Raw genomic sequence first — 57671 nt, 5'->3', positions numbered from 1 at the left:
ACCGTCCCGGCCTCTGCTGGACAGCCCGGCCCGCGGGCTGTGCTGGTTGAGCGCCCCGACATCCCCGTCAGGCGTGGGACCCGACCCCCGGCGCGTCGGAAACCAAGGAGCACCCGACCATGAACCACCACGACTCCACCCCCGCCCCCCGGCCCCAGACCGCACCCCCGTCGCCCGCGCGCCCGGCCCCGGGCCGCCACCCCGTCCGGCGACGGTGGGTCGCGGTGGTGGTCCTGGCCGCCGCGATCGTGCTGGCCGCGGTGTGGTGGGCCCCGGCCGACCGCGCCGGCGTCCTGGTCAGCCTGATCGGCATCACCGTCACCGCCGTCATCGGCTGGCGGAACACCCCGCCCCGCAACCACACCTAGATCGTTGATGGGAAATGTTGTGGCTGGTCAGTGGTCGTAGGCGATCAGAGAGCGTTTGACCGGTGCGTCGATCAGCCAGTTGTGCCAGATGGCGGCGTTGAGCGCCACGATGCGTTGGCTGATGCGGGCCCACAAACCGTCGGTGGTGCGGGCCTGGTGGCGTTCCAGACCCAGTTGGTTCTTCCACGTCCAGATGACCGCCTCGATGCGCTGCCGCAACCAAGACGGGACCACCTGTCCAGGGGCGGGCTGAGGTTCGTCGTGACGGCGCGGGCGGATCAGCACATAGCCCAGCCGGGCCGCGGCCGCCTCGATGCCGGCACCGGCAAAGCCCTTGTCGCACACGATCGGGCACGGCCCCTCGGCAGGCGGTCGCACGTGCAGCAGGTGCAAGGATTGCTTGCGTTCGTCCAGTTCTTTGGGGTGGGCCAGGCTGAACGCCGTCACGGTGCCCTCGGCGGTGGTGATCAGCATCAGCTTGGCGCCCCAGAAGGCGTGGTGCGAGGTGTCGTGGCCGTAACCGGCGATCTCGCCCAGGGCTGAGCGGTGGACCGTGACGCGGGAGGCGCCGCAGCGTACCGGGGTGCCATCCATCAGCCGCAACCGCTCGTGCCAGGTGGGGGTGGCCCGAGCCAGCCAGCAGGCCACCGCCACCCACACCGGCCCCAGCTGGCGCAGGTGCCGGTTGTACTGGGCCTGACACGGCAGCCGGGGGAACAGGTGCCCGATCCGGGCCGGCGCGATCCGCAACCAGCGTCGTTCCTCATCGCAGCGCAGCAGGACCTGGGCGACCGCGACACAGACCAACTCGGCGTCGGTCAGGGTCGGCCGACGGCCCCGCCGGGGCAGTGGTTGCCGCAAGGGCAGGACGCGGTCGTCCAGGTGGACGTAGAGTGCGGTCAGAAGGGCGTCCAGGTTTGTTTTCACACACCGACCATGGGCGCCCTTCCCCATGCCCGCACCCGGTTCAGCAATTTCCCATCAACGATCTAGCCGACGGTCAGGTGCGGACAGTGAAGAACGTCCTGGACCGGATGGAGAGCTTCCACCGGCTCACCGGCCGTCGCCACCGCGGTGACGCCAACCCGCCCGCGGTGCACCGCCACGCCCGGCCGCTACGCGACCGTGCGATTGTCCACCTCATCCTGGGCACCGGGCTGCGCCGTTCTGAACCTTGTGGTCGCTGCAGCAGGCCTCAGGCATCGGCGCCGATGGCGAGCTCGCCGTACTTGCGGACGGAGAGACCGTCTGCGCGTCGACGTTGATCGTGCTGGGTGCTTTTGAGGCCCTGACCGACACGCTCGGCACTTACCACGGTCACGACCCGCGCAAGGCGGTAGCCGCCGTGCGGCGCCGCATGGTCGCTGTCATGGATCGGCAGCAACGGTGGCGCGAGCAGATGCAACACGACCTTCGCCTCCTGGGCGGCTGAAACACCCAGGTGACGTACTGCACCTATCTCGGCTGGGTGCGGCTCGTTCCCAGTGGACCATCCGCACAGCTCAGCGAGGTGTCTTCGCTGCCCGAGGGCGGACAACGATTCGGGTGCAGTACGTCCTCAGGGACTCATCCGCCCAGTTCGGCCAGCGGCACTTCATTCGCAGTTCCAGAGGCGAAGCCTGTTGCTCGTACCGCTCGGTGAACTGAGCCCAGTTTGGGACGCCCATCAACTGCACCTGTGGCTTCCTGTTCAAACACCGGCGGGGTAACAACGATGAGGCGTCACCCGATACGCGGTTGTGCAGCTCTGGAACGGGTTTTCCACCCTCGCTGTGGCCCTGACCGTCGCGGCTACTACCTCCTCGGCCTGTGGGACGCTTCCGCACACGCCGTCCTCCCCTTCCAGCACGCACCCGTCTTCGGGAGGGAACACGTCGCCGACCCAGCGCGATTGCCCAGGCCGTCGTGGGGGTGAGGTCCCGCCCTATTGCCCGCCGACACCGTCGCGGAGTCCCACGCACAGCGTCACGCCCCCAGATTCGACGCCATCCCCCACCACCACCGACCCCGACCCAACAATGGATCCTCCGACACCAACGCCCTCACCACCGTGAACGCCGCACAGCGGGGTGAGGACAACGGGCCGGAAACGGCCGCCCCTGGCCACCCCGCCCCTGGACAACCTGCGCCCGGTCCAGCCAGACCGATCGTCGAGCTGGCGGGGCTGGTCTCACTGGCACTGGCCGCTCTGTTCTACATGGGGTCGGCCTATATCGGCTCCTACTACAACCACTTCCACGTCAGCACAACGGGGCTGGGCCTGAGCGTGGCCGAACTCGCCGTTCGCGGACTCCGACTGCTGTCGCCGTTCGCGATCCTCATCACCGCGGTGCTGCTCGTGCTGATGACGTTCGGCCGCGGGCTGTCAACGTGGGCCACCCGGTTCGAATGGTGGAGACGGGCCCACACGCGGCTCAACCCGCCGTCGGTCAAGCTGAAGCGGGGAGCGGGACTGGCGCTTACCGCCGCCGGGTTCTGCCTGTACGTCCTCGCCCACCACGTCGCGATCCCCACCGAGCTGATCGCGGTGCTGCTCGGGACCGGTCCGCTGCTGGCCGCTTGGCCGGTACGCGGCGACCGGACCGGACGGCTGGCGTTCGCGGCGGCACTGTTCCTGGCAGCGTTGTGCGTTTTGTGGGCGACCTCGCTGCGCGCCCAGCGACTCGGCGAGGACGCTGCCCGTGACTTCGCCTCAGACCTGCAGCGGCGTACCGCTGTCGTCGTCTATAGCGAGAAGCGGCTTGGGTTCAGCGAAAACGCCGGTGTCAAGCCGGTGCCGCTACCCACTGGCGACTCTCGGTACCGGTACCGGTACGAAGGGCTGCGGCTACTCGCCGTCCGAGACGGGCGTTACTACTTGCTACCCGTTGGCTGGCATCCCGACCAGCATCCCACCTACGTGCTGCATGAGGAAGACGACCTCCGCGTGGAGCTGTACGCCGGTGCCCCATCCGTCCAATAGGACTACAGAACCTCTGACATGCGAGACGAACTTGCCCATCAGCACTCCACGCTCGGCACGCCTGGCAAGCATGTCACAAACTGCCAGTCTGGCCGTGCGCACAACAGGCATAGAACGAAATCGCTGGCCAAGTGAGCTGGGACTGAGAACCTACTGCTCCCTTTCGGAATCGCAGTAACGCCTGCGATGTGCGAGAAGCGATCTATTCACACCCTGCGGCGTTGTCCCTGTTCGCACCACAGCTCACACCGTGCTCACACAAGCGGCCCCTTAGGTGTCCGAACGAGCTCTCGCCAACTGCTACGAGAGGACGCATGTCGGCGTCTACTACCTGTGACGTGGCTCGCTGAGGGGCGTACTTTCTGCCTCGGTATTTGTCGTGTCTGGTCGGCCTGATGGTGCGGGTGTTTGTGGAGGCGAATGTCTGGTTAGTTCCAACCGTAGCAAATCCGCGATGCACTGCGGCAGAATCGAGGACCGGTGGTCATGGTGGCTGAAGTCGTTCCGCTCGGGCTCGACCGGCCGCACGACTACCAGGACGCGGGGGTGGTCTACCTGCGTTCGGCGAGGATCGCCGAGTCGTCCAAGCGGACCTACCGGATCTTGCTGAGCACCTGGGCGTGGTTGGCGGCCGGCCAGCAGCCGCCGCCGGTCCCGTTTGCGCTCCTGGATGGCCCGGCGGCCGCCGAGGTCTCGGCCGCGGCGTTTGCGGTGCGGGTGGCGACGACTGATGCCGACACCGCCAACCGGGAGCTGTCGGCGATGAAGGCCACCATCACCTGGTGGCGGCAGTGCGGCTGGCTGGCGGGGACCCGGTGCTGGCGATCGAGCGACGGCCCGCACCGCCGGACGGACCCGGGCGCTGAGCCGCGATCAGATCGCTGCGTTGTTCCAGGTCAAGACCGACGTGCGCGACAGGGCGCTGTGGAAGATGCTCCACGAGACGTGCGCGCGCCGAGGAGATCCTCACCTTGGACTTGGAGGGCCTGCTGCTGCCCGAGAAGCGGGCGTGGGTGACTTCCAAGGGCGGCGCGACCGAGTGGGTTCACTGGCAGTCCAGGACCGCCCGGCTGCTGCCCGGATCCTGCGCGGTCGCGGGTCGGTGTTCCTCACCCAGCACAGAGCGCGGGCGGGGGTACCGGCCCTGGACGTGTGCCTGGTGACGGGGCGGACCCGGCTGTCCGACCGGCGCGCAGCCGAGATTCTCGAGGCGGCCACGCGTCCGCTGGCCCATCCGCAGGTGCGCGACGCCGTCGAGCCGGTGCTGCTGGGCGGGTGGACGCTCCAGCAGCTGCGGCACTCGGCGCTCACCCACGAAGCCGAGGAGGGCACCAACATGCCCACGTGGCTGGCCCGTTCCCGGCATGCCTCGGTGCGCTCGCTGGAGCGCTATGCGCGGCCGGGCATCGACGCCGTCGCCGACTATGTCGCCCGCCGTGATCCTCAAGCCCGGCACAGAACCTGACCTCTGAGCTGCTGAAGGCCCGCACGCCACCATCCCCGCCGTCCGCGCGGTCCTGATGACCAACACCGTGACCGCCCCGGCGGTGGACAAGGCCCATCCGCTGAACGAGATGATCACCGAGATGGGCAGGCTCGACCGGCCTGAGTACAAACACCTGGTAGTAGGGCAGAAACTGCCTCAGCTCATGGGAGAGCTGCACGTCCACGCCTGGGACCCGGCCGACGAACTGGCCTCCCGCCTGGCGCTGGAGACGCTGATCGACGCCTTTCAGACGGTGACCTTCGTCTCCGGGGACCTGGGGTATGAGGACCTAGCCTCGATCGCCGCCGTCGTGCACCCGGGTGACGTCCTGACGGTGTCGGAGCTGTTTCGGCTCTGCCGCGACCTGGTCGACATCCACGCTGTCTGCGACTGACCAGGCCCGCGGCGTCGCCCTGCGGGTGCTGTCCGGGCCGCTGTCGAACGTCCACGACCTGGCGGCAGGCGACGCCATCGACCGCCCTGCTCATCAACGTGATCACCGCCGTCGGCCAGTTCCAGCGCGAGCTGCAGAACGAGCTGACCGCCGAGGGGATCGCCGCAGCGGAAGCCGAAGGCCGCTACCGAGGCCGCCCGCGCTGCCCGGCGTTCAGCGAGAGCAGGTATGGTCGGCGTTCACCGACCAGGGTGCCTCGATCGCAGCGCTCGCACGCGCCCACAGAGTAAGTCGCGCGGCCATCCAGACCGCTCTGGGCGACCTCCTGTCCGACCAGAGCGTCCCATCACCCCGATCAACCTGACCGAGAAACACCCCTGCCGACCTGCGGACTAGCGCTAAGCGCTAATACCCGGCCGGATCTTCCCGCTGCCCCAACACCGCCCGGCCAGGCTCAGGTCTCGCTTGAGAACCGACGTCAAGGCGCGAACAGCATGAATAATGCTGTTGTCTGGTCGCTTCCCTGGCAGAGCTGGATATGAACGATACATCGTGGTACCCGTCCTACCGCGCGCCATGGAGGTTCCGCCTGGGCGCTCTGGGCCTCACTCTGCCCGGCGGCGTTCCTTTGCTGGCAAAGATCCTCGCAGATGGTTCGGTCCCCTGGGCCGCCCGTCTCGCGCTGGCCTTGCCGACCATCGCCACGATTCTGGTGGTCAACGGCTTCGGCTGGCGAACTCTGACCAGTGCTCGCCCCTCTCACCTTGTGACTCGAAGGCTGTTGCGCGCCAGGGTCACTCCTTGGCCGCAGATCCGGGCGATCGGCAAGGACAACTATGGCCTGCCAGTGGCAGACTTGGTCGACGGCCAGCGCATCCGCCTCCCGAACGTTCTCGATGACGCCCACAGCACCGGAGAGGAAAAGCTCGAGGAGCTGCGGCGTATCTGGCAGCAACAGCGTGAGCGGACATGACAGCGGCTCGTCGCGCCCCGCCCGCCTGACAGCTGATCCAGCTCGTCCCCGACCAGCGTCCAGTTCCCGACGAGCTCGTCCTCGTCCAGCACACGAGCCACGCGGCATTCGGCCCTCTCGCGAAACGGGCAGCCAAGCCACCACACGCCCTACAAATCCGGATCAATACTGACCGCGCACGATCACCCATGCCCGACGATTTAGGGAAAGTCGCTCCACATCTCTCAGAGCGCTCCTGCTGAGCTGGGCGAACTCAATCGCGTGTACCAGGTGACGCACGCGAAGTGAGCCGGGCCGCCATCCATACCGCTCTGGCCGACCTGCTGCCCGACCCGGGTATCCCGACTCCTCGATCATCCTGACCGAGCCGAGTCCTGACCTGCGGATCCGTCCTTGCGTAGCTACCCGTCACCTGAGGCCAGCCCTGACGCACCCTCTGGCGTTCCAGCAATCAGGCCGCGTGCCGGCTGACCGCCTGTGGGGGGCCGCCGCAGGAAGGCGGGAACCGGCTGGCCCCCTACCAGCCGTGGCCGGGCAAGGGAAAACACAGATGGTGTGCGCCGCACACCGACAGGGCCTGGTAGGGCGATCGGCGGCCCGCCGGGCGGTGTCCGTTGGCGACAGGTGAGAAGACTCCGCGGCATGGGGGCAGTCCTGTCTGTGTGAGGGTGACCGGTTTCCCACTGTCGGTGGTCAGGGCGGCCGAGCGGGGCAAGGATGGGCTCAGCGGACCACCGCGCCCGGCGCTACTCCCCCTCAAGCGCAGGGTGGCAACGGCCCGCATGGGGGCGGCAGACAGGGCCCTGACCGGTGTTCCTGCCCCACAGGCCGGTCATGGGCCCTGCCTTCCCCTCCGCAAGACGGGTCGTGCCTGCTGTGGGGCGCGGGACGACCCGTCGCCCACACCCGGCCCTCCGGCCGCTCCTCCAAGAGGGGCACGGCGGCCGTGTGTGACCAGGACCCCGCCAACCGCCAGAGTCGGCGGCGGCCCTACCCACCACGTTCCTCTCCCGCCCGGAGCCTGTCATCGAACGGTGCGTTTTCTGGATAGCACTGCGCACTGGCCGACACAGCCGCCAACCTGTGACTTCCGGAGCTTGATGTCGTCTGATCATCAGTGCTCTTTGTCGTACGGGGTCAACCGAAGCGTTGCGGGGGCGGGCGACCTGATCCAGTGGAGGGCTCAGCGTTTAGTGTGGGCGGCGGCGTTCGTAGGGGTGGCGTTCGGCGGTGGCGCGGGATCATCGCGGACACGAAGTCCTGAAGGTGACACCTTCCAACGTTGCGGAGGCCAAGCGCGGTGGGGCCGGGCTCCCGGGGCCCGCCGAGGAGGATGTCCTGGGTTTGTCCGCCAGGGGATGAACAACTAGCCGCCCGCCACCGCCGTTGCGACTTCCCTCAACGCCTGTGCCTGCTGGTCGGGGTCGGTGATGGAGCGGGCGATGCGTTCGGCCTGGGCCAGCAGGGCTTGAGCGTCGGCCGGGTTATGCGCGGCCACCACACCCGCGACCCTGGCCAACGCCCATGCGTGATCGTCGGGGGCGAGCGTGGAACGGGCGATGCGCTGGGCCTGAGTCAGCAGGGTTTGAGCGCGGGCCGGGTCGTTCGCGGCCACCACACCCGCGACCCTGGCCAACGCCGCTGCCTGTTTGTCGGGATCGGTGATGGAGTAGGCGATACGCTCGGCCCCGGCCAGATCATGTGCGGCCACCGCCTGCGCAACATTCGTCAACGCCCACGCCTGCAGATAGGACAGATGGGAAGCGGTGATGGAGCGGGCGATGCGTTCGGCACCGACCGGATCGTAGGCGGCTACCTCCTTCGCGACGTCCCTTAGGGCCGTTGCCTGATGGAAGGGGATGGTGATGGAGCCGGCGATGCGCTCGGCACCGGCCAGATCATGCACAGCCGCCGCCTTTGTCAGATCCCTCAACGCCTGTGCCTGCTGGTCGGGGTCGGTGATGGAGCGGGCGATGCGCTCGGCACCGGCCAGATCATGCGCGGCCGCCGCCTCTATGACCTCCCTCAATGCCCACTTGCGGATATTGGGGTCGGTGATGGAGCGGGCGATGCGTTCGGCACCGGCCAGGTCACGCGCGGCCGCCACCTCCGCGACCTCCCTCAATGCCCACTTGCGGATGTCGGGGTCGGTGATGGAGTCGGCGATGCGCTTGGCGCGGGCCGGATCATGCGCAGCCTCGGCACCCGCGACCCTGGCCAACGCCGCTGCCTGCCGGTCGGGGTCGGTGACGGAACGGGCGATGTGTTGGGCCTGGGCCAGCAGGGCCTGAGCCTCGGCCGGATCTTGCACGGCCACCGCGTCCGCGACCTCTGCCAACACCATCGCTTGTCTGTCGAGGGCATCCAGGGACCGGGCGAGGAGCTGGGCCTGGACCAGCAAGGGATGAGAGCCAGCCGGATCGTGCGCGGCCACCGCCTTGGCGACATCGCTCAACGCCCGCGCCTGCTGGTCGGGATCGGTGAAAGACCGGGCGATCCGTGCGGCCTCGGGCAGATCGCGTATCGCCACCCCCCTGGCAACATCCCGCAACGCCCACATCCGATTGGCGGGATCGGGACAGGAACGGGCGATACGTTCGGCCTCAGTCGGATCGTGCGCGGCCACCGCACGTGCGACCTGCGACAACGCTCGCATCTGCTCGTGGGAGTCGGTGATGGACAACACGATGCGTTGAGCCTGGGCCAGGTGGGGGCTTTGCGGCGCGGGGGCGGTCTGCAGGCGGGTTGCCGCTTCGGCGGCTGAGGTGGGCCGCTGGTCGGGGTCTTTGACCAACAAGCCCGCGATGGCGCTATCAAGGTGGCGGGGGATCGCGGGGCGGTGGGTGCTGGGCGGGTCAGGGGTCTTGGCCAAGTGCATGGCGATCAGGGCGCGCAGGTCACTGGCCGGGAAGACGGTCCGGCCCGTCAGCAGGTGATACAGGGTGGCGCCCAGGGCATACAGGTCGGCGCGGTGGTCGACTTGGCGGCCGTCGAGCTGCTCGGGTGCCATGTAGGCCAGCGTGCCCGGCTGGAAGCCTTCGCTGGTCAGACCGGCGGTGCTGTCCTGGAGGCGGGCAACCCCAAAGTCGCAGATCTTGACGGTGCCGTCATCCAGGACCATCAGGTTGGCGGGCTTGATGTCGCGGTGCACGATCCCCGCGGCGTGCGCGGCGGCCAGACCCTCACACGCCTGCACCCCGTACTCCAAGGCGTCCTGCACCGGAAGCCCGCCCGGGTGCTCTTCCAGGACCGACTTGAGGTCACGGCCGTCCAGAAACTCCAGTACCAGGAACGGATGAATCCGCTCGATGCCGTCGCCCCGGTCCTGTCGGTGCTCACCCAGGTCATGGACGGCAGTGATGTTGCGGTGGTTCAGCCGTGCGGCCGACTCCCCCTCCCGATGGAAACGCGCCAGCAGCACAGCGGTGGACCTTTCGTCGGCCAGCAGCTCGGCCAGCAGCATCTTGACCGCCACCCGGCGGCGCAGACGCTGGTCGAACCCCTCCCACACCTCGCCCATCCCGCCACGGCCCAGACGCCGCTCCAACCGGTACCGGCCCGCCAACATCTCCCCAGCCCTCATGACGATCAACCTAGCCCGGCGCACCGGTACATGCCGGAGAAATTCACCTCCACCGAACCCTTCGGCCCGCACGCCGGATCGGCCTCTATCTGCTCAGCGGCGAACCGACCACCCCCACCCGCTTACTGCTGAGCGCGACCCCTACGCACGCCGCCACCTACGCTGAACCCCGCCCCAATCCACCCCGAACCAGGGCGAGTCAGCCGTTCACCAGTGTTACAGCCAAGCCCGCATGGCAAAGAGCGCTGATGATCAGGCGACATCAAACGCTGAAAGTCACCGCCAACCGGCGGACAGGCCTGGGACGGAGCTACGGTGCCCAGAGGCCCGCCTTCCTGCTGACCCGCTGGGGCGTTGCGCGTGCGCAGCAGCTCTGCCAGACCGGCCGCGCCGGTAGGGCTGGCAGGCCCAGAGGGCGGTCGTGAGCCCTGGGCGCCAGGCAGTATCGGGCGCATCACCGGTCATACAAGCCTGACCTGGGCGGCAAGCGCCTCACCGACACCACCCTCACTACCGTTAGCGGTCAAACGACTGCGGATAGTGGAGAATCTTCGCCACGGAACGGACCCCTGAGGCGCCTGCGCCCCACCACCCTGACCGGCACCGCCCTGCTGTCTGCGGCCCTGCTGCCCCCGGGTCTGCTGGCGGCGATCGCCGCCCCCGTGCACGCCGCCCCCGTCCCCACTGCGGCCACTGGCCAGACCATCGGGCAGGTCACCGGTCAGGCTGCGAGGCTGCGCACACCGCAAGGAGGACCAGCGGGAGAGTCAGCCCGAGCACCGGAGGGGTGGGCGTTGCGGTATCCGCAGGTGCCGTGCGTGCAGTACCTGACGCCCAACACCGCCTACACCGCCATCCACCGCACCTACCGCACCGACGCCATCGGCCGCCCCCGACGCGCCAGCGTCACCACCCTGTCCCAACGCACCTCACCCGCTCACCGTGCAAGACCACCGTGGGCGCCTGGCGACCGCCCGGCTACCAGGGCGGCCACCTGATCACCGCCACCCTGCGCGGGGCATCCGAGCACTACAACCTGGCCCCCATGCAGGGCAACCAGATCAACCAAGGACTGATGAAGGCCATCGAGAACGGCGCCAAACGCTGCCTGACCCGCGCCGCGGCCACCGGCTACACCATCACCCTGACCTACCCCACCGGCACCTCCATGGGTCCCGACCCGCATCCAGGTCGACACGCTCCCCCACCCGCAACCCCGCCGTACCCTTCACCGCCTCCTTCCACAACACCACCTACCAGCCCGCCGGCTACACCCGCCTACACAACGAGACCCGCGCCAAACTCACCCGCAGCGGCTGCTGACCGCCTCTGATCCACAGAGCCGCGCCACCCCACCCCAGGCCGCCACCGGTGGAAGCCCGAACGGGTCTGCGGCGGCCAGGCCGTCGCCTGGCCGTCACCTTGGGCGCACCGGCCTGGCCGCCTGGCCGTCCCGCTGCTTCGGCCAGCCCGGTGCGCGGGCGACTCCGCTCAGAACCGGGTGTGGCGGTCGGTGCGGGCCACCCGACGAACCTGCTCAGCGCGCACCCCACGCGCCTGACGCAGGTCGGCTCCACGCAGGTCAGCGTTGTTCCACTTGACCTGACTCAGGTTGGTCTTGAACAGATCCGCCCCGCGTAGATCCGCCCCGCGCAGATCCACCCCGGCCAGACTCGCCTGCCTCAGGATTGCCCCGTACATCTTCGCCTCACGCAGGTCCGCTCCGCCCATCTCCGCACGGCGTAGGTCCGCCAGATTCAGGCTGGTCTTGCGCAGGTTCGCCTCCGCCAGGTTCGCGCGGTACAACAACGTCCCCCTCAGGTTCTTGCCGTGCAGGTCGACGTTGCGCAGGTTGATAGACAGATCCCAGTAATAGCCGGAAGAGCTGAGCGCCTTCAGGGCCGCCTCGACATCGACCGCCAGTCGGCTCTGGTCAGAGCCGACTGGCGGCTTGTCCTGGGCATGGCTGCGCACGTAGGCGGCCAGCACCGGCATGACAGTGAACCGGTCCCGGTCGGAGTCAACCATCAGCCGCTCCAAGGCGTAGATGCCGCCGATGCGCACCTCAGGCTTGGGCGACCCCAGCTGTTCAATGGCCTTGGTGTAGCGGTCGGTGATCTGGCCTTCCTTGGTGGCTTGCAAGGTCAGCCAGGTGCTGATCAGGCTGGCGGCGGTGAACAGCACACCAAAGGCGATCCCGAAGCTGTTGAACCACTGATGGCGGCTGTGTCGGCGGGCGTCGCGGCGCTGGCGCTGCAGCTCCAGCAGCTCCAGCCGGTCGCGGACCGGCAACTGATCGAGTTCCTCCTGGGTAGGAGGACGCAACCGCCCCTCAACCGGCGGGTCGGCAGGCGGGGCGGCCGGTGGGTCGGCTGGTGAGGTCACCTCGGGGCGGGAGCCGGGGTCGGGCTGGGAGGCGGGGTCGGGGGGCGGGGGCGTAGCGCTCATACCGGTTGGACGCCTGGCTGATGTGCCGCGATGCAGATCGTTTGCCGGACAGCAGCGCCCATGCCAACCCCGCATCCCGTGTGAAGCCTGCTCGCGTTCCCGGTGTGTGCGGTGGCCTCCTCTGCGGTGAGATCTCTGCACCCGAAACGATGGTGTCGCCGGTCGCCGGAGCGTGCTTCCGGAGGGTTGGGCGTGGTGGTTTTGTCGTCATGTGAAAACAGAAGGTGTGGTGGAACCTCCCGACGGCTTCGCCCCGCAGGCCCGTCTCACCAGCGGCGATAGCGGTGCGTGACGGGCGTGGCGGCGGGTGGTTCTTGTCCGGCGCTGGCGTGTGTTGGGGCGGGCAGGACCATTGCGACCGCTTGTCGCGAGACCGTGACCGCTGGTCGCAGGCGGCGCGTGATTGCCGATCGGCAGGGTTCGACAGGGTTAGGTTCTGGGGCGCTGACCGGTCGAGCCCGGTGCCACGCGGGCCTGGTGGGGGATCAGGGCCGAGGTCTGGCACCCGAGGTCTGGCCGGTTGGTCGCCTCCGTGGGCGCGTTCTTTGTTCAGCGCCCCTCGCCTCGGCGCCAGGTGTCCCAGCACCGATGAGGACGCGCCCACGGAGAGCGCCACCCGGTGGTGCTCAGCGACCCTAGGCGTTCAGCACCACCGGGTGTGCGGCGAGATCATGCGGCAACCACCGCACGCGCCACCCGGCCGGCGTCCTGGTCGGCGTCCTGGTCGGCGTCCTGGTCGGCGGGCGTGCCGCGTGGAACATAGGGCGTACGGGGGTAAGAGCAGGGCGTGGGCGGTGTCCCGCCGGACCCGGTGTCAAACCGTGATCATCCCACCGGGTGCTGCGGGCCCGCCCCCACCTCCGCAGGGCGGAAAGCCTTTGGCCTGTTAAGACAGGAGGTAGCTGACGACCTGGAAGAGGCCAGGGGCAGCGCCGCCCATTCCCCAGTACTGGATCGGCACGAACCACAGCTGGTGCTGGTTCCGTTCTTCGGGGGCAGGTCGCACATGTCTGTGAAGCATCCGGTGCCCCAGGTGAGGAGGGCACCGACGGTGGTGGCGGTGCGCCGGGAAGGCGGCGAGCGGGCAGCCCGGATCGGTGCTGCTGCCGCCATGCCGCCGTTCGGCATGCTCCCGACCACCGCTAGGCCGATCCTGACCATCACCTACGGCCAGTGGCAGGACCTGCTGCGCGTCCTACGCAATCACGCCGGCTGACCGAAACACAATGTGGTCTTGCCGCCGGTCAGGCGGCCGCGGCCCGGCTGGGCCATGTGCTGGTCCGCCCGCACCGCCACGACGAACCCGAGCCTGCCCCTGGCCAGGTGTCCCCGTCTTGGTTGCGCAACGCATCGAGGCGGTCATCTGGACGCTGAAGAACCAGCTGGATCTGGAACGCCACCACGCCCGCACCACCGAGGGGCTGTGGGCCCGCATCAGCCAGCGCACCGTAGCGCTCAACGCCGCCATCTGGCACAACTGGCTGATCGGCGCACCCGTCAAACGCTCCCTGATCGCCTACGACCACTGACCAGCCCGCCGGTGCGCAAGCTGCTCTCTCCCATCAACGGCATCGAAAGCCTCAACTACCAGCTATGCATGGTCGCCAAGAGCCGCGGCCACTTCGAGGACAAACGCGCCCGCGAACGGCTCGCCAACCGCTCCGCCGAGGCAGGCACAACGACCCTTTCGCCCGTCTCATCGAGGGGCGACGCTCCCACGGCCGGCGCGAAGCATTCAACGAACTTGGGCTCGCCTATCCAGGAAGGATCAAGTAACCAGGCAAGCCCGACCCAAGGCGGCAAAGAACACTCTTCATCACTTAGAGCGAAACTCTACATGCCTGAGGTTGCAAGCTTTGGCTGCCTGGGCCGGCGCGGCTGGCCAATGCCGAGCTCGCGGCGAGCGAGCGTGGTCGCGATGCCGACCTTTACCGGGGCTCGGGCGAGGCGGCGCTGTCGAGGACTTGAGTGACGGTGGCGGCGATCGTGTCGGCGAGGGCCGGTAGCGTTCCTCGGTTTTCCAGCAGGAGGAAGAGCCAGGCGAAGATGGGGCCGAGGAGCAGTGCGTGCACCACTGCGGGGTCAGGGCGGTGGGGAAGTTCGCCGCGGGTGACCGCCCGGTCCAGGATCTCGGTGACGCAGGCGCGTTCGGCGGCGACGAAGGTGGCGGCGAACTTGGCGGCCATGGCCTCGTCGGCGTGCACGTCGGCGAGCAGGCCGGTGACCACTCCGGGCGGGGGGGTGGCGAGGTTGGCGACGATGTCGCGCGTGACCGCGGCCAAGTCGGTAGCCAGGGAGCCGGTGTCTGGGGGAGCGGCCAGCTCCAGGTTGTGCATGATCGCCGTGAAGATCATTTCTTGCTTGGTGGCGTAGCGGCGATAGATCGCGGCCTTGCCCACTCCGGCGCGGGTGGCCACCGCGTCCACCGTGAGCCGGGCATAGCCCTGCTCGGCCAGCAGGGCGCGGGTCGCAGCCGCGATGGCCTCGTCTACCCGGCCCTCCCGAGGGCGGCCCACTGGTTGATTCATGCGCGCCAGTCTATTGCGGAACCGATGTACCCGTAATGTGACGCGGTCGACATTGTGCCCGAGTGGAGGCGGGATCATGATTGGGAACCATGAATTCCGATACTTCTGTTTCCGTAAAGAGCGTGGTGTGGGCGGGCGGCATCCTGGTGCTCCTGGCCTGCCTGCACCTGTCCTCTGCCGCGCTGCTCAGCGCGGATCACCTCCCGGGCTGGTTCCGGGGAGAGCTGTGGTTCTTCCCGCCCGACCCCGACGATCTGGCCACGCCGGCCCCGAACGTGGGAGCGTTCTGGATGGTCTGGGGAAGCTTCGGCGTCCCCCTGGGCCTGGTGGGCGCGCTCGTCGCCGGGTACGGACGCCGTGGCCAGGTCCCACCGCCCTATGTGGGCGTCATCGTGGGTTTCTGGGCGCTGACGAGCGCTGCCGTGTTCGAGCCCTCGCCGTTCGCGCTCGGGATGATTCCAGCCGTCATGCTGCTGATCGCCTCCCGCAAACGTCAGGCGATGGTCGCATGAGCGCCACGGTCATCCGCGACGTGCGGATCTTCGACGGGGAAGGAATCGTGCCGCGCGGGTCCGTCCTGGTGCGTGACGGGCTGATCGCCTGCGTGGGGCAGGTGGACGTGCCAGGTGACGCGCAGGTCGTCGAAGGCGAGGGTCGCACGCTCCTTCCCGGGTTAATCGACGCCCACACGCATGCGTTTCCCGGGAAGCTGGAGCAGGCGCTGCGGTTCGGAGTGACGACCGAGCTGGACATGTTCTCGGTGCCGTCCGTGCTGGGTCAGGTACGGGCTGAGGCCGCCAAGCCGTACGCGGCGGACCTACGTACCTCCGGGGTGGGGGCCGCGGCGCCGGGCGGACATCCGAGCCAGTTCATGGCAGAGGTCTTCGGGCGTTCCCGACGCTGACCGCGGCCGAAGACGCCGTGGCGTTCGTCCGCGACCGCGTCGCCGAGGGGGCCGACTACCTCAAGATCCTCATTGAGGACGGTTCGGCCATGGGGATCCCGCTGCCGTGCCTCGATGCGGCCACGGTCCGAGCACTGGTCGAGGCCGCTCATACGGCGGGGCTGTTGGCTGTGGCGCACGCCACCACCCAGGCGGGAGCCGAGCTGGCCGTGGCGGCGGGGATCGACGGGCTGACGCACGTCTTCCTCGCCGACGGCGAGGAAGACCGGTTCGCGGCGCGGATGGCGGAGGCGGGGGTGTTCGTGACGGCCACCCTCGCCATGTTCGAGGCCCTGGACGATCAGGCTGGGGTGTCGCTGGCCGCCGACGAGCGCATCGGAGCACGCCTGGCTCCCGAGCTGCGCGCCGCCGTCGGCCGTACCCCTCCCGAACTCCCGTCCGCGCCGGGGCTCGCCGCTCACATGGCTGAGACGACGGCGGCGCTGCACAGCGCCGGCGTGGTCGTGCTGGCGGGCACCGACGCCAACGACGGGCCACACGGCGCTTTCCCCGTCGTCCACGGCGCCAGCCTCCATCGGGAGATCCGGGCCAGGTCGACGCGGCCGCCGTCGCGGTCGTACAGCACGTCCAGCACATACAGCGAGTCACGCGGGGGGCCCGGCCACGACCTTGCCGCCGAGTCCGGCAGCCTGATCGTTGATCATATTGAGCCAGGTCGCGCCGCCGCGCCGGCCGAAGTACTTGGGGTTGGGCCGGGCGTACACCGACGGCACCGGAACCACGAACCGCATCCCGTCGATGGAGGCGACCAGCCCGCCGCCCCATACGCTGGCCAGTTCGATGGACTGCTGCGCGGTGATCAGCGCGGCGTTGGCGGCCCGGTAGGTGGCGTGCCGCAGGTAGGTCTGGTCCACGTGCGAGAGCCGGTCGCGCGTCAACGGCTCGGCCGATCCGACCACCGGGGTGTACCCGACGTTGCAGCCGTGCGCCACCAGCAGCGCCGCGATCGTGGTGCCCAGGTCGGCCAGCCGGGCCTCCCCGCCGGTGAGGGAGGTGAACGCGGCATCGGCGCCGGTCCAGGCGAACACCTCCAGCAGCACCTCGGGCAGGTCCACGCGCGGCAGCAGCATGTTCACCGCCGCCCGCAGCTCGATCGGCGACGCCGGTTCGGGCTCGGGCTCCAGCGCGGCCAGGTGCAGCCGTCCGTCCTCGCCGAAGTGCACCTGGAAGTTGGCCGGCAGCCGCTCGGCGACCTCGGTGTAGGTGGCGTGCAGCAGCTCGGCCCGGGCCGCCAGGTGCTCACCGGCGGTGGCGGGCAGGTTCAGGCTGGCCAGCACCATCGACCGGGCCTTCTCCCAGGCGGCGTCGCTGAGCAGCTTGGCGCGCGGGTCACCCCAACGCGAGGAGTTGCGGGCGAAGATCTCCCGGCGGCGCAGCATCCGGTGGAACTGCTCCAGCACACAGAAGGTGTATGCCTTCCAGTCCACCGTCCCCGGCTCGGCGTGCGGGGCCGACAGCACCAGCCGCCGCCATGACCCCACCAGCAGCTCGGTGTCGATCTCGGCCGGGGCGACCTTCTTACGCCCCAGCAATCCTTCGGGCGTGGCGCCGAAGTCCACCACGCTGGTCAGCAGCTCCAGGAACGGCCGCACCGTGGCGAACCGGGTGACCAGCTGCGCCCGCCATGCCTGATCGGCGTCCGAATCCAGCGGCGAGGTCAGCTCCCCGATCGTGGCGATCGCCGCCGCCAGCTCCCGGCGCGGCACCACTGCCTCGATCCGCTCCCACACCGCCGCCACGCTGTCGACGGCCGGTGGGAAGACCTCCCCGGTGCTGGTGTCGATCTGCTCGCTGGTGGCCTCGATCAGCACCTGCACCGCGGCCGCCAGCTTGGCCGAGGCACGCTCCACCCGCGGCAACGTCTTGACCTTCTCCTTGGTCGTCTCCCGTTCGGCCCGCGCCAGTAGCTTGGTCGCGACCAGCACGTCCAAAAGGTCCAGGGCGTCATCGACCGCCCGCGTGGTCAGGTGCACCGCCGTGGCCAGCAGCGTCGCCAGCCGCCGCGTGTCGGTGTGCCGCCGCAGCAACGAGGCCTTGCCGTCGACCCCGTACCGCGACAGCTCGGCCAGCCGGCGCGGCGGCACCGCCGACACATCCAATTCACCCACCCCCAGCGCGGCGATTTCGGCGGCGCGTTCCAGCGCCCGCGTCATCGCCGGACCCGACACCCGCACCGGCCCGCGCCGCAACCGGTCCAGCTCCGACACCCGCGCGCCCGGCGGCACCTGGAGCAGCGAGTCCAGCACCGCCCGCTGCCCGACGCTCAACATCTGAGACAGGGTCTCCCACAACCGCTGGTTGGCCGCCTCCCGCGCCGACGCCACCAGCCGCGCCAACCTCGACACCCCCGGCAGCAGCACCCGCCCCTCCCGCAGCCAGGACGCCGCCGCGTCGAACAACGTCTTGGGCCCGTCCCCGGTCGTCCACGCCCGCGCGTCCACCCACTCGCGCAACTCACCCTCGACCTCGGCGAAGTCGCGGTACCCCAGCACCTGGCGCAACTCGCGCATATGCACCAGCCGGGTGTTCTCCCGCTCCCCGTAGGCCTTCAGCACCGAGGCGTCCTCGATCCCCAGCTGCTCGGCCAGGTAGTCCACGACCTGGGTAGGCACGCCGACCGGGTCCTCGGGGAACACCCCCAAGAACCGCACGCAGGTCAGCATGACCGCGAACCCCAGCCGGTTGTGCGGGCGGCGCTTGGACTCGATCAGCGCCCGGTCCGCATCGTCCAGGAAGAAGAACCGCTCCAACTCCACCCGCGACGGCGCTCCAGCGAACGCCCCGTACCGGGCGGCCTGCTCATCAGTCAGGAACTCCACCGGCATGACCGACAACCCCCAGACGATCGATCAACACGACCGCTGAAGGTTCGGACACAAGTAACCCCAGGTCAAAACACCACAAGCCACCCAGAGCGCTTAGTGCCGGTTTCCGTTCCGTTGTTCCTCAACCCCCGTCTCGCCGTCCGCTGCGAACGCCACGGCCGCTTGTTCGCCGCCTTCCTCACTCTTGCCGCCATCATTACCTGCTAAAGGAACTCACCACGTGAGACATCCCCTTAGCGCCACCTCAGAACGCGTCGCCGGGGCTCGCGCGCAGCCCGGCGGCCTCCCCGCCGCCGCCCAAGCGCCAGTCCGTGGGACTATGAGTTGTAAGCTGCGCACCGTTCCAGCGACATGGGCGTATGCGGAGGTCGTATGAGTGCGGCAATGTCAGGCACTTCGGTCGCCGCGACGGCCATAGGCTTCATCTGCCTGCCGCTCACCACGCTCGTCCTGCTCTCCCTACCGACGCAGCTCCGCGACAACCGGCTGAAACGGCGCGGGATCGAGACCGAGGCGGTGTGCCGTGAGCGCATCGCGCGGCGCGGGATCCTGGTCCACTTCATCCGGTGCACTTACCGGCAGGTGGACGGACGCCCCATGGCCGCGGTGATCAACACCCCCCGCCCGGTCCCGTACGTGGGTGACACTTTCACGATCGTTTATGATCCGCAGCGGCCGACAGAGGCCGCCTCGGCCCAGTACCTGGCCACCCGGCAGACAAAGATCGGCTATGCCTTCCAAGCGGCGCTGGCGATCCTGGTCACCATCGCCGTACTCCTGGTCACAGTCTTCAACTAAGCAGGTAGAACCGGACCGACGTGCGGGTCCGAGCGTCAGTCCTGGGGCCTGTTCGTAGTCCAGATCAGTCACAACCAAGTGGCTCCGCCCGCGTCGGGGCGGGAGGGGGTGCCATCGCCGTTGTATGACGCACGGTGATGCGACTGGTGCCGAATGGGAACTGATCGAGCCGCACCTGCCGTTGGGGGCGTCCGGGCCGACCCCGACCTGCGCAATCAGTGCAACGCGATGATGTGGAGGTTTCGGACCGGCGGCCCGTGGCGGGACGTGCCCGCCGAAGACGGCAACTGGTCGACGATCTACGACCGGTTCCGGGCCTGGGCCCGCCAGGCGGTGTTCGAAACCGTGATGAACGCGATGATCGCCGAGACGGGGGCCCGTGGCGACGTCGACCTAGATCGTTGATGGGAAATTGCTGAACCGGATGCGGGCATGGCGAAGGGTGCCCATGGTCGGTGTGTGAAAACTGACTTGGACGCCCTTGTGACCGCACTCTACGTTCACCTGGACGATCACGTCCTGCCTTCGCGGTAACAGCGGAGGCGGCCAGGTCGCCCCCGGCTGCTGACCGATGCCGAGCTGGTCTGCGTGGCTGTCGCCCAGGTCCTGTTGAGGTGTGATGCCGAGCGCCGGTGACTGCGCCTGGCCCCGGCCCGGATCGGGCACCTGTTCTCGCATCTGCCGTGTCAGTCCGAATACAACCGGCATCTGCGCGATGCCGCCCCGATGCTGTTGGCCGCGGCGGCGTGGCTGGCCCGCTCGATCCCGTCCTGGCAGGATCGGCTGCGGTTGATGGACGGCGCCCCGATGCGCTGCGGCGCCTCACGCACCACCGTCAACCGCTCAGATCTGGACCCGATCGCCGGCTATGGCATGGACCAATCGCACCACGCCTTCTACTGGGGCGCCAAGCTGCTGCTGATCACCACCGCCGACGGGGCGGTGTGCTCCTTCAACCTGGCCCACCCCAAGGAATTGGACGAACGTAAACAGGCGGTGCACCTGCCGCACGTCCAACCACCCGCGCCCGGCCCCTGCCCGATCGTGTGCGACAAAGGGTTCGCCGGGACCGAGGTGGAGAAGGCCGCCGCCGACCTGGGCCATGTGCTGGTCCGCCCACCCCACGCCGATGAACCCGACCCTGCGGTGGCGGTGTTCCCCGGCCGGCTGCGCCAGCGCATCGAGGCGGTGATCTGGACGCTGAGGAACCAGCCGGGATTGGAACGTCACGCCGCCCGCACCACCGAAGGGCTGTGGGCGCGCGTGTGCCAGCGCGTCGTGGCACTCAACGCCGCCATCTGGCACAACCGGCTCATCGACGCGCCCGTCAAGCGGTCCCTGATCGCCTATGACCACTGACCAGCCACAACATTTCCCATCAACGATCTAGGCGGGATCAGCCGGCCGTTCCAGATCGTCGGGTCCGCTCGCCGGGGACGGGGAGAAGATCTGGCGCCAGTGTTCGGCGGCCTGGGCCAGGTCCTCGCCGACGTGGCGCAGGAACTGCCCCATGTCGTGCAGGCGGGTTCCGGCGGGAGTGTCGGCGCCCAGGATGTCGGCGCCCTGCTGGGCGGCCTCGGCGATCACGCCGTTGGCCTGCGCGGCGGCGATCATGGCCCGGTACCAGACGTCGCCGTCGATGACGTAGTGCTCGGACCGCTGCCGGGGGTGGCGCTCGCGCCGGATGAGTTGCTGCTCTTCGAGGTAGCCGACGGCCTTGGAGATGGAGGCGGGGCTGACCCTCAGGCGCTGGACCAACCCGGCGGAGGTGAGACCGCCCGAATCGGTGGTGTAGAGACAGACCAGCACCTTGGCCATCATGGGCGGCAGCCCCGTCTGCGCCAGCAAGTCGGTGAACCGCTCGGCGAAGGCCAGCACCGCGTGGGGATCACGGCCGTGGGCGGTGTCGGCGGGGGTGGACGGCGGTCTGGCCGGGGCCGTGGTACGGCGTCGGGCGCGTCGCTGGGTCGCCTGGTGCGCCTGGTGGGCGCGGTAGCCGCTCGGGCCGCCGTTGCGGGAGATCTCCCGGGTGATGGTCGAGACCGGCCGTTGCAGGTTGCGGGCGATGTCGGAGTAGGAGAGCCCCTCGGCCAGCCCGGCGGCGATCTGCTGGCGGTCATTCAGGGACAGCCTGCCTCCCGACACGCGCACTCACCTACCCGCTCGACGTCGGCCGTTGAGCACCAACGCTCTCGGACACCTGCGGGCGAGTATGCATCCGTCTCCACCTCAACGCAAACAGCTCGCTGCGGATTTGCGTTAAGCGGCAAGCTGGATGCAAGAGTTTCTCTCTATCTAGCTTGCAGTATGCACTATGTGCATGCGCACAACTGTTGCCTACATCGTGAACGCAAATTAGCTTTCCCTCGTCCGAAAGATCACGGAGCGGGTCGGAGGCAAAGAACGCCCGGACCAGCCCCGTCGTATGAGGAGTCACGATGGCGAACTTCACCCCCAAGGTCTTCGGTTCCCGCGCCACCCGGGGCGGCGCCGGATCGCTGGTCGCCGGCGCGCTGGCGGTAGGCACCCTGGGCGCGCCGGCCGCGGCCGAGGGCGCGCGGCCCGTCCGCCCCGAGGTGCGGCGGGTCATGGAGCAGGCGGTGGCAGAGGGCGGGGTGCCCGGCATGCTGGTGGAGATCCGCGAGGGTCACCAGCGCCGGTTCGGCGCCGCCGGGGTCGCCGACACCGCCACCGGCCGCGCCCGCCAGCCGCAGGAGCGGTACCGGATCGGCAGCACCACCAAGACCTTCACCGCCACCGTGATCCTCCAGCTCGCCGCCGAACGCAGGCTCGGCCTGGACGACACCGTGGAGCGCTGGCTGCCCGGCCTGGTGCGCGGCAACGGCAACGACGGCCGCAAGATCACCATCCGGCACCTGCTGAGCATGACCAGCGGACTGTTCAACTACTCCCTGGACCCCGCCATGCTGACCCGCTACTACAGCCCGGCCTTCATGCGGCACCGCTTTGACCGCTACACCCCCGAGCAACTGGTGAAGATCGCCATGGGTCACGCCCCCGACTATGCCCCGGGTATGGACTGGGCCTACTCCAACACCGGTTACATCCTGGCCGGAATGATCATCGAGAGGGTGACCGGCAGCAGCTATGCCGAGCAGGTCGACCAGCGGATCATCCGTCCGTTGCGGCTGACCGGAACCTATGTGCCCGGCAATGAGACCCAGCTGCGCGGACCCCACGCCCGGCACTACTCCACCCACTCGGTGCCCCAGGCCGACGCGCCCGTCCACGACGTGACCCAGATGAGCGCCTCGACCTCCTGGGCGGCGGGCGGGATGGTCTCCACCACCGGAGACCTCACGCGTTTCTTCCAGGCCCTGCTGCGAGGCTGGCTGCTGCCGCCGGCCCAGCAGCGCCAGATGTTCGCCACCGCCGCCACGCCCCAGGGCAAGTGGATCCCCGACACCACCTACGGGCTGGGCGTGTCCTCCATCAAGCTGCCCTGCGGCACCACCGTCTGGGGCATGGGTGGGGCGATCAACGGCTCGTTCTCCTTCACCTACGGAACCCGCGATGGGCGCCACATGATGGCCCAGAACGTCAACGGCGACTGGAACAACCCGATCGACACCTTCACCAAGGCCCTTGACGCCGAGTTCTGCACCAAGGCATAGGCGACGCTTCGACGGGTCCACCACCGCTAGTGGTGGGCGCGTGCGACCGCGCCCAGGGACAGCAATAGACGCTGTGGCAGGCCGCCGAGAAGGGCAGGCTCCGGACGCTGCCGACCAAAAATGAGCCCCTTCCCGTGGTCTGCCCATGCTGATGTCCAACGGAATCGTGGGGAAGCTCCGCACCGGGGCGCCCTAACAGGGTGTGCCCGAACGCTACGGGTCTTGGGCCAGCCCGCACCTCCGCTTTCGCTGGCATGTGCCTACGTCAAGATCACTATCAACCACCGAAAGGATCCAATGATCGTCGAGTACATCCGCTACCGCATTCCCGACGAACGCTCGGCGGAGTTCGAGGAGGCCTACGGCACGGCCGCCCGTCTTCTCGCGCAAGCGTCACAATGCGTGGACTACGAGCTCAGCCGCTGCGTGGACGAGCCCGCCTGTTACATCCTGCGGATCACCTGGACCTCGACCAAGGACCACCTGGAAGGGTTCAGAGGTGGAGAGCTGTTCCCCGCCTTCCTGGCGGAGATCAAGCCCTATGTCGGAATGATCGAGGAGATGCGCCACTACGCGCCAACTGCGGTGCGCGGCGACGGCAGCTCGGTCCCCACCCTGTACGAGTGGCTGGGCGGGGCCGAGGCCCTGGAACGGCTCACCGAGCGGTTTTATGAGACGGTCCTGGCCGACGAACTGGTGGGGCCGCTGTTCGCGCACATGGACCCAGGCCACCCTCGCTACGTGGCGATGTGGCTGGCGGAGGTCTTCGGCGGCCCGGCACGCTACACCGGCGAGCGCGGCGGCTATCCGCACATGCTTGGCATGCACCGCAATAGGGCGATCACCGAGACCCAGCGCCGCCGCTGGGTGAGCCTGCTGGCCGACGCCGCCGACGCGGCTGGCCTGCCGGACGACCCCGAGTTCCGCGCCGCGTTCATGGGCTACATCGAATGGGGCACCCGCCTGGCCCTGACCAACTCCCAACCCGGCGTCACCCCCACGGAGCAGGCCCCGATGCCGCACTGGGGCTGGGGCGTCGCCCCGCCCTACCAAGGCTGAGACATCGCCTCCAACGGCAGTTCGACCAGTTGAGGACCCCCATGGCAACAATTCTGCGACCACGCGGGCACGGCGCCAAGGTCGTGCCCATCGAGCTCTTCTTCGATCTCGTCTACGTCTTCGCCATCACCCAGCTGTCCCACCTGCTCCTGGGCCACATCGGGCTGGCCGGGGCGGCACAGACGCTGCTGCTGACGCTGGCGGTGTGGTGGGCCTGGATGTACGCCACCTGGACCACCAACTACTGCGATCCCGACCATCCCGCCATGCGACTGACACTGGCGGGCATGATGCTGGCGGGATTGGCCATGGCAGCAGCGGTGCCGCAGGCGTTCGGCGCACGCGCCCTGTGGTTCGCCGCCGCCTATGTCACCCTCCAGGTAGGACGCTCGGCGGTGGTCGCGATCGCGGCACGGAACACACCGAACGGGCACCTGTTCCGGCTCATCCTCATCTGGCACGCGGCCGCCGCGCTGCTGTGGATCGGCGGCGCTCTGGCCGGCGGCCCCGTACAGGCGGCGGCCTGGGTGACGGCGCTGGCCGTGGAGTACGCCGCGCCCTGGCACGGCTACCGGCTGCCGTCGCTGCGCCGGTCCAGCACCGCCGAGTGGGTCATCGACGGCGGCCACATGGCCGAACGCTGCCAGCTCTTCGTGATCCTCGCCCTGGGCGAATCCATCCTGATCACCGGCCTGACGCTGGCCGGCGGCGACCACCTGTCGGCGGCCACCGTGGCCGCGTTCGCCGTGGCCTTCCTCACCAGCATGGCCATGTGGTGGGTGTACTTCGACAAAGCCGCCGAAGCCGCCGCTGAGAAGATCGCCGCCTCGACCGACCCGGGACGGCTGGGCCGTTCGGCCTACACCTACGGCCACATCCCCATCGTGGCCGGCATCATCGTCACCGCCGTCGGCGACGAGCTGGCCATCGCCCACCCGCTCGGCGCGACCACGGCAGGCACCGTGCTCACCGTCCTGGGCGGGCCGGTCCTGTTCCTGGCCGGACACGCGGCCTTCCACCGAGCCGTCTTCGGCGACCTGCCGCCGGACAAGATCACCGCCATCGCCATACTCGTCGCGACCGGCCTGGCCGCCCTCCTCGCGCCCTCACTCCTGCCACCCCTCGCCCTTGCGATCACGGCCGTGCTCGTCGTCGGCGCCGTCGCTCTCCGGGACCGCCGCCCACCGGACCGCGGAGCAGTTAAGCCCGGGTGATCACCACACCCACCACGCGCCCACCATCTGGTCGACTCCCCGCCTACCCGGTGGCGGAGCGAGGCCGACCCAAAACCGATGCGGCGCACTCACCAGCCAAGGTCAGGGCGCTCGACGAGGCGCAGGCGGGACGCGACGGTGTGCGGACAAGGCCTGAGCACGATGGTTCTGACATACGACCTGGCGGACCCCCTCCATGCACATGACATCAGATCACTATCACGTACATGAGAGCCGAGCGATCACGACGCAACGGGGATGCGTCCCCGCTTCCGATGCGCGACCCGGGCACGTTATCCGGTACATCGCCGCCGCGCCGGACGGTGACCGGTGACAGCCGCGAAAGCGACCGCGACCCGCAGCGTGGCGATCAATCTCGGCGACGCGGCCGACGCCTTCCTGCCCACCCACCGGGTCGCCAACGACAACACCCGTCGTGCCTACGCCTTGGCGATCGACCGGACCATCGCGGCGGGCGGCGGCCGCGACCGGCTCCTGGCCGATGTCACCGACACCGGCGAGGCCCTCACTGCGCTGTGGAGCGGGCGCCCCAGCGACCTGGAACCGCAATCGGGCCGCTGCCGTCTCCTGGCTGACCCGGCGCACTACCGGGAAGAAGGGGACTGTCCCGCTGCCCGCTGACGCTGAACAGCACCAGAAGCACGTCGATCACACCAAGGCCGTCAGCCGTACCACGATCGAACGGCTGCTGTCGCGGCGCGACCTGCCGCTGCACGAGAAGACGCTGTACCGGATGCTGTACGAGACGGCGGCGCGCATCGAGGAGGTCCTGGACGGCAACATCGAGGACCTGTCCTGGAGACGGTCTACTGGGACGCCGGGACCGCACGGTTGCTGCCGCATCTGCCCAAGGGCCGCACTTGCGGGCCGGTGTTCATCACCCACCGCTGCCCCGGACCGGGCAAGGTGCTCACTCCGCGCGATATCTGTCCCGATACCGGATGCGTCCGACTGTCCTACGGCAGGCCGCGCTGCTGGACACGCACACCGCGCTCGATGGGGCGGGTACCGGCTGAGATCCGCACGAGCTGCGGCACTCGACGCTGACCTATCTGGGTGAGGGCGGCGCGAGCCTGCTGATGCTGATGGTCGGGTTCCAGCACAAGAAGCCTGAGAACGTGCGGCGCTACTTCCATCCCTCGCCGGAGGCGATCGCCGAGGTCACCAGCCTGCTGGGCCTCGACGACCGCCGCCGGTGAGGTAATGGTGAGCATCGGTGGTGTGGTCAACATCCGTCTGCGATGCCTTGCCGTTGCGCCGAGGAGCATAGCAATTTGACCAGGAAGGGATTCGCGGCGACATTCGGAGCAGGCTGACTCGCCCATGGTCACTTTGCCTTCTTCCGGCGCTCGCCAAAGCCGAACAGCGCCTTAGGCCGGTCGGTGGTGGGGTGACGGAGACCAAGGTCGCTCAAGAACCGGTCCAGCATCCGGTGATCAGCGTGCGCGGCAGATAGTCGGTCTCGACGGGTGGTTGCCAACCCTCGCGGCGGTAGGCCAGAGCGGTGAGGGCGAGCGGTAGGAGGGGAAGCAGAACCCGAGGCTCGCCGAAGGGGTCGGGCACGGCGCGGTACTGGAGCAGCAACTCGGTCAACTCGGTAACGAAGGTCTCCCGGTCACCGGCGGCCAAGGCACGCAGGGCGCACAGTGCGGTGCGGTGCGGCAGGTCGAGATATCCCTCCCCCACCTGCACTCGGGAAAGCGCGGTGTCGATAGCGACGACCACCGATTCCCTGGACGGCGGGTAGTCGGCGCACTCGTTCCCCGTGTCCCCGATGACATAGGCCATCAGGCCGTTGACCAGCTCGACGTTGGGCTTGCCGACCATCTCGCCATCGAGCTTCTTCCGAGCGAAGTGGAATGCCTCGCCATGCCATTCCACTCTCTCGGAGAGGATCGCCAGGCAAAAGGCGTCCAGCCACTGATTGGCGGAGACAGGATCTGGGCCGTCCGAGGCTTCCCTCTGGTAGTCCATCCCGAAGTTCGCATAGTCAAGGAAGACGAAGAAGGTGGTGTTGCCCACGTAAGCGGCGCACTGCACGCCACCAGCGGCGGCTTCGGCGGCGTTATCGAGGACCGCCTTGACCTCCGGAGCGTCGAGCTCGGGGAGCGCGACGGAAAGAGCACCCAGATAGTTGAGGAACTTGTTCGAGATCCGCCACCACTCGTAGGCTCCGATTGGGCCGGCCTTCGCCATGGAGTGACACTCGGCCCCGATTCGCTCGGCGAAGCCATCGCGGGCCGCCGTCAACACGGCTTCATCCACCCGGCGTCTCTCTATCCGCATCTCGACCCCCTCTTCACAGGCACGTGTTGATCATTCTAGACAAGGGGTGGGACACGGGCGTGGTCGTGCCGGTTCACCTGCACGGTGTCGGACTTGCGGTCATAGCCGTACAGGTCGTCACCGGTCTTCTTCGGCAGGCACATCGCAGCAGTGATGATAGTCGGCCGGGCGGCGGGACGCGCGCGCCGTCCACCCGACCTCCAGAACGAGCCGCGGAACCAGCTTCGGACCAGGACCCTGCACGCTACCCCGCCGAGCTAGCGGAAGCGGCTGTCCGTGAGGCACCTGCGGAAGTTGGCAAGGTTCAAACCAGGCCCTTGCCGCACCAGCGGTAGGCGCACGAACGCATCGATCAGTCTCGACTCGCTGATGCTGATCGAAAAGTTCGTCGACTGGCGGCCACGGTGTGACTTTCGGTTTAAATCTTTGAATACGTGGATCAGTGAGCTGATCGTGTCCGGACTGGCAATGTCACACTCAATGGCTGTAGCGGTTACTTCAGGCGCCCTAGTGGTCGATACAGGAATTCCGGCTTCCGGCTTCGCAAGCCAAACGGTCAGCGCCCCGAAAAGTGGAGTTTCCGCAAAAGCTGTCCACTGTCAGTGCGTCCTCTGCGGGAAGATTCTAGGGTTGAAAGGTGCACCCGGGCACGCCAAGAATATGAGGTCGGGACTCAAGTGCAACGGCTTCAAGTGTGTTGGGTATGGCTTAGCCCCGAAAAAGTGTGACGTTGCCCTCCGGAGAGCCAATGCCGGCATAGCTGGAAAGTATGGGCACGTGGTCATCCTGTAAAGCGTTAAATTGGATAGTCCAGGATGGATTGTGAAATTACGGGGAACCAATCAAAAGGACAAGTCAACGCACCTTGGATGCAGCAATGTGAACGTGTGATCTGATATGGGATACCGGAAGGCTTGCTATTGCTGCAAGTGATCATCTACCCTTCCTATTACGATGTTCACTTCGCCCGGCTCGGTCCTGCTAGCCGCTCCGAAGCGGCGGTCACCCTCTTGCAGTCCCAACTGACCCGGTTGCCGGTCACCTGGGTGCAGGACCAACACGGCGGCTTCACCCCGGATCTGGCCGCACGGGTCCGCAGCGCCGGTGGGCAGCGCGTGTTCGTCAAAGGCATCAACACCACCCAGGTCCCCGCGCTGGCCGCCAAGTACCGCCTCGAAGCCCAGGCCACAGCCGCCCTACCGCCCACCGCCCCGGCGCCGCGGCTGCTGTGGTCGCAGCAGGTCGCCGGATGGCTGCTGCTGATGCTGCAGGATTTGCCCGGCCGCTACCCCGATTTTGCTCCCGGCTCGCCCGACCTGCCCTGGGTCGTGGCCGCCCTCCAACGCGCCGCCGCCATGCTGACCCCCAACCCTTGGCCGGCTGCCCCGCCCGCCATCCAGGAGCTGGGCGACCTGGTCCACGGCTGGCGCGCGCTGGCCGATCATCCTTCCGCTGACCTGGACGCTTGGGCTCGCCGCCACTTGCCCGCCTTGGCCGACGGCGAGCGCGCCTGGCTGGCCGCCGCCGACGGCCCGACGCTGCTGCACGGTGATCTGCGCGCCGACAACATGCTCCTCACTGAGGGGGACCAGACCCCGGGCCGGGCGGTGTGGCTGATCGACTGGGCACAGCCCTACCAGGGCAGTCCCTGGATCGATCTGGTCGACCTGATTCCCCATCTCATCCTGGCCGGCCACACTGCCGCCGCCGCCGAACACGTGGTCGCCGAGCCGCTGGCGCAGCTGGGCGTCCAAGAGGAGGTCATCACCAGCTACGCCATCGCCTTCGCCGGATACTGGGCGCGCATGTCCTGGCCGCCAACTCCATCCGGCGCGCCGCATCTGCGCGCCCACCAGGCCCGCGCCTGCCAGGCGGCCTGCCAGTGGGTCGCGCACCGCACCAGTGGGTGCTGATCGCAGGACACCTGCCGGTGGTTGACCGTTGTCGATCAGCTGCACTGTTCTCACTGAGGCTGGGGTAGCAGGCCGGGTATCCAGGACTCAACACTCATCGCAGGGTCGTGTACCTCGGCCACGTCCACCACACCGCCGTGCCGCAGGACCTTGGCGGCCCGCTGGTAGCGGTGGCCTCGCGCGGGCCAGTGGCCCTGCGCCAAGATCACCTGTTGTAGTTCCTGAGGGACCTGACGGAAGAGTCCGACGGGTGCTGGCCCAGCCACCGCCATCAGCAGGAGGCGCCATCGTTGGGCGCCGGGGCGGTCCCGGGGCGGCCTCGGACGCGGCCCGGTCATTTGGTGGCCGACAAGGGTGACAGCAGCCGGGCGATCCAAGCGTATCTGCGGCGGCGTGGGATCAGTGCGACGATCCCCGAACGCGTCGACCAGGCGGCGGGCCGGGCCCGGCGCGATTCACGCGGTGGACGCCCCCCAAGCTTCGACCCCAAGGTCCACAAGCGTCGCAACGTAGTGGAGCGCTGCTTCAATCAGCTCAAACACTGGCGCGGCATCGCCACCCGCTACGACGAGACCGTCGCGTCCTGCCAGGCCGCCATCACCCTGGCCGCCGTGCTGATGTGGATGTGAATTTTACGACATGACCTAGCGTCTCAGCTCATTCATGAGCGCTTCCAGGCGTCGCTCCCGCCACCAGCCGGGCCCCTGGTCGAACACGGCCGTGGGGGTCCACTCGGTCTGGCACGGCACGCACTCCAGCACCGTGAACTCCACTGTGGTGCCTGCCCGGTCGGCGGTGATGGCGCGGTTGTCGATGGGGCGGTCGCAGTCGGGGCAAAAGCCCTCCGACAGCATCGCCTCGGCCCGTACCCAGTACTGGGGGTCGAACTGTTCCTGGAACACCATCGGCGGCGGGTCAGGCGGTGCGGCGGGTGTCGGTGACGCGCGCGCGTAGCCGCGCGGTCAGCGCTTCATCGCCGGGGTGCGGAGCAGCCAGGGCGTCCAGGTCCAAGGCGGTGGCGCGCAGCCGCTCGTAGTCGGGGTGGTCGGTGGGCACAGGGGTGGCGGCGCCGCAGCCGGCGTCGGCCACCAGCAGCAACCGGCCCTCGCGGATCACCGTCTGGCTCATGGTCACACCTCCAGCCCGTAGTGCCTCACATAGTAACTGACCACTATTGCGGTGACCGGTTCATGCTCGCTCAAGGTGCGGTGCAGCCAGCCGAACTGGCGAGTGATGACCATGGCCCAGGCCTCGGCCCACCATTCGTGCGGATCCTGCCAGCGCTCCACGCGCAGCAGCGGCCGGCACCGGAACATGATCGTGTCCCATTCGGGGGTCTGGGCCGCGCCGCGCAGCCGCTCCATCACATGCCCGATCTCATGGTCGACCAGCGAGGCGCTGACGTGCGCGCCGGTGCCGACCGCCACGGTGCGGCTCTGCCACACTGTCACCCCCGGGATCGCATCCCAGGTCACCGCCGCACCCGGACCGACCGGCTGCCCGGCCAGGTGCGCCAGGTGGTCCAGGCCTGGCACGCTGCCGTGCCCGACCCACAGCCCGCCGGTGAGCGCCTGGGCGATCTGGGTCGCGATCGGACCGGGCAGCGCCGCCAGCCGATCGATCGCCGCGATCACCTCCGGCGTAGGTCGCGTGGTAGTCGGGTCCCATTGGCGCCGCACCACCTGCTCCAGCACACCCAGATGGCGGCGGCCGTCGCGGGGCAGCAGGTCGGTGTCGGCGGGATGCGGGTCGCACCAGTACGGCACCCGCGCCCCAGGACCGGGCCCGTCGTGGGGGAGGTTGGGGGGAGTGGTCATGGCGATCTCCATGCTCTCAGACGCGGTGGGCTGCCGTGCGCGGAAACCAGCCGGTGCGGGCGGGAGCGGACTTGCCGTCCCTCTGTGCTGTCCCAGCGGGATCGGGTCGGCGGTGCTGTCATCTCCAACTCGGTGCCGTCGCGGCGGGTGGGCAACGATGAGGCCGAGTTGCTGGCGTTGCTTGCCGACGTGGTGGCTGTAGGGGATCAGCTCGTTTGGGCCGTCGATGTCCCTGACTCGACCGCCGGGCTTGCCGATCGCGCTGTTGTTCAACCACGAGCGGCAGGTGGTCTACCTGCCGGGCAGTGCCGTCAACTGTGCTTTGGCCGGCTACGGCGGGCAGGGCAAGCCCGATGCGCGTGACGCTCGATGTGGATGACCTGTAGCTGGGCGCTGTCTTGGTTGCGTGCCCCTTGTGCATGCGCAAGGACCGCAGCGTGGCTTTTGTCGGCAACCCCATCAGGATTGACGTAGCTGTAGAGACCGGGGTAGAGCCCGGTGACCGTCCATCCCAAGCCGTGCTGAGGGGGAAGTTCGATGATCCCGAAAGCTCGTGCGGGCGTCCCGGCAGGGACCGGACCATGCTCGCGGAGCACTTCGATCGCGTGAGCTTGCAGATCGCCTACTGGTTCTGGCACGAACAGGCAGGTCCCGTGGGCGAACAAAACCCACGGTTCAGACTTGATGATGACGATCTGCCGCCAGCGTTCGATCAGCTCCACAGGTGTCATGAGGGTGAGTCTTCCGGGACTTGATCGGATCGCTAATCGTTTAGTGCGCTTGACGCCTTGCGCCATCGGAGGTCTGGTAAGAGCCCGGTACGTTCTCAGGAGCGCGCTGAGCTGGGCAGATAGGTCACCGGCAGGTGCTGTACCCGTGCCCCGAGTGGTCAGGTGTCCTGAGCGTAGGGCGGTACCGAAACGCGTAGCCGTCGGGCAGCGCGTAGCACCTCATCGCGATGCTTGGCCGAGATCAACCAGCCTGGCAGCCTTGGCAGCATGCCGTCGGGGTCGGGGCCGGACTCGTGCAGGCGGGCTGCGATGTAGGACTCCAGCAAAGCAAGGTGATCGAGGTTGTAGGCCCACAGAGTGCGTCCGCGGCAGGCGGCCCGCAGCCACAACACAAACCCGGCGTGAGGATCACGCCACGGTCGCCTCAGCACACGCTGCTCGTCCTTGAACAGGCCGCAATTCGGGCAACGCAGACGGCACCCGAACTCTGGGGGAGCTGTGTCCGGCGGAACCAGGACCGCCTGCATGTGTGCAGCGGCATCCAGATGGTTCATCACGATCGCGCATTCATCGCATCTGGGACAATGCACCAGGACCCGGTTGGTGAACTGCTGCGCCCAGACGCCGGGATCGCAGAATCGGTCAACGTCCTGCCGCTGCGTCTGCATGGCCTCAAGCGTTGGACGGCGCGCTGAGATCAGCAATCCGATTTGGGTGCAGCTCGTCCTGAAGAAGTCGCTGAGCTGGGCAGGTGGGGCGCCAAGAAGGTGCCACACCCGCTTCCCTGCCTCATGCGCTCGCTGTGCCTGCCGCCAGTGGCTCCGCGCACTGCTCGCTGAACAGGTAGACCTGTATCCCCTCGCCCTCCACGGCGTGTCCCACGCGCATGGCGTCGGCGAACGCGGCGGAGAAGAAGGTGACATGTCCGGTGAACTCGCCAGGGCTGGCCAGCACCTCGCTGGCAGACACGCGCGCGATCATCGCGTGCCCGGGAACCGAGATGCCGAGCGCGTGCAGAGCCTCCCAGGCAAAAGCGACCCCGCGGCGCATCAACAGCCGGACCTGCTGGTCCCCGCGCGCGGTGATGTCCTCATCGGGAACACCCCGCCCGTTGACGGCCAACTCCCAGTCCACCGCCCCGGGAAACCGTGACCGGCTCCCAAAATTAGGAGCGGCGAAAGGCGGCCAGCAGCACCGCCCCCTGCTCCGCCATCCACCCGCCCTCAACGACCGAACGCCACGGCTGGTACATGTCCGAGACGCACACGCCCGCCACAAACTTCTCCCCGAGCACACACCTGGCATCAGGGCTGACAATCGTCATTCGTACGCGCCTCCAGCCCGTTGCAGGACAACCGCCATCGCCGGAAAGGTATCCGGCCGTCGACCGCCCGGCACGGGCAGAAGACCAGGCGTCAGAAGGCCTGATGGGTGTGGCTTGCCGCAGGGATCGCTTTGCCCAGTTCAATGGGTCCCTGCGGACGGGCCGCACCCAAGGGCGGTTACACCCACACATAGTTGTCGTCAGTGACGGCGGGCAGAGAAGCGTCGGGCAGCGCGGCGAACGGGCTGGGCAGTGCGGCCAGTGCCGGGCCGATCGGGGGGAAGACCGGCAGGTTGGCGGTGGTGCGGTGGTCAACCCACTGGATCAGGCCGATCTCGTGGCCACCGGGAACCTCGTCGTACTCCTGGGCGGCCAGGGTGTCGCGGACCTCAGGGGGGATCTGGAGCCGGTAGATCAGGTGCAGTTTGCGCGGTGGTGGAGTGGTTCCGGGACGGGAGACCATCTGGTCGATCACCCACAGCAGTTCCGGTTCGCCGGCCTGGGACGGGGCCAGGTCGAGTTCCTCGGCCAGCTCACGCCGCAGCGCGGCAAGCAGGTCTTCGCCGGGTTCGACGTTGCCGCCAGGTGGGACGAAGTGGCTTGCTTCGGGGCGATCGCGGCGGATGAGCGCGACCTCGTCGCCGCAGAACACCAGCGCACCGACACGGATCTTGATACGGGAGAACGGCGAAGCCGAGCCAGGGGAGGACGTCATGGCGGCCAGTATCCCGCCCGCGCGTCCGCGGCCGAGCACGCGATCGGGCTGACAACGCGACCGGGGTTCACGGTGCTACAAGGGTGCGGGTGTGGAGCCCCGCCGCGTTCTCGTGAGAAGTTGTCGCACTCCGCATGATCGGGCTCTGTTGTCGCACTCCGCATGATCGGGCTCTGGGGTCGGGGTCCCGGTAAGCAGTCCGGTAGCCGACGGAGAAGATGCATCCGTGCATTTCGCCGATCTCACCGACTACAGCTACCAGCAGGGTGATGACCGCTTCACTGACATGACGTCGCCCGACGGGGAATGCCTGGTCCTGCCGGCGACCTACCGGCGCCTCAACGTCGGCTGGCTGGAGGACCGACAGCCCTACCCCACCGGCCCGGTCCCGCTGGACCTGGCGGACAAGCTGGCGGCCATCGCCGACATCCAGATGGTGAACGCCTGCCTGGGCAGGCACGAGTGTGACCTGTGCGACGAACCGAGGGAGTATCCGCCCTTGGGGAGCTGGGAGATCCGCATTCCCGGACGGCCCGGTGTCGTGTACGCCGCCCCGTCGCTGATCGTCCACTACGTCGCGGTACACGGCTACCAGCCTCCTGCCGAGTTCACCACAGCGGTGCGGGCAGTCGGTGTCGGCGAGTGGAACAGCCTGCGCTGGATCCTGGACGGCTACCGGCTGGTGATCGCTTTCCCCCACGTGCCCGATGGCGCCAGCGTTCTGGATCTCGCCGACCCCGACACCTCGCAGAACTGGATCTGAACGGCCCCTGGGGCACGGCGCTGGCAACCGCACGGGCGCTGGCATGGCGGGCCTGCATGCCATGCCCTATGAGCAAGGCACGGGCCAAGGTGTCCCGCCTTCGCAGAAGGCGGGACACCTGGTCTTTGCTCCTGCAGCTCAGCAGCCGCTGAGCACGCCAGCCAGCGCTGTCTTCTCGGCCGAGTCGACCGTCAGGTCGTGGCGGTACTTCACATCCACCCAGGAGCGGGCGTACATGCAACGGAACGAGGCCAACGGCGGCAGCCACTCGGCCGGGCCCTTGTCGCCCTTGGCCTGGTTGACGTCGTCGGTGACCGCCCACAGCTGCGAGCTGGTCAGGTCGTTGGCGAAGGTCTGCCGCCGCGAGGTGATCCAGGAACTGGCACCCGACCGCCATGCCTCGGCGAGCGGCACCATGTGGTCGATGTCGACGTCGGAGGCCGCGGTCTAGGTGGCGCTGTCATATGGCGAGCGCCAGGTGCCCGAGACTGCTGCGCAGGAGGAGTCGGTCACCACGCCGCTGCCGTCGCGTTGGAGGACGACTTCGCGGGTGTTGCATGTCCCGGACTGGGTGATCCAGTGCGGGAACTTGTCGCGGGAGTAGCCGGTCGACGGGCCCTCGGCGGCCACTGTCAGCGACGCCAGGTGGGAGCGGGGGGTCGCGGCGTCCGGCGGGGGAGGTGGTGCCGCAGCTGCGGTCGGTGCGGCACCGACCGCAGCCGAAGCGGCCAGGGCGGTGAACAGCAGGACGGCGGGGAGCCTGCGCATGCGCGATCCTCTCGAGCGGGAGGACGTTCGACAAGGATCGTGACACCGCAAAGTCACCGCGAGGTGACTGTGAGTGAAGACACGCCGGCAACCCGGACCCTCTTCGGCCTGCTTCCAAGGTTGGCCAGCAGCCCAGCACGGCTGTGGCTGGCAAGCGGCCAGCCGTGCGGGTCATGGTCGGCTCGTGCCGACGCGGTGCCGTGCCAGCGTCCCGCTTGCTTTGCAAGCGCCTCATCCTCATCGCCCGCTCCGTCGCCCTCTGGACAGGCGCCACTACGACCTTGAACCGGCCACGAACCGCGCCCATGCGGCACGGAACCAGACCGGCAGGGTCAGGAGAGGGGATGAGCGCGGCACTCGATCGGCGCCTCCGGTGAGTCGGCGCTGAGATCAGGCAGTTCAAAGTCTGGAACGCCGGTCAGCCAGTTCACCAGGAACTCGGTCGCGGAGATCGCGGCGATCTCATCCAGCCATCGGTCACCGGCTCGGGTCATGGCCACCGGCCATTCATCCGAAGGCCCCTGGGTGAGCCATCCGAGCCACTCGCCGTTGGTAGTGGCGCCCCAACCGAGAAACCCGCCCGGAGCCGGCCACAGGTCCGGCCCTCGGTCGAGCGGGGGCAGGGCCTGGAAGCGTTCGGCGCGGTAGATCGCCGCCTGGGCCCAGCTCACCGATCGCTCCGCGCGCGGATCCCGCACGCCCAGATACTCGGTGGGGATGCGCCGGCCGTGGTCGTCTCGCGCCTGGACCACGATGTGGAAGTTTCCGTAGCGTTCGATCAGCGCGACGAAATCGGCGGGCAGCTTGGTTCCCAGTTCGGCGAACACCTCCTGCCAGCTTCTGCTGCCCATGAACGGGGCGGCCGGCGGGGGCAGTAGCGCTGAAAGTTCGTCCAACAGCGTCGATACCGCACTCACGTGATCTTGACTATCACAGACAGGGAAGAGCAAACGCAGGAGCACAAGCATGCCCCGGCCTGAGCGGTGGGCTTGAGACCGTAGCCGAGGGCGTATCGGCGAGCTTCGATCAGCTGGGCCAGTTCTTCAGGAGCCCGTTCGCCCAGCCGAGCCACCACCGGGTCAGCGCATCCGCACCAACCGACCCTGTTCGCCGTTTCGGCTGCCGGAGCCAGAGGAGAGCATTCGGCCCAAAGAGGGTCGCGTCGCCTTCCGGATCCGTCGGCTGCCCGGTGGTCGCGCTGGCCGTCGCTGCTTGTGCGACGCCGCACACCTGCCGCGTCTCATGGAGGCCATGTCCCAGGTCGATGCCCCGCCACCACGGCAACGGCGCCGAGGCGATCCGCGCCTTGTCCGTCATGCCTGGCGGTTCCTGGGGCGATGGTTGTGAGGTCGGTGTGTTCGTTGCCGCGGTGGCTGGTGGCAGGACTTCTGGCGTGGCGGGCGAGTGGGCCATGCTCGCCGAGACAGGTCAGGTGAGGAGTTTCTCCAGGGCGGCTGTGTAGGGGGCGATGTCCAAGCCCTGGGCCGCCAGCCAGGTGTCGTTGTAGTAGGTGCCCGCGTAGCGGTCGCCGCGGTCGCAGATGAGGGTGACGATGGAGCCGTTCTCGCCGGTTTTGCGCATTTCCGCGACGAGTTGCAGGGCGCCCCAGAGGTTCGTGCCGGTGGAGCCGCCGGTCTGCAGGCCGGTGAGACGGTGAAGGTGGCGCATCGCGGCCAGGGAGGCCGCGTCCGGGACCTGGATCATGTGGTCGATCACCGCGGGGACGAACGACGGCTCGACGCGGGGGCGGCCGATGCCCTCGATGCGTGAGGAGAGGCCGGTGGCGTGGTCGGGGTCGCGCTGCTTCCAGCCTCGGTAGAACGAACTGTTCTCCGGGTCGACGACGCAGAGCCGGGTGTGATGGCGGCGGTAGCGCAGGTACCGTCCGATCGTGGCGCTGGTCCCGCCCGTCCCGGCGCCGACGACGATCCAGGCGGGGACGGGGTGGAGCTCCTCGCGCAGCTGCTGGAAGATCGACTCGGCGATGTTGTTGTTGCCGCGCCAGTCGGTTGCGCGCTCGGCGTAGGTGAACTGATCCATGAAGTGGCCGCCGGTCTTTGCGGCGAGCCGCTCCGACTCCTGGTAGATCGTGGTGGGATCGGACACGAGGTGGGGCCGGCCGCCGTAGAACTCGATCATCGCGATCTTCTCGGGGCTGGTGGAGGCGGGCATCACCGCGACGAACGGAAGGCCGAGCAGCCGGGCGAAGTAGGCCTCGGAGACGGCGGTCGAGCCGCTGGACGCCTCGATGATCGTGGTTCCAGGGCCGATCCAGCCGTTGCAGAGCCCGTACAGGAACAGCGATCGGGCGAGCCGGTGCTTGAGCGATCCGGTGGGGTGCACCGACTCGTCCTTGAGGTACAGGTCGATGCCCCAGGCGCGCGGCAGCGGGAACGCGTGCAGGTGGGTGTCGGCGCTGCGGTTGGCGTCGGCCTCGATGAGGCGGACCGCCTCCTCCGTCCAGGAGGAGGCGGCCGCGGGATCCGGCGTCATGACGCGGTGACCGCCTTGACGACGAACTCGGGGTGCTCGGCGATCGTGTGGTGCACCTTGCAGCGGTTCCCCGCCCGCACCAGGGTGTCGATCTCCTTCTGGGTCAGCCCGGCCGGGAAGGTGTAGGTGACGTTGATGGTGCCGAAGCGCACCGGTTTGGGAACGGTGTCGGCCGACACCTCCACCGTCGTGCCCTCGACCGCGATCCCGTTCGTCATGCCGAAGTGGACGAGCGTCGCGAGCATGCAGGAGGCCAGCCCGCCAAGGAACAGCTCGGTCGCCATCCACGTGCCGTCCTCGGGACCCCAGTCGGTGGTGACCTTGGCCCGTCCGTTGCCGACCGTGAGGTTGGTGCCGCCGTCGTGCCTGACGTGAACCGTCGTTTCCATGATCGTTCTCCAATCCGGCTCAGCGAGCCGCAGCGAGCGTTTCCACCGGGACGAAGTCGTGGTCGTAGCCGAAGTAGCGCGGCCCGGCGAGGGCGAGACCTGCCTCGGACCGCCAGCGGGGGTGGCAGGGCAGGCCGAGCACCGCGATGCGGAACCCGTACCGCATCGCCTCGGTGGTGACCGGCTCGCCGGTGTCGGCGTCCAGGACGCAGATCAGATCGGGCACCGACGCGACGACCTGGCCGGCCACCTGCGCCACGAGATGCTCGTTCTGGAAGGCCAGCATCATCTCGGTGCCCGCGTGGGCGCCGGTGCCTGCGAGGGTGGCCAGCCCGCGCGCAAACCCCCGCTCGGTGCGTCGCTCGACGTCCACCACCTTGCCGCGGAACAGCACGGTGCCGCCCATCTGTTCGACGATGCGCTCGGCGGCGTCGGCGTGCTCGGCGCGCGCCACCCGCAGGATCTCTCCGAGCCGCCCCGCCAGCGTCAGCGTGCCCGGGACGAGTGCGGTACGGGCCTGCGCGCCGGTCATCGGGTACAACGCGATGGCCGCCGAACACCCCATGTCGACCGTCGCCGAGCGTGCCAGCCGCTCAGACCAGCCGTTGTCGACGGTGCGCAGGACGACGGTGTTGCCCTTCTCATCCGACATCGCCATCGGGCTCGCGGAGATCCCGTCGAGGGTGGGCAGCACCATCTGCAGTTCGGGGAAGGCGCGGCCCATGCCGTCGGCGTCCAGCAGCGGCAGTCCGGTCTCGGCCGCGGTGATGATCGGCGTCATCGAGTTGAGGCCGCCCGCCTCCAGGCACGCCACGTGCGTGACGGGCCGGCCCAGCACCGCGCCGAGCGACTCCAGCGCGCCGCGGAACTCATGTCCGGCCAGCGGCTTCTCCACGATCACCGTCGGCGCGCCCATGACCCCGACCGGGACCACGACTGCGTCGTTTGGCAGCTGCTCCGGGTGCACCACGTCCACGGGACCGCGCTCGCGCAGGACCCGCTCGGCGAGCAGGCGGCCGAGGTAGGGGTCGCCGCCGCCGCCTGTGCCGAGCAGGGCGGCGCCCCGCGCGATGTCGGGCAGGTCCGCGGCGCAGATCTGGCCCGTCGTGCGCATGTCGTTCGTGAGCATGTCGGTCATCTCAGTCCCCCAGCTTCAGATCGCCCACGGCCTTCACGCGGACGCGGATCGAGTTGCCCGGCAGGTAGGCGATCGGCAGTTCGTCCACCTCCAGGACGCGGACGGTGCCGGGGTCGGCCCCGGCGAGCACCGCCTTCTCGGCGGCCCCGGCCCGCGCCTCCTCCAGCGCCTCGGCCCGCGACCGGCCCTCCAGCGTGACGATCCGGTCGATCTCGCCGCCGACCTGCGCGATCGCGGCGCCGATCGCGTTGGCGACGGCGAAGTGCCCGGGGCGGATCACCTTGTCGAAGCCGGGCAGCCGGTCGGGCAGCAGGACGCTGCCGCCGCCGACGAGCACGGCGGGCAGCGGCTCGGGCGAGGTGCGCATCATGTCGGCGGTGGCGGCGATTCGGGTCGCGATGCGATCGAGCCCGCGGCGGACGAGGTCGCGGTCCAGTCGCGCGACCCGTGCCGGGTCGCCGAGCTCGGTCATGCCGGCGGCGACGGCGAGGTCGGTGGCGGTGAGCGTGTCGCCACCGAACACGCGGGCCCTGCTGGTGAGCCGGAAACCGACACTGCGCGGGCCGACCTCCACCTCGTCGCCCACGTCCACGAGGCTGCCGCCGCCGATGCCGATCGACACGACGTCCGGCATCCGGAAGTTGGTGCGGACGCCGCCGACGTCCACCTCGGTCGTGGCCGGGCGCGGGAAGCCGCCGGCGATGACGCCGACGTCGGTGGTGGTGCCCCCGATGTCGATCACCACGCAGTCGGCCTGGCCGGACAGCAGCGCCGCGCCCCGCATCGAGTTCGTCGGTCCCGCTGCGAACGTGACGACCGGGTAGCGCTGGACGAAGTCGGCGTCGACCAGCGTCCCGTCGTTCTGCGACAGGTAGAGCGGGGCATCGAGCCCGGCTCCCTTGAGCGCCTTGGTGAACCCGCGGGTGATGCGGCCGGCGACCTCCAGCAGCGACGCGTTGATGATCGTCGCGTTCTCCCGCTCCAGCAGCCCGATCCGTCCGATCTCGTGCGACAGTGAGACCCGGAGCCCGGGTAGCAGCTCGGTGAGGGCCTCCGCCGCCTCGCGCTCCATCTCGTCGTTGACGGGAGAGAAGATCGAGGAGATCGCGGCGGTGCGGACCCCGAGCCGGCCCAGGTCGTCGGCGATCCGGGCCAGCTCGTCCCGGTCTAGCTTGGAGATCTCGCGGCCGTCGAACTCGTGGCCGCCGTGGCAGAGGTAGACGTGGTCGCCGACGGCGGTACGGAGCCGGTCCGGCCAGTCCGTCAGCGGCGGAAGGCCGGAGGCGGCGGGCAGCCCGAGCCGGATCGCGGCGGTGGGCGCGAGGTCGCGTCCCTCGACGACGGCGTTGGTGAAGTGCGTCGTGCCGATCATCACCGCGGCGATGTCGGCCGGCCGGAACGGGCTGGTCTCGCCGAGCGCCCGCAGCGCGTCCACGATGCCGCCGGTCACGTCCTCGGTCGTGGCTCTTTTGACCGAGCCGAGGACGGTTTCCCCGTCCATCAGGACGGCATCGGTGTTCGTACCGCCGACGTCGATGCCGATATGCATGAGTCCTCCGTGGTTTTCGTTCGGGCGGGTGTCGCCGACGGACCGGTCGGTCGGTGGGCGGTGCTTCATCAGCTAGTCGGCTCCCGGTGGGAACGTGCTCGCCCCGGTGGACGGCGCCGATGGCGTGGACGGCGTGGACGGTGCCGATGGCGCGGATGGGCCCGATGGCGCCGGCGAGGCGGACGGGATCTGGGGGCGGTCGCGACGGACCAGCCCGAGCTTGCCGAGAACGGCGTATCCCACGCAGGCGACGACCAGGGCGTTGATGGCCGGGATCCCGGCGTCGACGAAGTGCCCGACCGCGGTGCCGCACACCCACGCGAGGATGCCGGCGGGCACCCAGTCGGGCGCTTTGTCCGGTAGGTCCCCGCGCCGCCGTGACGCCTCCAGGTCCGGCCGCCAGGCACGGACGACGAAGTACTCGGCGATCATGATCCCGGCGATGGGCGGGATCAGGATGCCAAGGAAGGTCAGGAACTCGATGAAGTGGGTGAGGATGCCGGTCGCCGACAGCACCGAGCCCAGGGCGCCGATGACCAGTGTGACCCGCGCCCGGGCGACCTTCAGGCCGGTGAGCACGTTGATGACGTTGACCAGGCCGAGCGTGGAGGAGTAGAGGTTCCAGTCGTTGATCTTCACGATGGAGGCGATCAGCACGACCGTGCCGATCAGCCCGCTGGTCGAGGTGATGATCGCGACGACGTCGGAGGTACGGGCGGCGTGTGCGAGCAGCACACCGATCAGCCCGACGACGTACTCGCCGAGCGTCACGCCCACCAGCGTCTGCTTGACCACGTCACCGACGGAGCGGTTGTAGCGGGTCATGTCGGGCGTCATCACGGCGCCGACGATGAAGCCGCCCGCGACGAGCGTCGCGCCCGCGGCCAGCGACATCGGCTCGCCCGCTGGCGGGGAGGAGATCAGCTCGTTGAACGAGTGGCGGGACAGCTCGCGGCCGATCGACCAGGTCGCGAGGACGAGGAACGCCGGGACCGTGACGTAGGCGGCCCACGCCATGCCCTTGAACCCGTACACCACGACCGCGGTGACGCCCAGTCCGCCGATCAGCGACCAGACCTCGACGGGCAGCCCGCCGATCAGCGAGTGCAGCCCCTTGGCGAACACGGCGTTCTGGACGCCGAACCAGCCGATCAGGCTGACCGCCACGGTGAGGCCGATGAGCGCCGAGCCCTTGGAGCCGAAGCCGGTCCAGCGCGCGAGCACGGAGGTGGACAGTCCCTCCCGCACCCCGATGACCCCGATGTAGATCGTCACGATCTCCAGCAGGACCGAGCCGAGGGTGATGGCGAGCACCGCGTCCCAGAAGCTCATACCGAGCCCCAGCGTGGCGCCCAGCAGGAACTGCGCGAGCGCCGACAGCTGACCGAAGCGCTGGGTGGCCACCGACCACCAGGAGTAGCGCTCGGACTCGGGGACGCGCAGGAGCGAGTAGTCGTCGTGGTCGACCGGAGCTCCAGCAGTCTCCGGTTGTGCGTGTGGTGTCATGGATCGCCCTCCGCATCGGACGAGGCCAGCCTGTGCTCGGCCATCCGCAGGGCTTTGACCTGCGGTTTCTTCGTTCTGATGACGGCAAGCGTAAGCCGCGTCACACTGCGGACCAATGAGCCGAATGCTGCGCCTGAAGGTGATCAATGTGCAATCGGCACATGCCCTCCTAAGGTCGCGCCGACGAAGCGTGCGGCGCCCGATTTCCGCCTGCTCCCGGCATTCGCGGTCTGACCAGGTCAAACTCATGCATTCGTCGTGGACGCGGTCGTCGGCCGCCGCGTACCGTGAGGAGGATGGAGCTGACCGCCGGTGATGTGGCCGATCTGGCGATGGGCGCGCAACTGTTCGGCTCGGGCGGCGGCGGACGCACCGACGCGGCCGAACGCATGGTGCGCCGCGTCCTGACCCACCTCGGCCCGCTGCCCGTCGTCGCCGCGGCCGACCTGCCCAGGGACTCCTCGGTGGCCTGCGTCGGCGCGGTCGGCTCGTCCACCGTCATGGTCGAGCGGCTGCCCGGCGCGGAGGAGTTCGTGCGCGCCGCCCGGTCGCTGGAGCGACATGTCGGGTCCCCGCTCGTGGCGGTCCAGCCGCTGGAGATCGGCGGCGTCAACGGGCTGCTCGGCGTGGCCGCCGCGGCCTGGTTGGGCCTGCCGCTCGTCGATGGCGACGCCATGGGCCGGGCGTTCCCGCGGCTCGACCAGACGGTGCTGCAAGGCAGGTCGCCCGTCGTCGCGGCCGTGTCCGACCCCACCGGCAACACCGCCATCCTGGAATGCCTCGACGGTGCGGCCCTCGAACGCGTCGTCCGCGCAAGCCTGCCGGCCCTCGGCGCCTGGGCGGGCCTGGCCATGCACCACGACACCGCCGCCCGGTACGCGCGGTGCTCGATCAACGGGTCGGTGAGCCGGGCGCTGACACTTGGCGGGCTGCTGCGCCGCGCCGGGTCCGAACCCGGCGGACGCGAGGCCTTCCTCAGGTCGGCACGTGCGGTGTCGCTGTTCCGGGGGCGCGTCCTGGAGGTCCGGCGCGACCGGTCGTCCGAGCGCACCGGTGGCGTGGCGTCCGTCCAGCATCTGGTGGATCCTGCGCGTACGCTGCGGATCGAGTTCGCCGACGAGTACGTTCTCGCTCTCGACGACGGCGTCGACGTCGCCCGGGTCCCCGACATCATCTGCGGGCTGGACGACCGTACATGGAGGCCCATCAGCGTGGAGGAGCTCGCGGTGAACGAGATGATCGAGGTGATCCGGCTGCCGGCGCCGTCCCGATGGGACGATCCGGAGCTGCGGGACAGGGTCGGCTTGGAGACCTACGGCCTTGCGGACTTCGGTCCGGACACCGGCGCGGCCGACCACACGGTCGACCACACGGGTGGCGGCGCGGACGCCCCTGCGGGCGGGCGGGGGGTGGGGGAGTAGCGTGCGGACGCTGGTACAGGACCTGCTCGATCTGCGCGAGTTGCGCGGCGCGACCCTGGCGGGCGGGACGCGCGGCCTCTCCGCCCCAGTCGCCGAGATCGTCCTCGTCCAGCCCGACGACGTCCTCAGCGCAGCGATCCCCGCGGAGTCCGGCGTGGTGTTCAGCACCGATGGTGGCCGGACGCACATGCGCTGCGGCCACCTCGTCGACGTGCTGCTGCGCCGCGCCCACGCCGCGCGAGCCCGAGCTTTGATCGTCTGCGGGGGTCCCGCCAGTCCCGCCGCGACCCGCCGGCTCGCCGACCGCCTGAACCTCCCGCTGGTCCAGGCGCACAACCGGACACCGCTGGAACTGGCCACCGCCTTGCGGACGGCGGTGCTCGGCCCGCGGCTCGTGCAGAGCGAGACGCTGCTTGAACTCAACCGGCTGCTGCGGTCCGCGCGCCGGTCGCCCGACCGCATGCTCGCCGCGCTCGGCACGGTGCTGGACGCCTCGGTCAGCGCCTGCAACGCGCAGGGCACGCTCGTGGCCGGAACGCCGCCCATCACGTCGGTCGAGGAGATCATCGGTGTGCGGGGCATCACCACTCTGGTCGGCGAGCGTGCCGTGGCGGCCGTGCTGCCCGTGCTCGGACCTGCCGGGACGACCTCGCTCTGGGTCGCGGCGGAGCGCTCGGTGGAGGAGCAGCGCGGCGGGCCGCGCTGGCGCGAGACGGCCGAACGGGCGCTGGCGCTGGCGCACGGCGAGCTGTCTGCCTGGCTGGTGCGCGAACGGCTCAGATCCGAACGGGACGCCCGGCTGCGCGGCACCCTGCTCACCGAGATCCTGGACCACGGCGATGCGCTGCCCGCGCACATCGCCGATCAGGCCATGATGATCGGGTGGCGCCTCGACGGCTGGCACAGCGGGGTGCACATCACGGTCGCCGGTGCCGCCGACTCCGCGTCCGTGCACTCGGAGATGCTGGTCGACGCCATCGGACGCGCCGGGCTCGACATCGGCCCGTTCGTCCAGCGCGCCGACGGCTGGTCCGCGTGGCTGACCACGCCGAAGGCGCCACTGCCCGCGCAGACCGCCGCGGTCAGGAAGGCCCTGGAGGTCGGGCTGGCCGAGCTCGGACGCCGCCCCTATCGGCTCAAGCTCGCCGCGGGCATCGGAAGCCCGGCGCGGGACGCCGGAGGGATCGCCAGTACCCTCGCCGAGGCACGGCAGGCCGCGGTCGCCGCGTCCACCGAGGGCGGCCCCGGCGCGGTGCGCCGCGTGGAGGAACTCGGCGCGGCACGGATTCTGCTCGGCTGGTACGGCTCGCGCGCGTTCGCCGACTACGCCCGGCAGCTCCTGGCGCCGCTGCTGGCCCCCGGCGAGAAGGAAGTGCTGGCGACCGTCGAGAGCTACATCGACCACGCCTGCTCGGCGGGCACGACGGCGCGGGCACTCGGCCTGCACCGCAACACCGTCGCGCAGCGGATCCGGCGTGCCGAACGGCTGCTCGGCCTGCCTCTGACCCACGCGGAGACCCGCCTGGCGATCCAGCTCGCCTGCCGGGTCCTCCGCTCCACCCCCGACCCCATCGACCTCTGAGCAACGCGCTCGCGGGACCGTCGCGCCTGCAACGGCAGCGGCACTTGAACCCTTAGCCACAAAAACCCTGAGCTGATTCCCACCTGAGTCCGCAGGCCACGAGCCGGTTGCGAACGAGCGATCGCCACCTTGAAACGGGTGAACCGACTGGAAAGACTTCTCCAAGCTGGAGAGGGCCGAATGGGTGGTGACCGCATTGCCCGGCGGTGGATGGCGAGCGCACTGGCCGGATGAGGGTGATGGGCCGATGACGCAACCGGTGCGGGTATGGCTTGCCGGATCACGGGGAAGTGCGACGCCGATCACCGTGGACCCCAGGGGATATGAGGACAAACCCCAGGCAGGTCTTCCCGACCTCCTTCTGGCGCCCTCCCCGCTGCCGTACCCGTATGGCTTCGACGGCTGCCCGCGGTGCCGCGAACGCGACACCGACTTCGACCTGCCAGGCCGGCCGGACGATGTGCCCGGCGACCGGCCCTGCCGCTGCTGCGGCATGGGCCGACACCGACTGGAAAGCGATCGTCGCGGCCCACGCGTCGAGGGAGTCGGTGGCATAGATCGCCGAGCGGCACCGCGTGTACGACTCGACCATGCACAAGGTGCTGCGGGCTCCGACGTCAAGCTCGACCACGCCCGGGTCCTAAGGGGTAGACACCAGTCAGGTGGTCGCCCGCCAGCGCAGCGGCCAGTCGGTCCGCCAGATCGCCGCCGGCCTGGGGGGCTGGCCGTCGGTGGTGGACTATTACCTGGCCAAGGCCGGTGAGGTCCAGGCGCCCGCGCACACCGCTTCCCCCTCACCCGCGACCGTGTGTTCGCGCTGGCCCAGGCGGACCCGGACCTGACTCATCAGCAGATCGGCGATCGGCTCGGGGGCAGTCGCTCCACCGTGGCCGGGCACCCGCGCCGGGCCCGCCACCAAGCTCTCCTGTCGAGCAAGGGCCTGTAGTAGCCCACACCATCCACCCGTCGCTGTCGATGATGAACCTCTTGGCCTGCAAGGATCGGTCCACCGCATTGGTTGTCCGGTGCGGGTGGTTCATGCCCCCATGAGCGTCAGCCGGTATACCGCACCATCGGCGATCACGACTTCATCAGAGTGACCAGGCATGAACCAGGCGCCATCAAGGGGACGGTCGCCATGCCATCTGGCCAGTTCTCGGCCGGTGGCCACCTCCCACAACCGCACTGTGCCGTCGTGGCCGCCGACCAGAACGCGGGTACCGTCGGGGCTGAAGGTCGCCGCCTTTTCCAGGGAGACGTGGCTGTTGAAGACGACAATCTCGCGGCCGGTGGCCACCTCCCACATCCGCACCGTGCCGTCGCCGCCGGTCAGGATGCATCTACCGTCGGGGCTGAACGCCAGTGTGCGCACCGCTGCGGTGTGGCCGGTGAACGCCAGCAGTTGGCGGCCGGTGGCCACCTGCCAGAGGCGTGCCGTGCTGTCGCCGCCACCGGTCAGGACGCAGGTACCGTCGGGGCTGAACGCCACTGCATATCCCGTGTGGATGCGGGTGGTGAAAGCGCGCAGTTCTCGGCCGGTGGCCACCTCCCACATCCGCACCGTGCCGTCGCCGCCGGTCAGGATGTACCTACCGTCGGGGCTGAACGCCACCGCCTCCACCGTGTGGGTGGTGAAAACGTGCAGTTCCCGGCCGGTGGCCACCTCCCAGATCCGCGCCGTACCGCCCCGGTCGCCGGTCAGGGCCCGGGTGCCGTCGGGACTGAGCGTCACCGCTTCTATCGCGTCAGTGTGGCCGGTGAAGGCCAGCACTTCACCGCCGGTGGCCACCTCCCAGATCCGCGCCGTACCGCCACGGTCGCCGGCCAGGACGTAGCTGCCATCAGGGCTCAACGCCAGCGCTGCCGACTTTTGCAGGTGTCTGGCGGTGCGGTGCCAGGTGGGCTCGGCACTGTCCCAGATGCGGGCCGTGCGGTCGTAACCGCCGGTGAGGGCGAGGCTGCCGTCAGGGCTGAACGCCACCGCCCACACCATGCTGGTGTGACCGGTGAAGACGTGCAGTTCGCGGCCGGTGGCCACCTCCCACACCCGTGCCGTACCGTCGCGGCCGCCGGTGAGAGCGCGGGTGCCGTCGGGACTGAACACTGCGGCGCTTACCCCTGCAGTGTGGCCGGTGAAGGCGAGGATTTCGTGGCCGGTGGCCGCCTCCCAGATCCGCACCGTACCGTCGTGGTCACCGGTCAGGGCCCGGGTGCCGTCGGGACTGAACACTGCGGCGCTTACCCCTGCAGTGTGGCCGGTGAAGGCGAGGATTTCGTGGCCGGTGGCCGCCTCCCACACCCGTGCCGTACCGTCGCGGCCGCCGGTGAGAGCGCGGGTGCCGTCGGGACTGAACACCGCCGCCCTTACTGCGTCACTGTGGGCGGGGAAGGCCAGCACTTCACGACCGGTGGGCACCTCCCAGATTCGCACACTGCCGCCGATGTCGCCGGCCATGACGCGGGTGCCATCCGGACTGAGCGCCACCGTCCATAGCATGTCGGTGTGGACGGTGAAGGCGAGGATCTCGCGGCCGGTGGCCACCTCCCACACCCGTGCCGTACCGTCGCGGCCGCCGACCAGGACGCGGCTGCCGTCAGGGCTGAACACCACCCTCCATACCGGATTGACACCGGCGGTGAAGGCGAGGATCTCGCGGCCGGTGGCCGCCTCCCAGATACCCACCCTGCCGTCGCGGCCGCCGACCAGGACGCGGCTGCCATCGGGGCTGAACGCCACCGCCTCCACCGAGCCGGTGAGACCGATGGTGAGTTGCAGGGGGCTGGTGGCGGAGGCCAGAGCACCAGGGGTGAGAGGTTTGAGCCAAGGGCTGTGGTCATGGGGAGTGAGGGCGGCGGCCCAGGCGGCGATCTCGGGCTGAGGATGATCCAGCAGCCGCCCGGTCAGCTGACTGACCAGCAGACCAGCCAGCTGACCGGTGAAACCGGTGTCATCACGGGTCAGAGCCTGGGCCGATTGGCCCAAAGCGCGGCGGATCGCCTGCGTGAGGGGGTGGGTGGTGTGGGCGTAGTCGCTGAGCAGGTCGGGGAGGCTGGCGGTGGTGAGGCGCCGATGCATCCAGACCGGCTGGCTGAGCACCTGCACCAAGTCGACCTCCCGCCCCGCCTGGACCAGATGCCAGGCCAAACTGCCCAGCAGATACCGGTCCTCGGCGGCGATCCGGATCCAGCCGCCCTCGGCCCACTGCTGGGACAGACGGGCCCGGTACCCCTCCAGCAGCGCAGTGTGCGCAGCGCGGACCCGATCATCTCCCAGACGCTGGGTGATGGTGTCGTAGTGCAGATCGTGAGCCACATACCAGCCGGCGTCGGCGACGGTGAGCAGTGACCGGCCGACCAGCTCCACCAGCAGCTCGCGCGTCCGATCCTCGGTGAGGGGATACCACAGCGCCGCCGCGGCGGCAGCGGGGAAGGGACCACGACCAGTGAACACTGCCAGCTGCAGGTACCGATCGCGGTCATCCCCGGTGGGGAGGTCATCGATGCCCACATCGATGGCCGCCCGCAGCGTGGCGTGTTCATAGGCCGGTGTGGACTCGCCTTTGACGCGCCGCAGGTCCTGGTCGATCAGGGTCAGAATGTGATCGAAGCTGTGGCCACGCGCAGCCATCGCACCGGCCATCGCCACGCCCAGCGCCAGGTTCTGCAGCCGGGTGCACAGCCGATAGGCCGACGGCGGCAGCGCCACAGGATCGGTGTCGGTCCAGCGGCCCACGATCTGCAGCGCCTGGCGCTGGGTGAGCTGGTCCACCTCAACCCCGGCCGCGCCCACGGTGGTGACCAGGTCGCTGATCCGGGTGGTGAACAGTACCGGACACCCCGGCGCCAGCTCCAGCACCGCATCCAGTGGGCCCCGGGTCCACACGTTGTCCAGCACGATCAACAGCCGCCGTCCGGCCAGTATGGCCGCGACCGCATCGCGCGCCTGCTCCACCGTGGCGTAGGAAGGCGCATCAAGGCCCAACCGTCGGGCCAGCTCGGTCAGCAACGCCACCGGATCGGTGCCGGGCCCGGCCTTCAACCACGTCACCGACCCAAACCGTCGGCCAGGCAGCCACCGACCGCGACGCAACCGCCGATCCCGGCACACCGCCGCCGCCAGCGTCGACTTACCCGTCCCGCCCAGCCCCACCAGCGCCACCGCCCGCGCCCCACCACGCAACGCCGCCACCGCCTCCCGCACCAGGTCGGGCCGGTCCACATAGCGCGGGTTGCGCGGCGGCGCCGCCCCCAAGAATCCCTCCGGCCCGGCCAACTCCCGGATCGGCCGGTCGACCTGCCACAGCCACGCCCACCGCACCAGAAACACCACCAGCGCCAGCGCGGCCTCGATCCCAGCGATCCAGCCCGCCCGCTCCACCCGCGCGTCCCGGTCACCACCGGCCAGCAGAGCCCACACCAACCCCGCGATGATCGCCGCCGCACCGATCACCACCGCCGCCCACCGGCGCCGCACGCCCTGTCTGACCATGCCACCGCATCCTGCCCGCAATCACCTGGCTCTGGGCGGTCGATGCCGAACCCGGTCACTCAACATCGCTCACACGCAAGTTCATGACCCGACTGTGTGGATCACAGCGAGCCGTTGCTGTATCCGACAGAATGAGGGTTCTGAGAGCCTGTTTCCGAACATCGGAGATCGTCGGCGATGCCCAACGGGTAGGCGTTTCACGTGTCCCGGTATGTCTGGTTCCTGAAATGGCTATCCGTGATGATCCACGGTCTGGTTCGTCTGGCGTCCCTGAGAGCCGTTCGGACGGCCGTTACCGCAACGCCGCGACGAACGGGCTGCGCTGACCGCCCTCGGCCGGACTGCCGCTCACCTGGGCAGATGAGTTCGGAAACAGGCTCTGAGCTTGTTATTTAACGTCTGACCTGCGTGTCCATAGATCCATGGTCGCTGTAGGTAACCGGTTCAGACTTGGCGTCGGGGTTTGGTTCCCTTCTTGTGGTGGGCCGGACGTGCGTGGGCTTGGCCGGTGGCCAGGACCCGGCCGACCTCGTACTGCCCGGCGCGCTGGCGGTTGGTCACGCCCCGAGGCCGTCCGGGACCGGGACGGCAGGGTTTGGGAACACGGGCGGGACGGGCCAGTTTCGCGCGCAGGTTCCGAAATCCCCGGCGAACGCGGCCGGGAGTGAGCCGGTCGAGCGGGAGCGGCCGTTCCCAGGGCCGCCGCAGGTCGCGAGCGAGCCCGCGCGCCAGCCGCAGTTGGGCGTGAACGGCCAAGATCAGCCAGGTCCAACGATCGGCAGCCGTCGAGGAACGCAAGCGCGGAGCGGTCCAGCCCAGCGTCTGCTTCAGCAGCCGGAAGGTGTGCTCCAGGTCGAAGCGGCGCAGGAACGCACTCCAGAGCCGGTCGACGTCATCGCTGGTGGCGCCGGTGCCCGACCACCACAACCAGACCGGCTTGGGCTCGCCGCCGGTGGGCAGGCGCTCGACCTGCAACCGGATCACCGTGCCCTCAATGAGGGGAAGTTCGTCGCTGAAGTGTTCCCAGGCGGCGCGGCGAGTCAGGCGGGGGTGCAGCCGGTCCCAGGCAGTGGCGACGGCGGTGCCGTAGCGGGTCCCGGGAGTGACAGTGCGGGCGTGCGGGGCGCCCCAGGTGGCCGGGTCGCCGAACACGAATTCACCCCCGTGTTTGGGATAGCGGCCGCCGTAGGGGTGAGTCCGGTCGAACTCCTCCCGCGAGGGGGCCGGGCGACGCAGCACCCGATCGCCGCGCATCCGCCCCAGCACCTCCACCGGCAGGTCAGCCAGCAAGAACGCCAGCCGCGGCAGGTCATAGCCGGCATCGGCTACCACCAGGACGGCGGGATCATCTGATCGCTGCTGCCCGGCCACGATCAGCCGTTGCACCACGGCGCGGAGCTGGGCGGCGGTGACGGCGATGACATCAGCGCCCGGCTCCAGCCGGACCGCATCCAGCAACGCCGTCCAGGACGTCGGGCCGGTCTCCAGCGCCGCCACGAACGAGTACGGCCAGCCCGGCACCATCTGATGCCGTCCCTCACCGCGGCCGAAGGTGTGGCAGAACGACCGGTCCGGGCAGGTGGCGGCATCGGGACGCAGCCAGGGCCAGGCATCGACGGCCAGCACCAGGCGACCGTCGGCAGCCCGCGGCAACGGCAACGCCGCCAGCGACCTGCGCAGCCGGGCGACATCGACGCACCCCTGGTTCAGGCCCGCATACAGCGCGCCGTGGCCGCGGCGGTGCTCGGGCGCCAGCGTCAGGTCCACCAGCGTCTTCACCGGGCCGTCGGTGCACAGCACCGCCTCGCACACCTCGAACAGCACATCGCCGTACCGGGGCAGGCACGCATACAGCTCAGTGCGAAAGTCCGACAGCCGCGCCAGGTCCGTGTTCGCCGGGGTGCGGGTGTTCTCGCAGGTGGTGACGCCTGGGCGAACGGGTGTCACAGTGGGGTCCACGGCCGTCGTCTCCGTTCTCGAAGTCCTTCACACAGACCCGAGGATGAGACGACGGCCGCCTGGCGACGAGATGCCCCGACCGCTAGAGCCCGCTGCCAACCGATGCATCACTTATGCGGCATAGATGCAGGTCAGACGTTAAATAACAAGCTGAGGGAGGCGCGGCGCGCAGTATGCGCCGGTCGCCGGTCAGGGTGGGCTGCTGTCATGCCGAGTGCGGCGAGGTCGGCATGCGGAGTCAGATCACAGCGTCCTCTGCGCGAAGGGGGGATGGTTTCTCCGGTCCCTGGGCTGGAGGGGCGGGCCCGCAGCACCCGGCGGGATGATCACGGTTTGACACCGGGTCCGGCGGGACACCGCCCACGCCCTGCTCCTACCCCCGTACGCCCTATGTTCCACGCGGCACGCCCGCCGACCAGGACGCCGACCAGGACGCCGACCAGGACGCCGACCAGGACGCCGACCAGGACGCCGACCAGGACGCCGACCAGGACGCCGACCAGGACGCCGACCAGGACGCCGGCCGGGTGGCGCGTGCGGTGGTTGCCGCATGATCTCGCCGCACACCCGGTGGTGCTGAACGCCTGGGGTCGCTGAGCATCACCGGGTGGCGCTCTCCGTGGGCGCGTCCTCATCGGTGCTGGGACACCTGGCGCCGAGGCGAGGGGCGCTGAACAAAGGACGCGCCCACGGAGGCGACCAACCGGCCAGACCTCGGGTGCCAGACCTCGGCCCTGATCCCCCACCAGGCCCGCGTGGCACCGGGCTCGACCGGTCAGCGCCCCAGAACCTAACCCGGCCCACCCCGGCCGATCGGCAATCACGCGCCGCCTGCGACCAGCGGTCACGTCCCTGAGACGAGCGGTCGTGATGGTCCTGCCCACCCCCACACACGCCAGCGCCGGACAAGAACCACCCGCCGCCACGCCCGTCACGCACCGCTATCGCCGCTGGTGAGACGGGCCTGCGGGGCGAAGCCGTCGGGAGGTTCCACCACACCTTCTGTTTTCACATGACGACAAAACCACTGATTCGGAGAACGGGAACTGGCTCCGGATCAGGTTGGGTTCTAAAAGGTGATCGCAACACCTGACCCCGTGGGGTGTTGCCATGACCAAGGCGCGTCGCGCACCTAAGAAGCGTGGGCCTGCACCGCAGGCGGGCAAACGCGACCAATACCTTCGCCTCATGGCGCAGGGGATGAGTAACTCGGCCGCATGCCGGGTGGTCGGGATCAACCGCAAGACCGGCAACCGCTGGAGGTACGGACGCTAGGTTGTCGACCGGACCGGACGCGAATGCCTCTACCCGTCCCTCACCGAGCAACGCACCGACGACGTCACCTCCGAGCGGTTCCTGTCGGAGGAGAAGGAGCGGATCATCGTCGCCGAGATACTCCAGGCGGGCCGTTCGCTGCGCACAATCGCCAAAGAGCTCGACCGCGCGCCTTCCACCATCAACCGCGAGGTGCGCCGCAACCGCGATCCGCGCACCGGCAAGTACCGTCCCTTCCACGCCAGCGGCGAGCGGACGTGCGGCGGGCGCGCTCCATGCAGGGCAAGATCCGGCGCGACCCGGAGCTGAAGGAGTTCATCCAGGACCACCTGGACCAGAGTTGGAGCCCCGAGCAGATCAGCCAGGCCCTGCGCACCGCCTTCCCCGACGAGCCGGACCGGCACCTGGCACACAAGATCATCTACCAGGCGATCTACCTGCCACACCACGGCGGCCTGGAGCGAAAAGCTGGCACCTTGTGCCCCGACCAGCGCGCCACCCGCTACGTCAAGTTGCTGCATCTGCCCGACGGGCGCACCGCCGACCGCGTCCGCGACGCACTCCTGAACGCCTTCGCCGACCTGCGTCAGGCACGCGGGGTAGACGCCGAGCAGGTTCGCCGGCTGGCCCGCACCGACCGCCACACCCGGTTCTGAGCCGAGCCAACTGCACGCCAGGCCGGTCGAGCCAGCAGAACGTCCAGACGGCGAGACGGCAGGACGATGAGAGAGCAGGCCCAAGTCGACGGCCAGGCCGCTGCAGACCCGTTCGGGCTTCCACCGGTGGTGGCCTGGGGTGGGGTGGCGCGGCTCTGTGGATCAGAGGCGGTCAGCAGCCGCTGCGGGTGAGTTTGGCGCGGATTTCGTTGTGTAGGCGGGTGTAGCCGGCGGGCTGGTAGGTGGTGTTGTGGAAGGAGGCGGTGAAGGGTACGGCGGGGTTGCGGGTGGGGGGGCGTGTCGACCTGGATGCGGGTCGGGACCCATGGAGGTGCCGGTGGGGTAGGTCAGGGTGATGGTGTAGCCGGTGGCCGCGGCGCGGGTCAGGCAGCGTTTGGCGCCGTTCTCGATGGCTTTCATCAGTCCCTGGTTGATCTGGTTGCCCTGCATGGGGACCGGGTTGTAGTGCTCGGATGCCCCGCGCAGGGTGGCGGTGATCAGGTGGCCGCCCTGGTAGCCGGGCGGTCGTCAGGCGCCCACGGTGGTCTTGCACGGTGAGCGGGTGAGGTGCGTTGGGGCAGGGTGGTGAGGCTGGCGCGTCGGGGGCGGCCGATGGCGTCGGTGCGGTAGGTGCGGTGGATGGCGGTGTAGGCGGTGTTGGGTGTCAGGTACTGCACGCACGGCACCTGCGGATACCGCGCCATCGGGACCGCCGCCCCGGTGGCGCTGGTACCCGGCGAGGAGACCGGGGCAGAAGCCGGGGACGAGGTCGAGGCGGCGTGGGCGGCGCTTGCGGAGGCAAGGGCCAGTGCCAGCAGCGCGGTGCTGGTCAAGGCGGCGCCGGTCAGGGTGTTGGGGTGCAGGCGCATCGGGGGTCCGTTCCGTGGCAGACTTCTCCACCGATCGAAGTGGTTTGGCTACAAACAGTAGCGAGAGTGGGTGAGGGAAGCGTTCGCCACCCGGGCCAGGCCTATATGACCGGTGATGCGCTTGATGCTGGCTGGACTGCAGAGCTGGTGACTGCCGTCCAGGGGACCGGGACGAGGACGCACCGGTGGGATGCCTCACGAGTGGGTTTGTGAGGATCGGACCGGATGACGGTCCGGCGAAGTTGCGGCGCTCCGCTCCCTCCAGGGCCGTGGCGCCGTCGGACAGCTCTCAGCAATCGGCGGTTCGGTTCCGGGAGCGCGGGCGTCCAGCGCGCGGCTTGCACGACTCAAGCTGCGCAGCGGTGGCCGGGACCTCATCGTCGCCCTCAACCCCAGAGAGAGGGTGTGAAGCGCATCCGATTTGACTAACTGGATGGTTAGAAATAGCGTGCCCTGAACTTAAACAACCAGTTAGTTACGGGAGCCGTCGTGGCCGATCATCTCTTCATCGCCAACCGGTGGGTACCCGCCCAGAAGCTGCTACCCGTCGAGAATCCGGCAACCGGCAAGTCCTTCACCTTCGCTCCGGAGGCGTCCAGGAGCGAAGCGGCCAGCGCCGTCACCGCGGCGCGGCACGCCTTCGACGAAGGCCCGTGGCCACGCGCCCGTCCCCGCGTGCGGGGCGAGGCGTTGCGCCGCCTGGGCGAAGTCATGGACCGCCGCCGCGACGAACTGGTCGATCTGGTGGTGCGGGAGAGCGGCTTTCCCCGGCCGCTGGCCGATCAGGTCCACGTGCAACCCGCCATCGATTTCCTGTACGACGTAGCCGACCGGCTGCTTCCCGCGATGGCCTTCACGACACCGCTCAATCCGCACGCCGCGTACTCCATCACCGGGCAGCCACAGACCACCCAGGGCGTGGTCGCCAGAGAACCGGCTGGGGTGGCCGCACTGCTCACGCCATTCAACGCAGCCGTGCCACTAACCGTGCACAAACTCGCCTCGGCGCTGGCCGCTGGATGCACCGCCGTGGTCAAACCGTCGCCCTACACGCCACTACAGGTCCTGTTGCTCGCCGAATTCCTCCAGGAGGCCGACTTCCCACCCGGCGTGGTCAACATCATCACAGGCGACCTCGAAGCCGGCGTCGAGTTGACCACCAACCCCGGCGTCGACATCGTCAGCTTCACCGGCTCGAACACGGTCGGCCGCCAGATCGCTACGCAGGCGGCGGCCACGTTCAAGAAGGTCGTACTGGAACTGGGCGGCAAGTCGGCCAACATCGTCTTCGCCGACGCCGACCTGGACCGGGCCGCGCTGGAGGTGGCGGGCAACACCGTCACAAACGCCGGCCAGGGCTGCCTGCTGCTCACCCGAACCCTGGTGGACGAACGCGTCCATGACGAACTAGTCGCCAAGGTGATCCCGCTGCTGAAGGCCGTCACCATCGGTGACCCCGCCGACCCGGAAACCGCCATGGGACCACTCATCAGTGCCAAAGAACGCGATCGCGTCGAGGCGATGATCCGGCAGGGCCAAACCGAAGGCGCCACCCTCGCCTATGGTGGCAGCCGCCCGCGAGGCTTGGCGCAGGGCTTCTACCTGGAACCGACCCTGTTCACGGGCGTCGACAACGCCATGACCATCGCCCAGCGGGAGTTCTTCGGCCCGGTTAACACGGTCATCCCCTTCGCCGACGAGGACGAGGCCGTCCGCATCGCCAACGACACTGACTACGGGCTCAACGCCGGCGTTTTCACCCGCGACTTCGCTCGCGCCCACGCGGTCGCGCACCGGCTGCGCACCGGGATGGTCAATATCAATGCCTCCTGGGGGGTCAACCCGGACGCGCCCTTCGGCGGCTACAAGCACAGCGGGATCGGCCGGGAAGGCGGCGCCTACGGCATCGAGGAGTTCCTGGAGCACAAGTACATCTCCTGGCCCGTCGGAACCTAACTGGTTAGTCACTGTCACACTTGGAGTCATGTCCCGCGCCAAAGTCACCCAGGCCCGCATCCTGCAGGCGGCCACCGCCGAGTTCGCCGCCCATGGTCTAGCCGGAGCCCGCGTGGACCGCATCGCCCAGGCGGCCTCGGCGAACAAGAACCTCATCTACGTCTATTTCGGCAGCAAGGAAGCGCTCTTCGACGCCGTCTTCGAGGCCCAGGTCACCCAGGGCCTCGAAGCCGTCCCGTTCACCGCCGACGACCTGCCCGCCTACGCCGGGCAGGTGCATGACCACTGCCGCAAGCATCCTGAGGTCATCCGGCTGACCGCCTGGCACCGGTTGGAATGCGCCGACCGGCCGGAGCCCGCCACCGCGACGTCCGCCTACGCGGCCAAGCTGGCCGCCATCGAAACCGCACAACGTGACGGACGCGTCAGCGACGCCTTCCCTCCGGCCGTGTTGCTGGCGCTCATCGTCGCCTTGGCCACCGCCGACAGCCCGGTCGGCGCCACCATGCCCCCCAGTCCAACCACCTGGCCCTGCCGCGATGACGAGATCCGCGCAGGCATCGTCGAAGCCGTCCGCAGACTCATCGCCCTCCCGCAGAACAGGTGAGCCCGCCCTTCGCCAGCCCGTTCACCGCCCAGGTACGGCTAGGGCGTGTTTCAAAGGCAGGTCAGTAGCCAGTCGTTGATGCAGGCGATGTGCAGGACAGCCTGGTAGCGGACGGCGAGTTTGATGCCCCTATGGATGTCAAGCCGTGGAGGGTAGTGCGCGGTTTGGGGGGCTGGGGTTGGTGATGAGCTGGTAGATCTCGCGGGC

51 protein-coding genes and 4 pseudogenes are annotated in these 57671 nt (G+C 69.0%); 27 read left to right on the top strand and 28 right to left on the bottom strand.

The window, feature by feature from the left end:
- Positions 1–119 precede the first annotated feature (119 nt).
- On the top strand, positions 120–368 hold the full coding sequence (locus tag HNR61_RS45165; RefSeq protein WP_182849310.1) for a hypothetical protein: 249 nt from the start codon (positions 120–122) through the stop codon (positions 366–368).
- Positions 369–395: 27 nt separating this feature from the next.
- On the opposite strand, the gene HNR61_RS45160 is transcribed toward HNR61_RS45165, so the two are convergent.
- Entirely contained in the window at positions 396–1295 is a 900-nt protein-coding gene (locus HNR61_RS45160; protein WP_182849309.1) for a transposase, read from the bottom strand.
- A 268-nt stretch (positions 1296–1563) separates the two neighbouring features.
- Positions 1564–1776: a hypothetical protein gene (locus tag HNR61_RS45155; protein WP_182849308.1), complete on the bottom strand. Its 213-nt coding sequence runs from the start codon at positions 1774–1776 to the stop codon at positions 1564–1566.
- A 642-nt stretch (positions 1777–2418) separates the two neighbouring features.
- Here HNR61_RS45155 and HNR61_RS45150 point away from each other — a divergent pair.
- The 4 genes from HNR61_RS45150 (at position 2419) to HNR61_RS45135 (ending at position 6183) form a co-directional block, all read left to right on the top strand.
- Entirely contained in the window at positions 2419–3330 is a 912-nt protein-coding gene (locus HNR61_RS45150) for a hypothetical protein (protein ID WP_182849307.1), read from the top strand.
- A gap of 1039 nt (positions 3331–4369) precedes the next feature.
- Entirely contained in the window at positions 4370–4795 is a 426-nt protein-coding gene (locus HNR61_RS47150) for a hypothetical protein (protein ID WP_220510570.1), read from the top strand.
- A 55-nt stretch (positions 4796–4850) separates the two neighbouring features.
- Entirely contained in the window at positions 4851–5210 is a 360-nt protein-coding gene (locus tag HNR61_RS45140) for a hypothetical protein (protein WP_182849306.1), read from the top strand.
- Positions 5211–5748: 538 nt separating this feature from the next.
- Complete coding sequence (locus HNR61_RS45135) at positions 5749–6183, top strand: PH domain-containing protein (RefSeq protein ID WP_182849305.1); 435 nt, start codon at positions 5749–5751, stop codon at positions 6181–6183.
- A 1366-nt stretch (positions 6184–7549) separates the two neighbouring features.
- On the opposite strand, the gene HNR61_RS45130 is transcribed toward HNR61_RS45135, so the two are convergent.
- Complete coding sequence (locus HNR61_RS45130) at positions 7550–9766, bottom strand: serine/threonine-protein kinase (RefSeq protein WP_182849304.1); 2217 nt, start codon at positions 9764–9766, stop codon at positions 7550–7552.
- Positions 9767–10560: 794 nt separating this feature from the next.
- On the opposite strand from HNR61_RS45130, the gene HNR61_RS48930 reads away from it, so the two are divergent.
- Both HNR61_RS48930 and HNR61_RS50675 read left to right on the top strand, forming a co-directional pair.
- On the top strand, positions 10561–10764 hold the full coding sequence (locus HNR61_RS48930) for a hypothetical protein (protein ID WP_182849303.1): 204 nt from the start codon (positions 10561–10563) through the stop codon (positions 10762–10764).
- Positions 10722–11099: a DNA/RNA non-specific endonuclease gene (locus HNR61_RS50675; protein WP_182849302.1), complete on the top strand. Its 378-nt coding sequence runs from the start codon at positions 10722–10724 to the stop codon at positions 11097–11099. The genes HNR61_RS48930 and HNR61_RS50675 overlap by 43 nt, the downstream gene beginning before the upstream one ends.
- Positions 11100–11257: 158 nt before the next feature.
- Here the strand turns inward: HNR61_RS50675 and HNR61_RS48925 are convergent, their stop codons facing one another.
- Positions 11258–12151, bottom strand: coding sequence for a pentapeptide repeat-containing protein (locus tag HNR61_RS48925; protein ID WP_182849301.1), 894 nt, complete (start codon positions 12149–12151; stop codon positions 11258–11260).
- A 1036-nt stretch (positions 12152–13187) separates the two neighbouring features.
- Here HNR61_RS48925 and HNR61_RS45110 point away from each other — a divergent pair.
- Positions 13188–13430, top strand: coding sequence for a hypothetical protein (locus tag HNR61_RS45110; protein ID WP_182849300.1), 243 nt, complete (start codon positions 13188–13190; stop codon positions 13428–13430).
- 29 nt (positions 13431–13459) lie between these two features.
- A pseudogene (locus HNR61_RS45105) lies at positions 13460–13743 on the top strand (IS982 family transposase); the annotation flags it as partial.
- 399 nt (positions 13744–14142) lie between these two features.
- On the opposite strand, the gene HNR61_RS45100 reads toward HNR61_RS45105, so the two are convergent.
- Positions 14143–14742 (bottom strand): TetR/AcrR family transcriptional regulator, encoded by a 600-nt coding sequence (locus HNR61_RS45100; protein ID WP_182849299.1) that lies wholly within the window; start codon positions 14740–14742, stop codon positions 14143–14145.
- A gap of 89 nt (positions 14743–14831) precedes the next feature.
- Between HNR61_RS45100 and HNR61_RS45095 the strand changes: the two genes are divergently transcribed.
- The 3 genes and pseudogenes from HNR61_RS45095 to HNR61_RS50670 form a co-directional block, all read left to right on the top strand.
- The gene (locus HNR61_RS45095) at positions 14832–15254 is read left to right on the top strand and encodes a DUF6463 family protein (protein ID WP_182849298.1); all 423 of its coding nucleotides are present in this window, start codon (positions 14832–14834) and stop codon (positions 15252–15254) included.
- On the top strand, positions 15251–15646 hold the full coding sequence (locus HNR61_RS45090; protein ID WP_182849297.1) for a hypothetical protein: 396 nt from the start codon (positions 15251–15253) through the stop codon (positions 15644–15646). The genes HNR61_RS45095 and HNR61_RS45090 overlap by 4 nt, the downstream gene beginning before the upstream one ends.
- An 89-nt stretch (positions 15647–15735) precedes the next feature.
- Positions 15736–16170 (top strand): annotated as a pseudogene (locus HNR61_RS50670) (amidohydrolase family protein); the annotation flags it as partial.
- Positions 16171–16290: 120 nt separating this feature from the next.
- Here HNR61_RS50670 and HNR61_RS45080 read toward each other — a convergent pair.
- A complete protein-coding gene (locus HNR61_RS45080; RefSeq protein ID WP_246445119.1) occupies positions 16291–18531 on the bottom strand; it encodes a Tn3 family transposase in 2241 nt (746 codons plus the stop codon).
- Between the two features lie 372 nt (positions 18532–18903).
- Between HNR61_RS45080 and HNR61_RS45075 the strand changes: the two genes are divergently transcribed.
- The 3 genes and pseudogenes from HNR61_RS45075 to HNR61_RS45065 all read left to right on the top strand — a co-directional run bounded on the left by HNR61_RS45075 (position 18904) and on the right by HNR61_RS45065 (position 20688).
- Entirely contained in the window at positions 18904–19329 is a 426-nt protein-coding gene (locus HNR61_RS45075; RefSeq protein WP_182849296.1) for a hypothetical protein, read from the top strand.
- 153 nt (positions 19330–19482) lie between these two features.
- Positions 19483–19734: a transposase gene (locus tag HNR61_RS45070; protein ID WP_182849295.1), complete on the top strand. Its 252-nt coding sequence runs from the start codon at positions 19483–19485 to the stop codon at positions 19732–19734.
- Positions 19735–19788: 54 nt separating this feature from the next.
- Positions 19789–20688 (top strand): annotated as a pseudogene (locus HNR61_RS45065) (IS982 family transposase).
- Between the two features lie 27 nt (positions 20689–20715).
- On the opposite strand, the gene HNR61_RS45060 reads toward HNR61_RS45065, so the two are convergent.
- Positions 20716–21474: a GbsR/MarR family transcriptional regulator gene (locus HNR61_RS45060; protein WP_182849294.1), complete on the bottom strand. Its 759-nt coding sequence runs from the start codon at positions 21472–21474 to the stop codon at positions 20716–20718.
- Between the two features lie 293 nt (positions 21475–21767).
- Here HNR61_RS45060 and HNR61_RS45055 point away from each other — a divergent pair, with 293 nt between their 5' ends.
- From HNR61_RS45055 to HNR61_RS45040, 4 genes are all read left to right on the top strand, one after another.
- Positions 21768–22964, top strand: coding sequence for a serine hydrolase domain-containing protein (locus tag HNR61_RS45055; protein ID WP_182849293.1), 1197 nt, complete (start codon positions 21768–21770; stop codon positions 22962–22964).
- Positions 22965–23261: 297 nt separating this feature from the next.
- On the top strand, positions 23262–24023 hold the full coding sequence (locus HNR61_RS45050) for a group II truncated hemoglobin (RefSeq protein ID WP_182849292.1): 762 nt from the start codon (positions 23262–23264) through the stop codon (positions 24021–24023).
- A gap of 41 nt (positions 24024–24064) precedes the next feature.
- A complete protein-coding gene (locus HNR61_RS45045) occupies positions 24065–25237 on the top strand; it encodes a low temperature requirement protein A (protein ID WP_182849291.1) in 1173 nt (390 codons plus the stop codon).
- 363 nt (positions 25238–25600) lie between these two features.
- On the top strand, positions 25601–25879 hold the full coding sequence (locus tag HNR61_RS45040) for a hypothetical protein (protein ID WP_220510567.1): 279 nt from the start codon (positions 25601–25603) through the stop codon (positions 25877–25879).
- A gap of 789 nt (positions 25880–26668) precedes the next feature.
- Here HNR61_RS45040 and HNR61_RS45030 read toward each other — a convergent pair.
- Positions 26669–27523, bottom strand: coding sequence for an Imm49 family immunity protein (locus HNR61_RS45030; protein WP_220510566.1), 855 nt, complete (start codon positions 27521–27523; stop codon positions 26669–26671).
- A 950-nt stretch (positions 27524–28473) separates the two neighbouring features.
- On the opposite strand from HNR61_RS45030, the gene HNR61_RS45025 reads away from it, so the two are divergent.
- Together HNR61_RS45025 and HNR61_RS45020 are read left to right on the top strand one after the other, a co-directional pair.
- Positions 28474–29457: a phosphotransferase family protein gene (locus tag HNR61_RS45025; protein WP_312898411.1), complete on the top strand. Its 984-nt coding sequence runs from the start codon at positions 28474–28476 to the stop codon at positions 29455–29457.
- Between the two features lie 290 nt (positions 29458–29747).
- The gene (locus HNR61_RS45020; protein ID WP_344457270.1) at positions 29748–30086 is read left to right on the top strand and encodes a transposase; all 339 of its coding nucleotides are present in this window, start codon (positions 29748–29750) and stop codon (positions 30084–30086) included.
- Between the two features lie 15 nt (positions 30087–30101).
- On the opposite strand, the gene HNR61_RS45015 is transcribed toward HNR61_RS45020, so the two are convergent.
- The 7 genes from HNR61_RS45015 to HNR61_RS44985 all read right to left on the bottom strand — a co-directional run bounded on the left by HNR61_RS45015 (position 30102) and on the right by HNR61_RS44985 (position 34044).
- On the bottom strand, positions 30102–30362 hold the full coding sequence (locus HNR61_RS45015) for a hypothetical protein (protein WP_182849286.1): 261 nt from the start codon (positions 30360–30362) through the stop codon (positions 30102–30104).
- A gap of 10 nt (positions 30363–30372) precedes the next feature.
- Positions 30373–30585 (bottom strand): hypothetical protein, encoded by a 213-nt coding sequence (locus HNR61_RS45010; RefSeq protein WP_182849285.1) that lies wholly within the window; start codon positions 30583–30585, stop codon positions 30373–30375.
- A gap of 2 nt (positions 30586–30587) precedes the next feature.
- Complete coding sequence (locus HNR61_RS45005; protein WP_182849284.1) at positions 30588–31274, bottom strand: hypothetical protein; 687 nt, start codon at positions 31272–31274, stop codon at positions 30588–30590.
- 311 nt (positions 31275–31585) lie between these two features.
- A complete protein-coding gene (locus HNR61_RS45000; protein WP_182849283.1) occupies positions 31586–32005 on the bottom strand; it encodes a hypothetical protein in 420 nt (139 codons plus the stop codon).
- A 158-nt stretch (positions 32006–32163) separates the two neighbouring features.
- Positions 32164–32673: a hypothetical protein gene (locus HNR61_RS44995; protein ID WP_182849282.1), complete on the bottom strand. Its 510-nt coding sequence runs from the start codon at positions 32671–32673 to the stop codon at positions 32164–32166.
- Positions 32674–32794: 121 nt separating this feature from the next.
- On the bottom strand, positions 32795–33139 hold the full coding sequence (locus tag HNR61_RS44990) for a hypothetical protein (RefSeq protein ID WP_182849281.1): 345 nt from the start codon (positions 33137–33139) through the stop codon (positions 32795–32797).
- A gap of 368 nt (positions 33140–33507) precedes the next feature.
- Complete coding sequence (locus HNR61_RS44985; RefSeq protein WP_182849280.1) at positions 33508–34044, bottom strand: NUDIX hydrolase; 537 nt, start codon at positions 34042–34044, stop codon at positions 33508–33510.
- Between the two features lie 226 nt (positions 34045–34270).
- Here HNR61_RS44985 and HNR61_RS44980 point away from each other — a divergent pair, with 226 nt between their 5' ends.
- Entirely contained in the window at positions 34271–34807 is a 537-nt protein-coding gene (locus tag HNR61_RS44980; RefSeq protein WP_182849279.1) for a DUF7919 family protein, read from the top strand.
- A 138-nt stretch (positions 34808–34945) separates the two neighbouring features.
- Here HNR61_RS44980 and HNR61_RS50370 read toward each other — a convergent pair whose 3' ends face one another.
- The 9 genes from HNR61_RS50370 to HNR61_RS44940 all read right to left on the bottom strand — a co-directional run bounded on the left by HNR61_RS50370 (position 34946) and on the right by HNR61_RS44940 (position 42650).
- The gene (locus tag HNR61_RS50370; RefSeq protein WP_312898410.1) at positions 34946–35224 is read right to left on the bottom strand and encodes a hypothetical protein; all 279 of its coding nucleotides are present in this window, start codon (positions 35222–35224) and stop codon (positions 34946–34948) included.
- Between the two features lie 30 nt (positions 35225–35254).
- Positions 35255–35575 (bottom strand): hypothetical protein, encoded by a 321-nt coding sequence (locus HNR61_RS50365; protein ID WP_312898409.1) that lies wholly within the window; start codon positions 35573–35575, stop codon positions 35255–35257.
- 332 nt (positions 35576–35907) lie between these two features.
- Positions 35908–36492 (bottom strand): SMI1/KNR4 family protein, encoded by a 585-nt coding sequence (locus HNR61_RS44970; protein WP_220510565.1) that lies wholly within the window; start codon positions 36490–36492, stop codon positions 35908–35910.
- 109 nt (positions 36493–36601) lie between these two features.
- On the bottom strand, positions 36602–36892 hold the full coding sequence (locus HNR61_RS44965; protein WP_182849277.1) for a hypothetical protein: 291 nt from the start codon (positions 36890–36892) through the stop codon (positions 36602–36604).
- 111 nt (positions 36893–37003) lie between these two features.
- Entirely contained in the window at positions 37004–38068 is a 1065-nt protein-coding gene (gene cds1 / locus HNR61_RS44960; RefSeq protein ID WP_182849276.1) for an L-cysteine desulfhydrase Cds1, read from the bottom strand.
- Entirely contained in the window at positions 38065–38457 is a 393-nt protein-coding gene (locus HNR61_RS44955) for an OsmC family protein (protein ID WP_067824381.1), read from the bottom strand. The genes cds1 and HNR61_RS44955 overlap by 4 nt, the downstream gene beginning before the upstream one ends.
- Before the next feature lie 19 nt (positions 38458–38476).
- Entirely contained in the window at positions 38477–39595 is a 1119-nt protein-coding gene (locus tag HNR61_RS44950) for an S-methyl thiohydantoin desulfurase family protein (protein ID WP_246445096.1), read from the bottom strand.
- Between the two features lies 1 nt (position 39596).
- Positions 39597–41144, bottom strand: a complete 1548-nt coding sequence (locus tag HNR61_RS44945) for a hydantoinase/oxoprolinase N-terminal domain-containing protein (RefSeq protein ID WP_182849275.1) — start codon at positions 41142–41144, stop codon at positions 39597–39599.
- A gap of 72 nt (positions 41145–41216) precedes the next feature.
- Entirely contained in the window at positions 41217–42650 is a 1434-nt protein-coding gene (locus HNR61_RS44940; protein ID WP_182849274.1) for a purine-cytosine permease family protein, read from the bottom strand.
- A 296-nt stretch (positions 42651–42946) separates the two neighbouring features.
- Here HNR61_RS44940 and HNR61_RS44935 point away from each other — a divergent pair, with 296 nt between their 5' ends.
- Both HNR61_RS44935 and HNR61_RS44930 read left to right on the top strand, forming a co-directional pair.
- Positions 42947–44071, top strand: coding sequence for an S-methyl thiohydantoin desulfurase family protein (locus HNR61_RS44935; RefSeq protein WP_182849273.1), 1125 nt, complete (start codon positions 42947–42949; stop codon positions 44069–44071).
- 1 nt (position 44072) lies between these two features.
- Complete coding sequence (locus HNR61_RS44930) at positions 44073–45653, top strand: PucR family transcriptional regulator (RefSeq protein WP_182849272.1); 1581 nt, start codon at positions 44073–44075, stop codon at positions 45651–45653.
- A gap of 1036 nt (positions 45654–46689) precedes the next feature.
- Here the strand turns inward: HNR61_RS44930 and HNR61_RS44925 are convergent.
- Entirely contained in the window at positions 46690–50142 is a 3453-nt protein-coding gene (locus HNR61_RS44925) for an NB-ARC domain-containing protein (protein WP_182849271.1), read from the bottom strand.
- 444 nt (positions 50143–50586) lie between these two features.
- Complete coding sequence (locus HNR61_RS44920) at positions 50587–52101, bottom strand: NF041680 family putative transposase (protein WP_312898408.1); 1515 nt, start codon at positions 52099–52101, stop codon at positions 50587–50589.
- Between the two features lie 1188 nt (positions 52102–53289).
- Between HNR61_RS44920 and HNR61_RS50750 the strand changes: the two are divergent.
- Positions 53290–54023, top strand: a pseudogene (locus HNR61_RS50750) (transposase); the annotation flags it as partial.
- 171 nt (positions 54024–54194) lie between these two features.
- Here the strand turns inward: HNR61_RS50750 and HNR61_RS50655 are convergent.
- Together HNR61_RS50655 and HNR61_RS44900 are read right to left on the bottom strand one after the other, a co-directional pair.
- Positions 54195–54518 carry a hypothetical protein gene (locus tag HNR61_RS50655; protein ID WP_376770313.1) on the bottom strand — a complete coding sequence of 108 codons (324 nt, stop codon included), beginning with the start codon at positions 54516–54518 and terminating at the stop codon, positions 54195–54197.
- A gap of 11 nt (positions 54519–54529) precedes the next feature.
- Entirely contained in the window at positions 54530–54901 is a 372-nt protein-coding gene (locus HNR61_RS44900) for a hypothetical protein (protein ID WP_182849269.1), read from the bottom strand.
- A 489-nt stretch (positions 54902–55390) separates the two neighbouring features.
- Here HNR61_RS44900 and HNR61_RS44895 point away from each other — a divergent pair, with 489 nt between their 5' ends.
- Together HNR61_RS44895 and HNR61_RS44890 are read left to right on the top strand one after the other, a co-directional pair.
- Complete coding sequence (locus tag HNR61_RS44895; RefSeq protein ID WP_312898407.1) at positions 55391–56857, top strand: aldehyde dehydrogenase family protein; 1467 nt, start codon at positions 55391–55393, stop codon at positions 56855–56857.
- 28 nt (positions 56858–56885) lie between these two features.
- Positions 56886–57464, top strand: a complete 579-nt coding sequence (locus tag HNR61_RS44890) for a TetR/AcrR family transcriptional regulator (RefSeq protein ID WP_182849268.1) — start codon at positions 56886–56888, stop codon at positions 57462–57464.
- Positions 57465–57671: the final 207 nt, after the last annotated feature.

Origin of the sequence: Actinomadura kijaniata, assembly GCF_014138665.1 — a bacterium.
GTDB lineage: Bacteria > Actinomycetota > Actinomycetes > Streptosporangiales > Streptosporangiaceae > Spirillospora > Spirillospora kijaniata.
The sequence above is the reverse complement of the archived record's forward strand: the minus strand, read 5'-3'. Positions and strand labels throughout refer to the sequence as shown.

What these genes read in the sequence shown, in the direction of transcription:
- HNR61_RS44900 (WP_182849269.1), bottom strand. Translation starts at nt 54,901, where the DNA reads ATGCGCCTGCACCCCAACACCCTGACCGGCGCCGCCTTGACCAGCACC.
- HNR61_RS44940 (WP_182849274.1), bottom strand. Translation starts at nt 42,650, where the DNA reads ATGACACCACACGCACAACCGGAGACTGCTGGAGCTCCGGTCGACCAC.
- HNR61_RS45080 (WP_246445119.1), bottom strand. Translation starts at nt 18,531, where the DNA reads ATGCCGGTGGAGTTCCTGACTGATGAGCAGGCCGCCCGGTACGGGGCG.
- HNR61_RS50365 (WP_312898409.1), bottom strand. Translation starts at nt 35,575, where the DNA reads ATGCGCAGGCTCCCCGCCGTCCTGCTGTTCACCGCCCTGGCCGCTTCG.
- HNR61_RS45070 (WP_182849295.1), top strand. Translation starts at nt 19,483, where the DNA reads ATGGGAACTGATCGAGCCGCACCTGCCGTTGGGGGCGTCCGGGCCGAC.
- HNR61_RS45000 (WP_182849283.1), bottom strand. Translation starts at nt 32,005, where the DNA reads ATGACACCTGTGGAGCTGATCGAACGCTGGCGGCAGATCGTCATCATC.
- HNR61_RS45010 (WP_182849285.1), bottom strand. Translation starts at nt 30,585, where the DNA reads ATGAGCCAGACGGTGATCCGCGAGGGCCGGTTGCTGCTGGTGGCCGAC.
- HNR61_RS45135 (WP_182849305.1), top strand. Translation starts at nt 5,749, where the DNA reads ATGAACGATACATCGTGGTACCCGTCCTACCGCGCGCCATGGAGGTTC.
- HNR61_RS45095 (WP_182849298.1), top strand. Translation starts at nt 14,832, where the DNA reads ATGAATTCCGATACTTCTGTTTCCGTAAAGAGCGTGGTGTGGGCGGGC.
- HNR61_RS45015 (WP_182849286.1), bottom strand. Translation starts at nt 30,362, where the DNA reads ATGGTGTTCCAGGAACAGTTCGACCCCCAGTACTGGGTACGGGCCGAG.
- cds1 (WP_182849276.1), bottom strand. Translation starts at nt 38,068, where the DNA reads ATGACGCCGGATCCCGCGGCCGCCTCCTCCTGGACGGAGGAGGCGGTC.
- HNR61_RS45140 (WP_182849306.1), top strand. Translation starts at nt 4,851, where the DNA reads ATGACCAACACCGTGACCGCCCCGGCGGTGGACAAGGCCCATCCGCTG.
- HNR61_RS45165 (WP_182849310.1), top strand. Translation starts at nt 120, where the DNA reads ATGAACCACCACGACTCCACCCCCGCCCCCCGGCCCCAGACCGCACCC.
- HNR61_RS44985 (WP_182849280.1), bottom strand. Translation starts at nt 34,044, where the DNA reads ATGACGTCCTCCCCTGGCTCGGCTTCGCCGTTCTCCCGTATCAAGATC.
- HNR61_RS44935 (WP_182849273.1), top strand. Translation starts at nt 42,947, where the DNA reads ATGGAGCTGACCGCCGGTGATGTGGCCGATCTGGCGATGGGCGCGCAA.
- HNR61_RS44925 (WP_182849271.1), bottom strand. Translation starts at nt 50,142, where the DNA reads ATGGTCAGACAGGGCGTGCGGCGCCGGTGGGCGGCGGTGGTGATCGGT.
- HNR61_RS45075 (WP_182849296.1), top strand. Translation starts at nt 18,904, where the DNA reads ATGAGTGCGGCAATGTCAGGCACTTCGGTCGCCGCGACGGCCATAGGC.
- HNR61_RS44955 (WP_067824381.1), bottom strand. Translation starts at nt 38,457, where the DNA reads ATGGAAACGACGGTTCACGTCAGGCACGACGGCGGCACCAACCTCACG.
- HNR61_RS44890 (WP_182849268.1), top strand. Translation starts at nt 56,886, where the DNA reads ATGTCCCGCGCCAAAGTCACCCAGGCCCGCATCCTGCAGGCGGCCACC.
- HNR61_RS44995 (WP_182849282.1), bottom strand. Translation starts at nt 32,673, where the DNA reads ATGCAGACGCAGCGGCAGGACGTTGACCGATTCTGCGATCCCGGCGTC.
- HNR61_RS45090 (WP_182849297.1), top strand. Translation starts at nt 15,251, where the DNA reads ATGAGCGCCACGGTCATCCGCGACGTGCGGATCTTCGACGGGGAAGGA.
- HNR61_RS45100 (WP_182849299.1), bottom strand. Translation starts at nt 14,742, where the DNA reads ATGAATCAACCAGTGGGCCGCCCTCGGGAGGGCCGGGTAGACGAGGCC.
- HNR61_RS44950 (WP_246445096.1), bottom strand. Translation starts at nt 39,595, where the DNA reads ATGACCGACATGCTCACGAACGACATGCGCACGACGGGCCAGATCTGC.
- HNR61_RS50370 (WP_312898410.1), bottom strand. Translation starts at nt 35,224, where the DNA reads ATGGTGCCGCTCGCCGAGGCATGGCGGTCGGGTGCCAGTTCCTGGATC.
- HNR61_RS44945 (WP_182849275.1), bottom strand. Translation starts at nt 41,144, where the DNA reads ATGCATATCGGCATCGACGTCGGCGGTACGAACACCGATGCCGTCCTG.
- HNR61_RS45045 (WP_182849291.1), top strand. Translation starts at nt 24,065, where the DNA reads ATGGCAACAATTCTGCGACCACGCGGGCACGGCGCCAAGGTCGTGCCC.
- HNR61_RS44965 (WP_182849277.1), bottom strand. Translation starts at nt 36,892, where the DNA reads ATGACGGACAAGGCGCGGATCGCCTCGGCGCCGTTGCCGTGGTGGCGG.
- HNR61_RS45130 (WP_182849304.1), bottom strand. Translation starts at nt 9,766, where the DNA reads ATGAGGGCTGGGGAGATGTTGGCGGGCCGGTACCGGTTGGAGCGGCGT.
- HNR61_RS45050 (WP_182849292.1), top strand. Translation starts at nt 23,262, where the DNA reads ATGATCGTCGAGTACATCCGCTACCGCATTCCCGACGAACGCTCGGCG.
- HNR61_RS45005 (WP_182849284.1), bottom strand. Translation starts at nt 31,274, where the DNA reads ATGACCACTCCCCCCAACCTCCCCCACGACGGGCCCGGTCCTGGGGCG.
- HNR61_RS45055 (WP_182849293.1), top strand. Translation starts at nt 21,768, where the DNA reads ATGGCGAACTTCACCCCCAAGGTCTTCGGTTCCCGCGCCACCCGGGGC.